Consider the following 56409-nt stretch of genomic DNA (forward strand, 5'->3'; position numbering starts at 1 on the left):
TTGCTCCGGGGCCACGAGGGCGAGTCGTCGCTTCGGCTCTCGTTTCTGCTGTCGATTCCGGCTGCGCTCGCTGCCAACGCACTGGTTCTCGTCGACGACGGCGTCCCCGCAATCGACCCGCTGCCAGCTGTCGTCGCGCTTGTCGTGAGCGCTGTCGTCGGCTACCTCACCGTCGACGCGCTGGTCCGACTGGTGCGGCAGGTCCCGTTCTGGGCGGTCTGTACAGTGTTCGGCGGTCTCGGCGTCGTCGGTGGGTTGCTCGTCGCGCTGTGAGAGCGGTGCTGGAACTTATTTACCCTTCGGCGTCAAATCTCTAATATCAGCGGCTATGAGTGGTGACGAACGCAAGCTAGTCGACACGTCGGGGGACTTCCAGTACGTCGTCCGCGACGGCGACACGGTGACCGACCCGAAGTGGCGCTCCTGTCGACTTATCGTCACCAACAAGCGACTCATTCTGGCGACGAACGGCTCGAAACAGCCCATTCCGCACTCAAACATCACCCTCCCGTCGAACCCCGACGATCTGGTTCCCGACGGTGGAACTGGCGGCGCAACTGCGCTGGAGGTGGGCAATAACGTCCTTCTCGTCGATACGCCGAATCTGGACGACTTCGAGACGGAGTACGTTCGCGCGACGCTGCAGGGCGAGGTCATTCTCGCGCGACAGCAAGCGGTCGTCGGCGGTGTCGTTCAGGAGGACGCCGAGTGGAGCAAAGCGCGGTTTCAACTGGACGACGACATCATCCGCCTCCAGTTCCCCGGCGGCAAGAGTATGTCCTTCGAAATCGAGGATGTCGGCACTATCGAAACCGGGACCAGTACGGTGATGGGTCAGGAGCGAGAGGTCATTGAGGTCGAACACACTGACGACCAGGACCGTAGCGTCGAAACCCACATTTCGGGGATGGACCACCACACGCGGGCGCTGAAGACGCTGTTTACCCGCGTTATTGAGGACCGCGAGGACGATTACGAACTCTCAGAGATGGAGAGCCAGGTGTTGATGGCGCTGTACTCCGGCGTCTCTCCGTTTGAAATGTCTGATTTCGTCGGAACCACGCCTGACGAGGTCGAGGAAATCTATCAGAAACTGCTTGAGATTGGTGCGGTTGACGAGGTCCGGGTTCGGACCGAAGTCGCGCTGAACGCGCAGGGGCGGAACATGGCGAGCGAAGCAATGAGTGAGAAGTAGAGAGGGGCGCGAACGTAGTGAGCGGCCCTTGGATAGCGAACGGGGAGCAGCGCGACCCGTGAGCAGTAGTGTGGCGCTACGCGCCACAGAACGGACGGTACGGCCAGTGTGACCCGCAGTGGCGGTTTCCCTGCCAGTCTTGCTGTGGCACAGGCAGTTCAGACGGACTCGCGGGCCGCTCCCGTCTCGCCGCCGTTACTCGGGCAGGTACTCGACGTCCTCGGCCTCCGTCACTGACACTCCGTCCGGGAGTTCTGACTCCGGGACTGGCGTCAGCGTGAGGACTTCGCCAGCCTCGGTCTGTACCCACTCCTGTCCTGTCGCTTGACTCCAATCGTGTGGCTCCCAGAACCCCGACTCGAAGCGCATCCAGATGTCGAGACCACTGTAGTACTCTCCCGTCGAACTTTCGTATATCATTGCTGACTCAACAGCGACTGCTGCCGTCGAAGAAGTCAATGCACCTACATGGTATTATTACTACCGGCAGGGCGGAAATTCGCCGGGCTTGAGAATGGAGGGATGCTTGGATAGCACGGGTAAAGCGGTGGTTCGGCCACTGTCTGAATATATTTCACATGGGAGTCGTGAACTGACTGTGAATCAGTCGCAATCGTGAAAAACGGAGGGTGGACTACTGCTGTTCCATCGCCACCTCAAGCGACCAGAAGAAGCCGTAGTACGCGACGACGCCAGCGGCAAGCGTCAGGTAGTAAGCCCACTGTGGAGCCGATAGCAGATCGAAGATGACGCTCACCGCAGTCACCCAGGCGATAGCGAACACGAGGTCGACGAACATACCCCGTTTGTGGTCTCGCACGTGGTCGCGGAGGGTGTCGACGACGCTCATCGGTCCCCTCGCACCATCCATGGCGGTCGTAGTCGGTTCTGTCCCATGCTATTCACGCCTCGATATCCGTCTCGCCGTGGACGTCGACGACGAGCACCGGCAGTCGCGTCCGGCGCAGCACCTTCTCCGTGACGCTACCGAGGATGACACGTTTGAGGCCCGAGCGGCCGTGGGACCCCATCACGACGAGGTCGATATCGTTGTCCTCGACGAACTTTCGGATGGCGCGGGCCGGTTCGCCAGCAGTGATGTGTTCTTCCACGTCGACGCCGTGCTCGGCGGCGCGGTCGCGGACGTAGCCGGTGGCTTCGTCTGCGTCGGATTTGACCTCTGTCATCTCCTCCAAGTTCCCCTGTCGGATACGGTCGACCTGCTCTGTCCCCAGCGAGTAGCTGGTGGCGTCGACGTCGACGACGTACAGCGCATGGACCGTCGCGCCGTACTTCGAGGCGAGATCGACTGCCTGATCGACCGCATTTTCGGCGGTTTCGCTGCCGTCGGTCGGAACGAGGATATTGTCGTACATTGGTTTAGTCGTCCGCGGGGGTGCCGCCGCCGGTGTTGTCGCCGACGACGTCTGCGGCGGTTTCCTGCTGTCCCATCGGTTCGGGGCTGTGACACTGTCGAACCATTTTCTTCGTCTCCAGCGGCGGCTCCGGCGTCGCCAGCGAGACGGCGATGGTCACGATGAACACGACCGGCGTCCCGATCAGCGCAGCGCCGATGGGCGGGACGTACTGGGCGTATATCGGGACGAGCGCGCCGCTCTCTCCAGCGGCTGTGCCGAGCGCGCCGATGTAGTTCGGCAGGACGCTGTTGATAATCGAGGTAATCCAGATGAGCAGGCCGAGCACCATCCCGGCCAGTGCGCCCTGACGGTTCGTGTTCTCCCACCAGAGGCCGAGGAAGAACATCGGGAACAGGACGACGCCGGCCAGTGAGAACGCGTAAGCGACCAGTTCGCCGATGAGCGCCGGTGGGTTGAACGCGGTCACCGTCACCAGCGCGCCCATGCCGATGATCGTCCCGCGACCGATGAGCACCTGCTGTCGCTGGGTCGCGTCGGGATTAATTAGCTCGGTGTAGATGTCGTGTGCGACCGCGGAGGAGGCTGTGATGAACAGGCCAGCCGTCGTCGCGATAGCAGCAGCCATCGCACCGGCCGCCACGAGGCCGACGAACCACGTCGGGAGGTTCGCGAACTGCGCGGCGAGCACGACGATCACGTCGCCTTCAGCGCCGGACATGCCGCCTTCCGCGGCGTAGGCGCTCGCGCCCGTCGTCGTCTGGAAGAGGTCGACGCCGAAGGCCGCCATCGCGGGCGACGCCCAGTAGAGCAGGAGGATGAAGAACAGCCCCCACACGCAGGACCAGCGAGCGACGCGCTCGCTTCTGACCGTGTAGAATCGGACGAGGACGTGCGGGAGGCCACAGGTCCCAACAATGAGCGAGAACGCCGTCGCGATCCAGAGGTAGAACGGCTGGTTCACGAACGGCGCGGAGAACTCGCGTCCGAGGTCTGCGATCAGTGCGCCGTACTCGATCTGCGGGAGCACCGTCGAGTATCCCTGCGAGAAGCCGACGACGTACACGCCCGCGAGGAACGCGACGATGAGGATCGTGTACTGGACGGCCATGTTCTTGGTCGCGCCCAACATCCCCGAGAGCGCGAGGTAGCCGACGGTGATCGTCATCATCACGACGATCATCGGAATGATGTCGAGCCCGAAGACGTACTGCCCGACCAGTCCCATGCCGCGGGCCTGCCCGACGGAGTAGACGTACGCGATGAGCAGCGTGGTGAACGCGGCCAGCGCGCGGGCAGTCGGTGAGTTGAACCGGTCACCCACGAAGTCCGGCGCGGTGTACTTTCCGAACCGCCGCATCTGCGCCGCCAGGAAGATGAGCAGGACGAAGTAGCCGGTCGTCCAGCCGACGATGAACGCCAGCCCGTAGAAGCCAGAGAGCGCGACCAGCCCGGCGAGTCCCAGATACGAAGCCGCGGACATCCAGTTCGCGCCGATGGCCATCCCGTTCTCGATGTTGCCGATGCCGCGGCCCGCGACCCACATCCCCTCGGTGTCGGCCACCTTGAACACGTAGCCGATGACGAGGAACGACGCCATCATCAGGAAGACGATGATCGCCGGGACGAGCTTGAACGAGATGTCGAGCGCATCGGCCTGTAGCGGGACTGTCACTGCTCGACACCTCCGTCAGTGGCTGCTGGCTCGCCCGCCTCGGGAGCCGTGTTTTCGACGGACTCGGAATCGATGCCGTACTTCTGGTCGAGCCGGTCCCGGTAGCGCGTGTAGACGACCGCCAGAATGAGCGCGCCCGTGGGTGCACCGAACGAGACGAGGAAATAGTGCAGCGGAAAACCGAACAGGGGCGTCTGCACGGTCATCATCTCCGGCGCGAGTGCGGTCAGCGTCACCGGGCCGAACACGACCAGCGCCCAGAGCAGGAAACTACTCCAGATGATCTTCAGGTGGTCCCGCATAAACGGCGTGCTCGGCCGTAGCAGGTTCACCTCCCTGTCGAGGTAGTCGATGTCGTCGTGGTCGTCGTCAGCGCCACTTTCTGGTTGGATAGTTGACTCTTCTCGGTCCGCAGGCGTGTCTCTTGACATGGGTTGATAGGTTGAAAATTCGTGGTGCTGTTCGCCGCTACGGCTCAGTCTCCCTGAACCTTGGTCTCGATATCACTGACGACATCAGGGTTTCGTAGCGTACTCGTATCGCCCAGTTCTTCGCCGTTCGCGATGTCTTCTAGCAGGCGGCGCATGATTTTCCCGGAGCGGGTCTTCGGCAGCTCGGGCGTGAAGATGACGGCTTCCGGCCGGGCAATCGGTCCGATAGCGTCCTCAACACCGTCGATAATCGCGCTTCGAAGCTCCTCGTCCTCTTCGTAGCCGTCCTCGGTAATGACGTACGCGTACACCGCCTCGCCCTTGATGTCGTGGTCGCCACCGACGACGGCGGCTTCAGCGACACCTTCCACGCCGACGATGGCACTCTCGATCTCCATCGTCCCGAGGCGGTGGCCGGAGACGTTGATCACGTCGTCGACCCGTCCCAGCACGGTGATGTAGCCGTCATCGTCGATTTTCGCGCCGTCTTCGGGGAAGTACACCCAGTCGTCGGAGTCGTCGCTGTCGGTGTCCGAGTACTCCGCCCAGTACTCGTTGATGAAACGTTCGTCGTTCTTGTACAGCGTCCGGAGCATCCCGGGCCACGGCTTGTCGACGGTCAGGTAACCGGCACGGCCGGGTTCGACCTCTTCGCCTTCAGTGTCGACAATGCGCACGTCGTTGCCCGGCAGCGGCGGGCCGGCCGACCCGGGTTTCATGTCTTTGATCCCGGGCAGCGTCGTTATCATCATGCCGCCGGTCTCGGTCTGCCACCAGGTGTCGACGACGGGACACTCCTCGTTGCCAATGTGTTTGTAGTACCATTTCCAGGCCCGGGGGTTGATCGGCTCGCCGACGGTGCCCAGCAGGCGCAGGCTGGAGAGGTCGTGTTTTTCGGGGTATTCCTTGCCCCACTTCATGAACGCGCGGATGGCCGTCGGCGCGGTGTAGAGCTGGTCGGCCTCGTACTCCTCGACGATGTCCCAGAGGCGGTCCTTGTCGGGGTAGTCCGGGGTCCCCTCGTACATCATCGTCGTCGTCCCGAGCGCGAGCGGGCCGTAGACGATGTAGGAGTGGCCGGTAATCCAGCCGATGTCGGCCGAACAGAAGTACGTGTCCTCGGGTTTGATGTCGAGCACTGCCTGGGAGGTCCAGGCCGCCCAGGCGAGGTAGCCGCCAGTGGAGTGCTTGACACCCTTCGGTTTCCCGGTGGTTCCGGAGGTGTACATGAGGAACAGCATATCCTCGGCGTCGCGGTCGACCGGGTCGACCGTTGCGCCCTCATTGTCCACGATGACGTCCTCGAAGGCGACCTGATTGTCCGCGTAGTCGTGGTCGAAGCCGTCACCGTCCATCAGGCGCTCGGCGACGATAGCGCGTTCGACCTTGTGGTCGACACCGCTCAGTCCTTCGTTGGCTTTGTCGAGATGGTCGAGCGGGTCACCGCGGCGGTAGTAGCCATCGCAGGTGACAAGATACTCCGAGTCGGCGGCGTCCATCCGCGTCGCGAGCGCGTCCGCGGAGAAGCCGGCGAATACGACGGAGTGGGGCGCGCCGATGCGGGCACAGGCCAGCATGGCGATGGGGAGCTGTGGAATCATCGGCATATACATCGTCACGACATCATCCTCGCCGACGCCCATCTCCCGCAGGCCGGCCGCGAACTCGTTGACTTTCCGGTGAAGTTCCTCGTAGGTGTAGGTGATGTTGTCTTCTTCGACCGGTTCGCCGACCCATTCGATAGCGGCTTCATCGCCGCGCTCGTCGAGGTGCCGGTCCAGGCAGTTCGCCGAGGCGTTCAGTGTGCCGTCCGTAAACCACTCGTAGAACGGCGGGTTCGAGTCGTCGAGTACCTGATCGTAGTCCTCCTCCCAGTCGAGGAGGTCGGCGGCTCCCTCCCAGCACTCCGGCCAGTTTTCCTCGAACTCGTCGTAGATACCCTCGTCTGTCACGTTCGCCTGCTCGACGAACGACTCCGGAGGCTCGAAAACCTCCTGCTCCGCAAGCCGCGCTTCTAGCTGGACATCTTCATCTGACATGGTCTATCATCGATATTTCATAGCGGCCATATAAACAGGGGGTCTAACTACGATAACATGAAACAGGGTTTCAGTTGTCGGTCGGCCGTCGCGGCTCAGCCGGCCGGTCGTCGAAAAACGCGGTTAGAACCTTCTGCTGTGCCTTCCTGAGGTGGTTGTGCAACGTCGGCGACGAGACGTCCAGCGAGTCCGCTAGCTCCTCAGCGGTCGAGCCGCGAGGCCACTCGAAATAGCCGCTGTGGTAGGCCGCCTGGAGAACGGTCTCTTGGCGGTCTGAGAGGGTGTCGGCAAGACGGTCGCGGAACCCGGTGTCCGTCTCGGCCGGGCGCTCCGTCTCTCGCTTCGCTGCTAACGATGTCTCCCTGTAGGCGTCGGTGACGGCATTGACCGTTGGTCTGATATCGGCCTCACCGGGGAGTTCGACTGCGATAGTCGCGACACCGTCAGTAGCTGTCACAGACCGGATGCGCCCGCCGCTCTCCACCAGTTGGAGTGCTGGCGTGTCGGTGACGACGACCTCCAGCAACACGCCGTCGCTGTGCTCTTCGAGGAGCCTGGCGTCGGTCACGCCGTCGTCGTCGTCCGCATACGAGAGTATCGCGTCGGCCGAGGCGCCTTCGACCATCAGATAATACAGCAGCGATTGACCCCCAACGGGGACGACGCCGGACAGTTCGACCGTACACTGTAGCGCCTCGGAGACGCCGGCGGTAAAGGTTCGCTCGTCCCCACAGTGAAACTCCAGCTCGGTCACCGTGTCGGCAAGCAGGAGCCGTTTGCGTTCGGCGGCGACCTGCGCGTGGCCGACCTGGACGCCGAGTGCGGACAGTACGGCGCGTTCCGCATGGGTAAGCTCCTCGCTGGCACCGATCCCAATGACACCGGAAACGGTATTTTCCCTGACAAGCGGGACTAGCGCGACCGGACCGGTGCTGTCGTCGACGACACGAACCTCGCCCACCTCAAGCGAAGCGGTGACTGACTCGATGTGGGACTCGATCTGCTGCTCGACAGCCGCTTCCGAAATCTCTGCCGTCGCGCGCGGTGTCAGTCCATCACCGGTCCGGTCGGCGAGCCAGGCGAACTCGAAACCCGCTGTCTCTGTCAGGTGGTCACAGACCGTTGTCACGATCGCGTCACTCGTCGCTGCGGCCGCAAGCGCCTCGCTGACCGCCGTAATCCAGTCAACGGTTCGTTGCGGCTCGCTTGCGGACGCCTGCCCGCCGGACCCGTCGACGGCCGCGACGATGGTTTCGCGGTCTGGTTCGTCAAGCAGCGGGTCCAGCCGGTCGAGTCGGTCCCAGCCGCCGAGTGTACAGACGATGTCTGGCGGAACGCCATCGTCAAGCAGGCTCGCCGCGAACCGCCATCGGAGGTCGCGTGATGAAACCTCCTTCAGGTGTGGTGTCGTCTCAGCGGCTCGGTCGGCTACCTCGCTGACCAGCATCTGGAGCCGACGCGGAGAGACGGAAAACAGCGGCTCGTCGTCGTCCGTTCCGGCCGCGTTCGCGTATTTCCGCATGTCGTGTTCGACTGAATCCGGGAGGTACGTCTCGCGGACCACGTCGCCGTCCTCCCGAACAGCCAGCAGGCGATATCCCTCGAACTCGATGATATCGGCCAGCCGTACGGCGGTCATCTCTGCTGGGCGGAGTCCGACCTCCGCACCGAGCCGGAGCACGAGATCGGACCGGTGTGTCTCGGCCGCCCGCCGGAGCTGTTCGTACCCTCGCTCACCGATACGGTCCGCTTCGCCATCCATATGTTTCGGAGATTCACAGAATATCGAAATAAGTATTGCGACCAGCGCGCCGATTCCAACGAGAAGGAGATGGTAAAACGGTCAGTAAAGACACCGCTGCCGCTGGCGCACTTCGGAGATATAGAAAAATACGAAATAGCTTACTTCCGTCTCGTCGTCGACTGGATCTCGCCGAGGATTTCGGGGTTACGTAGCGCGCTGGTGTCGCCCAGTTCCTCGTCGTTCGCCACTGCGGTCAGCAGGCGGCGCATAACTTTGCCCGACCGTGTTTTGGGGAGGTCGGGCGTGAACACGATCTCCTTGGGGCGAGCGATACCGCCGATAGCGTTGACGATAGCGTCTTCGATGGCCGCCCGGAGTTCACTCTCGGCGTAGCCGTCTTCCGGGGAGGCGAACGCGTACACCGCTGTTCCGGTCGTCTCGTCGTCGGCACCGACGACGGCAGCTTCGGCGACGCCGGTAACGCCGGCGACCGTCGACTCCAGTTCCTTGGTGCTGAACCGCCGGCCGGCGACGTTGATGGCGTCGTCGATCCGGCCGAGGAACGTGATGTAGCCGTTATCGTCGACTGAGACGCTGTCTTCGGGGTAGTAACGCCACTCTTTGGCGTTGTCCGGGACGCTACCCCAGCCTGTCCCGTCGAGCAGTGCCCGCGGCATCCCCGGCCAGGGTCGCGTCACGACGAGCTCGCCGGCCGTGTCCGGCTCGGCGACCGCACCAGTGCGGTCGACGACGGACGCCTCGATTCCCGGTAGCGGCGTTCCCGCGGCCCCGGGTTTCATTTCGTCGACGCCGGGCAGCGTCGACACGAGCACCGCGCCGGTTTCGGTCTGCCACCAGGTGTCGACAACCGGGCACTCGCCGCCGCCGATGTGTTCGCGATACCACTCCCAGGCGCTCGCGTCCATCGGTTCGCCGACGGTGCCCAGCAGGCGCAGGCTGGAGAGGTCGTGCTTCGCGGGGTACTCCTCGCCCCACTTCATGAACGCGCGGACGGCCGTCGGTGCGGTGTAGAACACATCGACGGCGTACTTTTCGATGAGCTTCCACAGCTGGTCCTTGTTGGGGTGATCCGCCGTGCCGTTGTACAGCACTGTTGTCGTTCCGAGCGCGAGCGGGCCGTAGACGATGTAGGAGTGGCCGGTGATCCAGCCGATGTCGGCCGAACACCAGTACGTGTCCTCGGGCTTGATGTCGAGAACTGACTGGGCGGTCCAGGCGACGTGTGCGAGATAGCCACCGGTCGTGTGCGTGACGGCCTTCGGCTGGCCGGTCGTCCCCGACGTGTAGATACGAAAGAGTGGGTCGTCCGCAGCCCGCGAGACGGGCTCGACTTCGGCCCCCTCGTGGGCCGCTAGCAGGTCGTGATAGTCGTCGTAGTCGTCGCCTAAATGCACGTCACGGCCCAGTCGGTCGAGCACCACGACCGATACGTCGTGGTCGACGGCGATTCGTGCGTTATCGGCCTTGTTCTTTTGTGCGACGGCGCTGCCGCGGCGGTAGTAGCCGTCACAGGTGATGAGGTACTCCGACTCGGCCCGCTCCATTCGCGTCGCCAGCGCGTCTGCGGAGAACCCGGCGAAGACGACGTTGTGTGGCACGCCAAGGCGTGCGCAGGCCAGCATCGCGACCGGGAGTTCGGGTACCATCGGCAGGTACAGCGTCACCACGTCGTCCGTGCCGACGCCGCGGTCCCGCAGTGCCGCAGCGAAGGCGTTGACCTCCCGGTACAGTTCGAGGTAGGTGTAGGTGCGGGATTCGCCGAGGTGGCCCTCCCAGACCAGTGCGAGTTGGTTCTTCCGCTCAGGGAGGTGCCGGTCGAGGCAGTTGTATGCGGCGTTTAATCGGCCACCGGAGAACCACTCGAACGGTGGCCCGTCCGTCCCACGGAGTACTGTCTCGAACGGCTCCGCCCAGTCGAGTAACTCGGCGGCTTCGCGCCAGCAATCGGGCCACTCCTGCTCGAAGCGGTCGTAGACAGCCGGGTCAGTCACGTTCGCCTGTTCGACGAACCAGTCCGGTGGTTCGACTGTCTCTCGCCCCGTCTGGGACTGTCCCCGATCCGGTTCGTCACCCCGTGTCATCAATTGACGATACATCGCCGCACGCAAAAAATATCCTATCTAATTGTGTACGATTCCGCTGTGAGCGGGCCGCCAGTGCAGTCGGCCGTTCTCACTTTCGACACTGGCGACGGAACTTATATTGAGTCCTGCGGACAACGGATGTACGAGAGGCCGGTACGGGGCATGAGCGACACTGAAAAGAAGATTGCCGATACGAAGGGGCAGTTCCTTCAGGCGGTCTCACAGGGCCAGCGGCTGACCGACGCCGAGTGGCGAAACTGTCGCATCGTCCTCACCACCGAGCGAGTCGCCCTGCTGGGCGACGAGAAGCGACAGATCTCACTGACCGACATCGACCGTATCGCCGACCGATTCGACGTCAACCAGCAGAGCGCCGGTGTCTCCGACTACGTCGCCCTCTACGTCGGTGAGGACGTCATCCTCGTATCGGCGTCGAACCACGAGGCGTTCGAGACCGATTTTTACCGGGCGAGTCTCGACGGCGCAATCGTGCTGGTTCAACACCCGGCACTGAAAGGCGGCGTCGTCCAGTCCGCCGAGTGGACGAAAGGCCGACTCAAGGTGACCGACGAGGCGCTGAAGCTCGCGATGGCCGACGGGCAAGCGGTTGTCATCGACCGCGCCGACATCGGCGACCTCACAGTCGAAGAGAAACAGGTCAGCGGCGAGGAGCGGACGGTCATTCAGGTCGAGCACAGCGAGGACGACATCAGCGTCGAAACGCACCTCGCGGGCGAGGAGTTTCACGCCACTGTCCTCCGAACGATGCTCGAAGAGAGCGCCGAGCAGAACCAGGCCGATCTGGACCTGAGTTCGACGGAGAAACGGGTCATCATGGCGCTGCACTCCGGCGTCTCGCCGTTCGACATCCCCAACTTCGTCGGCATCGACGTCGAGAAAACCGAGGAAATCTTCGACCGCCTGATCGAACTCGACGTAATAAGCGTGCTCCGAGAACGGACTGAAGTGAACCTGACGACGAAGGGGCGTCGGGTCGCCGGCGAGCGGATGGGCGAGCAGTAGCCCGCAGTTCTGGACTGGGAAGCGTTGCGACGATTGAATGTCACGGTCGCCTGATACGTTTGATTTTCACACTCCAATCTGGACATGCGTGGCGAGTAGCCACCGACGAATCTCGGTAAGGCCGCCATATTGAAGCCCTTCCTCCGTCTGCAACAAGTATGCACATCGATACGGCTGTGGTCCTCGCTGCGGGTGAGGGAACTCGCCTCCGGCCGTTGACGCGAAATCGGCCAAAACCAATGCTGCCGGCCGCGAACCGTCCGATCCTCGAACACGTCTTCGACGCGCTGGTCGAGGCAGGTATCGAGAAACTCGTCGTCGTCGTCGGCTACAAGCGCGACCGCGTTCAGGACCACTTCGGTCCGACGTACCGTGGCGTTCCGATCTCCTACGTGAGCCAGACGAAACAGCTCGGCAGTGGGCACGCACTCCTTCAGGCACGGAGCGTCGTCGACGGACCGGTTCTAGTGATGAACGGTGACCGTCTCGTCGACGCGGCCACTATCGAGGCGGTAGATACCTCATATGCGGAGACTGGACACACAAGCATCGCTGTCATCGAACGACAGGACACCAGTCGGTACGGTGCTGTCGAGGTACGGGACGGTGATATTGTCGATATCGTCGAAAAGCCACAACACAGCGAGTTCAGGCTCATCAACGGCGGCGTGTACGCCTTCGACGGCGACATCTTCGAGGCTATCGACGAAACGACGCGCCACGCCGGCGAACTGGCGCTGACCGACACCATAGAGCTGCTGCTGGAATCTGACCGTGTCCGAGCGGTCGAGATCGACGGGATGTGGGTCGATGCGACCTACCCGTGGGACCTGCTGACCGTCGCCCGCGAGGTGCTAGCGCGGGGTCGAGTCGTCGAATCGGCCCGCGACGAACAGGTCTGGGTCGATAACTCCGCACGCGTCCACGACGAGGCGACTCTCCAGTCGCCGGTCGTCATCGGCCCAGACTGTGAGATCGGACCGGACGCTGTCATCGGTCCGAACGTCGCGCTCGGGCGCAACGTCACTATCGGGGCCAACAGCGTCATCCAGCACACTGTCCTTGACGCTGACACGCGTGTCGACCCGAGTTCAACCCTCGTCGACACTGTCACCGGCCAAGACGTGAACCTGGGCGTCAATACGGTCGTCCCCGGCGGCCCAGCCGATGTCCAGGTCGGCACAGAAGTGTTTGAGGACCAGCGGCTAGGCGCCGTCATCGCCGACCGTGCTGTTGCGCTCGGGGACGTGAGCTTCGTCTCCGGGTCGCTCGTGGGCCCCAACGCTCAGCTCGCCACTGGCGTGACAGTCGATGGAACTGTCCGCGAGGGTGCGGAGGTGGTCCGCTGATGTGTGGAATCATCGGCTGTGTCGGCCGCGGCGACGAGACGCTCGACACGCTCGTCCACGGCCTTTCGAAACTGGAGTACCGCGGGTACGACTCTGCCGGCGTCGCGCTTGCGAACAGCCACATCGACCTGTGCAAACACTCCGGCAAAATCGCCGACTTGCGCGAGGCGCTGTCGGAACGGACGCTCTCGGGCTCGGTCGGCATTGGCCACACCCGCTGGAGTACGCACGGACCACCAACCGACGAGAACGCCCACCCGCATCAGGACTGCACCGGCGACGTCGCAGTCGTCCACAACGGTATTATCGAGAACTACCAGTCGCTGCGAGATGAACTCGTCAGCGCCGGTCACACCTTCACATCTGACACCGATACGGAGGTCGTCCCCCATCTCATTGAAGACGCGCTGGACGCTGGAGCCGACCCCGAAGACGCCGTCAGAGAGACGATCAGCCGACTCGAAGGTAGTTACGCTGTCGCCGTCGTTATCGCCGGCTGTGACTCGGTGTTCGCCGCACGGAACGACTCGCCGCTCGTCTTGGGTATCGACGACGACGCGACCTACTTGGCCAGTGATGTGCCCGCCTTCCGGGACTTCACCGACAAGGTCGTCTACCTCGCCGACGGCGAGTTCGCCCGACTCAACGGTGCCGGATGGACCGTCACTGACACCGACGGCAATGTCGTCGAGAAAGACATCGATACCGTCCAGTGGGACCCAGAGGAGACCGGTAAGAGCGGCTACGACCACTTCATGCTCAAGGAGATCCACGAGCAACCGCGCGCGCTCCGGCAGTGTCTACGGGGCCGAGTCGACGAACTCGCCGGCACGGTCGATATCGGCGACCTCGGCGACCTCTCCCCGACCGGCGTCCAGTTCGTCGCCTGCGGGACTTCCTATCACGCTGCCCTGCACGGCGCGCAACTGTTCCGCGAGGCCGGTATCCCCGCTCAGGCGTTCCTCGCCAGCGAATACGCGACCGCGACCCCACCGATCGGTGACGCGCTCGTCGTCGGCGTCACCCAGAGCGGCGAAACCGCGGACACGCTTTCGGCACTTCGGGCGGCCCGTCGCCGCGGCGCGCGCACGCTGGCCGTGACTAACGTCGTCGGCTCCACCGCGGCCCGCGAGTGCGACCACGCGCTGTACATCCGTGCCGGGCCGGAAATCGGCGTCGCCGCGACCAAGACCTTCGCCTCCCAGCTAGCCGCGCTGAACCTGCTTGCCCTCGGAACGTCGACGACCGGCGACGCCCGGCAGGTAATCAGCGCACTCCGCGACCTGCCCGGCCACGTCCAGGAAGTCCTCGACGAATCTGCCGCACAGGAGGTCGCTGAATTGTACCAGGACGCCGACGCGTACTTCTTCATCGGCCGCGGGTACCAGGAACCCGTGGCACTCGAAGGCGCACTGAAGATGAAGGAGATCACCTACAAGCATGCTGAGGGTTTTGCTGCGGGTGAGCTGAAACACGGCCCGCTGGCGCTGGTGACCGAAAACACGCCGGTGTTCGCTATCGTGACCGGTGACGACGAACGCGCCCGTAAGACGATCGGGAACGTCAAAGAGGTCGAAGCGCGCGACGCTCCGGTGGTCGCGATCACGGATGGACAGAGTGACGTTGAACGATACGCTGACCACGTACTCCAAATTCCAGAGACCCATCCGCGAGCCGCTGCAGTGCTTGCGAACACGCATCTACAGTTGGTGTCGTATCACACGGCCGCGTTGCTGGGGCGAAACATCGACAAGCCGCGCAACCTAGCAAAAAGCGTGACGGTCGAATGAGCCGCGTGTAGCCCGCTACTCGCGTTGGTCGCCGTTTGCTGGTGGTTCTGGCGGTTCAAGCAGCTTTGCTGCCAGCCTGACTGCGTTTGAACCCGAGACGGTATTTTCGATAGCTCGTGCCACCGAGGCGAGACTAGAATTCTCCCAGAACCGCGTAGCTTGAGGTGTGAAAGCGTCGAGAACAGCGAGTAACGGACCGACAGTGTGGGTTTTACGTAGATCGATGACGATGGCCGCTGGCTCCGGCTCTGTCGTGAGCCAGCGGTAGATCCTGGAGCCTCTAGCTATCTTGAGTAACCGAGCACACATTCTGCTGAGTGCTGAGCGCTCGAAACTCCGTGTGAACGCATCGGAAAGCGACTTGAGTGCCGAATTCTCGACAGCCGACTGGAGACGCTGTTTTACCATTGTGACGTCTCTGTGGCCCTCATCGATAGCCTGAAATCACAGTCGCCTTGATCGTTACGGTACCCAGGTCCAGTGTCACGACACGTCCCTGCTGGAGTGTCTGGCCTTTGAATGTGACACCGGTATCAGTCTCTCGGACAGAGAGGTTTGCAGTGAAGGTGACGTCTTGGTTTATTGGATGCGACCGTTCGTATATCTCTCCGTCCTGTCCCCTAGTGACGATTGTTGCGTTCTGACGCTGGACGGCCGAAATCCGTGCGACGGTTTCACCACCGAACGACTCTGTCATCCCCGGAGAAATGCTGTTAGCGAGCAGTGGAGACACGTTTGATAACTGTAACTTGACATCGCGAGTTGCGGGCTGGCCCCGTTGCGTCGTCGTACCGACCCGTGTAATTTCTCCCTTAACGAGGCCCGCTTCCGTCGGGAGGGAGAGGCTTGCTCCCGGTCGGATCGTCGTCTCGCCGAACGCCTGCTGTTCACCGTAGGTCACGCTCTGGAGTGTCAACCCGAGGAAGACAGTCTTTTTATCGGGGTTGCCGGTTCCGTATGTTGTAACGGACTCGATAGTCGCCACTTCTCGTCCTTGTACACGGATCGGTTGTCCCGAGCTGAGACGTCTAGCGTCGGTTTCCGACAAATTTGCTCTGACTACTACTTCTGTCTCAGTCGTGGTCAGATCGGAGCTCCCACCGACGTCTCGGATTGTTCCGGCGGCAGAGTAGGTATCAGTCAGAACCTCAAGCTGTCGGCCGTATCGCGGTGGTGAGCCGCTATACTGGATAGTCTCCCCCGAAGACGGAGCTGACAATTCGGCCCGTACCATTACCCGCGTTGACTCTCCATGTGGGGCGGAATATATATCTGTGACCGTGAGATCCGAATTCCCAGACGGACTGTAGCTGTCCCCGATAGACATCTGTGAAACGATGTACTCCGGCTGGGGGCCGAGGTCGAGCGTCACATTCGTCGTTTCAGTTGTCGGGGCCGAACTCGATTCGCCATCGTCCATCAGTACAAGGCCGATTCCAGTGATAACGACAGTAAGAGCAAGCACAACGACGAGGGCATCAATAATATTGATAACACCAAACAGATTCCCTTCGTCGTCGATGATATCGGATTGCCCTTTCATCGACTTCATACAGGCCAATTTCCCGGCCAGTGTATGGCCTTTTCGTTTGGGTTTCCAAGCACTTTGTATCCATGCCGAGCGCCTCGTATCCCCCGACCTTTGATAACGCTGCTACCATTCCCATGAACAGCCTAGAGCCTGTCTTCACTCTTTGTAAGCAAAATATGCGCACTTCCCATGACAAAACAGAACTGAGTGGGTTTACAATTCGGCGGTAACAAACCCTTTGAGACTATCTGATTGCAGCATCAACTGTCCGGCCGAAGGGTCACGCAGCGTGTAAACGGTTCTATGGATTTTTATACGCGACTATTATATCGATAAGAACGCTCCAGACCTGCCTCGAAACGAGTTTCATGTCATAGCTAAACGACTGGTCGCGCACGTACTCTAGGTCGTATCGCAGCTTTTCGCTCGGCTCTTTTCCGGTCACATGATTAACCTGGGCAGGCCCGGTCAGGCCCGGTTTGACGAACCATCGTTTCTGCCAGTCAACGACGCCGGTCTGGATATCCGAGTCCAGTTCCGGACGTTCGGGCCGTGGACCGACAACGCTCATATCGCCCCGCAGTATCGACCAGAGCTGAGGAATCTCATCAAGGTGCGTCTGACGTAGCACTTGCCCAACTGATGTCACACGTGGGTCAACTCCACCTGCATCCTCGTCACTGATTTTCGCGCCGGTCTCGTCTTCGGCGTTCTCAATCATCGACCGGAACTTATAGATGGAGAAGGTTTCGCCGAACACTGCTGTTCGGTCTTGCCGGTACAGTATCGAGCCGCCGTCCTCCAGCTTTATTGCGACTACAATTCCGATAATCACCGGCGATAGCGCGACCAGTCCAGCCGATGCGAACGCGATATCGAACGCGCGCTTGAGAATGTAGTCTTGTATGTCCCATGGTTCGACCTCCACGTCGACTAGCGCTCCGACCCCACTGCTGGTGGTCAGTACGGAGTCTGTGTGGTCTCGGTGGACTTTCGCGTTGACGCCGTACTCGTAACAGGCGTCGAGAGCGCCGAAGAACTCTGCCCGGTCGGCGTGTTCAAACGCCAACACGACCGTATCGATATCATACTCGACGAGCACGTCTTCGATTCGCGAGAGGCCACCCAGCCGTTCCAACCCGCTGGGGTTCGTTCCGCCGTCAGCGATGGCTTCGGTCCGTTCGATTGCCGTCATAACACTCGTTGGGCAGAGATAGCCCAGAAGTGTCCCGTCGACCTCACTTGCTACTTCCTCTATCACCTTGAGGTCGTCCCCAACGACGATGGTTCGTTCACCGTTTGACGACGGTCGCTTGCGAATCCACACGAACCACGCGGGCAGTGCGACCAGTAACAACGGGGTCACTAACACGACAGTCAAGCGCGGTAGTTTGTATGAATAGTCGAAGTAGCCGATTGTCGCCAGAACGAGAGCTGCCACGAGCACCCGCTTCTGGGCCAGCGCTACAGCGTCGAGAATTCTCCGCGGACGCGGTTTGTACAGCGGGAGGAACACGCTGACGACGACTGCGGTCGTGACTAGGAGTTCGATCGTGAACTCCGGCCCCTCCGGGGGATCGGTCGGCAACCGACTGAGTACTGGGATGGTTGTCGCTATCGACTGGATGGTAGCGTTGTTAACAAGTGCGACGGCGATCGCTGTCAGCACGACGACGCCGGCTACACTTGCGACCCGGTACCGCCAGCCACTATCCATTATCAGTGTGATTGCCGAGTTCCGGGATAAGTCCTGCGTCCCGGGACTCAAATACTGAAGCTACTGTGCGTGGACACGCAGTCCAACCGCCCTGAATTCGTGAGTCGATGTATCGACAGCGAACGTACCAGCGCAGTTGTGTCAGCTATCACAACGCCGCTCCGACTCGCGTTGTGCCTGTTCCGTTTGGCGCTGTCCGATGGATATCGTCTCACGATGTTGTCCAGACTTCTGATTGAAATGCCGTACAACTGTGTGGCCTACATGACCGCGTAGGTACAATAGTTACTGGCGAGACGACCCGGTTTAATCTCTCACTCGCTTGCAGCGATGTTCTCGGCGGACCGCTCCGGATCAACCTCGCCCTGTAGCCGTTTCTCGGCCTGATCTCGGTCCTCGGGATAGCCGATATCGTTCCGCCAGCCATCCATGCGGATCGCATCGATCGTTCGCCCAGAGTGCAACAGGAGGTCAATCGCATCACTGATTTCGTACTCGCCGCGGTTGGAGGGCTGCACCAGATGACAGGCGTGGAAGATGGCCGGTGTGAATGTATAGAACCCGGTCATCACTAGGTTCGACGGCGGATCCTCCGGTTTCTCGACAACTTCGGTGATCTCGCCGTACTTGTTGGTGTCACAGACACCGTAGCGCCCGGCCTCCTCCCATGGGACTTCCTCAACGAGGAAAGCGGCGTCGGCACGTTCTTCCGCCTGACGGTTGACGACGTCTTGGAGGTTCGCTTCGAAGATGTTGTCGCCGAGCATCAGCATGAAGTCGTCGTCGACGTGCTCTTCGACGGTCAGAAGAGCGTGTGCAAGCCCGTTCTGTTCGCGCTGGTGGGTGTAGGTGATCGGGACGCCATCGAATTCGTCCTCGTAGTGATTAATGATGGCCTGCTTCTTGTAGCCGACAACTACCAGCAGTTCGTCAGCGCCTAGCTCGATCAACTGCTCGAAGCAGTGGGTCAGAATCGGTTTCCCCGCGACCTCTACCATCCCCTTTGGCTTGTCTTCAGTCAGCGGGCGGAGACGGGTTCCTTCACCGGCGGCGAGTACGACAGCTTTCATATCTCTCAATTCGTTGGCCGTCCGATAAAACTCTTGTCGAATTATAAGATCCGAATTATAATATCCGCCCCTCGACTACTGCCGCCTGATGAACGTCAGTATTGTCGGTAGCGGATACGTCGGGACGACGGTCGCGGCGTGTCTTGCGGATCTCGGGCATGAAGTCGTAACGATAGATATCGACGAAGACATCGTCGACGCAATCAACGACGGCGAGTCGCCGATACACGAACCTGGCCTCGACGAACTCGTCGCCGAACACGGCGGCGGTCGACTTCGGGCAAGCACCGACTACGAGGAAATACTCGACACTGAGCTGACGATGTTGGCGCTCCCAACGCCCTCGAACGACGATGGAAGCATCGACCTCCAGTTCATGGAAGCCGGTGCGGCATCCGTCGGCGAGGCACTGGCCGGCGCTGAGAACGCGGCAGCGGACCCACACCTCGTCGTCACGAAGTCGACTGTCGTCCCGAACACGACCGAAGATCGGCTCGCTCCACGTATCGCCGCCGCCGGTCTCGAACGCGGGACGGACTTCCTCGTCGCGTCTAATCCCGAGTTCCAGCGCGAGGGGACGGCTGTCGCGGACTTCCTGAATCCCGACAAACTCGTCTTCGGGACAGACGACGACCGCGCGACGGAACTTCTCCACGACCTCTATGCGCCGCTGCGCGAGGCCGCTGACGGTGACGTGCCGGTCGTCCAAACCGGTATCGCCGAGGCCGAGATGATAAAGTACGCCAACAACACGTTCCTCGCGACGAAAGTCAGCCTCATCAATGATATCGGGAACATCTGCAAGGAGTTCGGCGTCGACGCCTACGAGGTCGCTGACGCGATCGGACTCGACGACCGCATCGGCGAGCAGTTCCTCCGCAGTGGTGTCGGCTGGGGCGGCAGTTGTTTCCCGAAAGACACGGACGCCATCATCGCCGCGGCGCGGGAGCAGGGATACGACCCCGCAGTCCTTTCGGCGGCCGTGGAGCTGAACGATGCTCAGCCCGAGCGCCTCCTCGCTCTCCTCGACGACCACGTCGACGTGTCCGGGAAACGCGTCGCCGTTCTCGGGCTGGCGTTCAAACCCGGTACCGACGACATCCGGAACACGCGAGCGGTACCGGTCATCGAGGGGCTGCAGGAGCGTGGCGCAGACATCGTCGCCTACGACCCTGTCGCGACCGAGAATATGCGCGAGCGCTATCCTGATATCCAGTACACTGACTCGGCCGCGACTGCTCTTGAGGGTGCGTCCGGCGCCGTTGTCGTCACTGATTGGGACGAGTTTGCGGCTCTCGACGCTGAATTCGACGACATGGCCGACCCAGTCGTCGTCGACGGCCGACGCATCATCGAGCGGCGCGACGGCATCACTTACGAAGGATTGACCTGGTAGCGAGGTCAGTTCCGCGCTCGCATCCGTCTGTCGAGGACTGCGACCGTACCGGCCGTGAGTAGCGCTACGACGAGTACGGTCGGGTCCGAAGACACGTACAGGCTCGGCGTCGGCGGCCGCCAGTTCGTGAACGGATACAGCCAGGCGCTCGCTCTCCCGTCAGCGTACACTCGCATCCCATCGAGCAGGAGCGATGTGAGGCCGCCGAACGTCACGAGGCCGAACACTGGTCTCCAGTGCCGACGCTCGAACGCGACGGCGATGATACCGGCCAGTAGCAGGACTCCGCCGAGTGTGGAGAGGGGCACATAGCTGAACGGAACGCCAATAAGTGCTTCGACTATCCGCTTGTCCACCACGATTCCGACTTTCACCAGATCGGGAATCGCCGCACCGCCCATCCCAACGACGACCCAGCGCTGATCGAGCCAGTCGACGCGCCAACTCGCGACCGTGAGCAAAATGTACGGAACGAGCAGATGTGTCAGCAGGTCAGCCATCACGGGCCTCCAGTGTCCACGTCTCTCGGTCGATGCGCCAATATCGGAAGAACAGCAGCAGGAATCCGAGTGCGCCGATAGCCGAGGCACTGTACTTGTAGAACTCAGCCCACTGACTGCTGTTGACGACTTCGACCCGCTTGGCTGCTATCGTCTGCTCTGGTTCGAGCGTTCCGTACACTTGGACGACGCCACCAGGTTCGACGGCTGTCTTTGCCCCGGTGACTCTGAGTGTGATAGCCGCCCCATCGCTCTCGACATTGATTTCCATCTCGCTATCGCTGGTCTCTGTCACCGTACCAAACACCATGAGCTGCTGCCCGGCGTACGACTCGTACCCAGTCGAAAGGTCCGCCGCGTCTGGATACGGTGACCGTTTGTCCTCTGTCATCTCCGCGTGAACGAACAGTCCCCCGAGTGTCAGACACAGCACAAGCACGATGCCGACACGAACCCAGACGCGCACACGCTCTGTTCTTTCGGTGGGTACAATGGTCGTTTCGCTTCAGAATCGCAGCAGTCTCTGAAAATTACTCGACAGTGACGTTACCGCCGCCGTACACCGTCTGCTCTGTGACATCGACGGTAGTTTCAACACCGCTGTCGGTCGTTACGGTGTACGTCCCGGGGTTTGCGACGGTAACAGTGAAATTACCGTTCCGATTGGCTGTCGTCTGGCGCTCGTAGTCGACCTCCCTATCCGAGACAGCAACCGTCGTTACGACCGAGACGGTCGAATTCGGCGCCACACTCCCCTGTATCGTCCCACCGGGCACGACCGCGAACGCCCTGTGGCTCCCGTCTTCGCTGGTGAAGAGTGGTCGGTAGTGAGCCAGGCCGTCCACATCTCCGTTCCGGCTTCCGAAGTGCTTGTGTAACCGAGCGTACATCGCAGTCGGTGCCTCGATGTCGGTCTCTGTGGTCACGACGTACCCAGCTCGGTTGGAAATCCGATTGTAGGCCGAATCAGGGTCTGTCGCTCCGACGAACGGCCCGTACGCCTGGCGAGCGTAGCCGTAGCTTTGTGACTCGCCGTTGACGAAGTAGTTGTACACGCGGTTCTGTCCCCAGCGGCTGAGCACGTAGCTTTCGGGGTATTCGAGTCCGTGCTCCGTAGCGTCGGCTTCGATTGCAGTCGCCGCGTCGTATGTCCCGTCATCAACGAGTACTTGACTCGTTTTGACCGGTACCTGCACCATCCCGAGGGCCCCGAACAACAGAAACAGCACGAACAGCGACGCAACCGAGCGGGTGTCCGGAACGAGTACGTCCCGCAGACCCCTATCACCAGTCGTCAGCACTGGACGGGCGAGATCGACCCACGAGGCGACCCAGACGAACGCGAGGCCGGCGAACAACGCGAGAAACGGAGCCAGCTCGCCGACGAAACGGACCTGAATCACGGCGAGGGCGAACAGCACCCAGGCGTAGCTACTGGCGACGAGCCAGCCGCTCCGGTCGTTCCGAGCAAGGTCGACGCCCCAGACCATCGCCGGGAGCGCTAGGAACAGCGTCAGGCCGAACAGGAACAGGAACCCGAATGCGTCCGCGTTGAACAGTCCGTACGTCTCGGCAATCCCGTCGGATCGAAACAGCAAGTCGAGGCGCCTGTTGAACGTGCCCCACTGTTCTGTGAAGCCAAAGCGAAAGAGGAGGAGACCGACGACGCCAAGCCCGATATCGACCGCAGCCAGTTGTCCGGCAGTGCCACCGAAGCGCCTGGCTGTTTCTGCCGTCGCAATAACGACGACAGTGCCAAGCAACAGCAGTGCTGGCGCACTGGCGACGAGCGCAGTTTGCCAGCCGGTGGCGGTATGGACACTCCAAGCAAGTATCGCACCGAGACTAACGCCGGCAAGGACTGGCGCGTTCCCGACCAGTGATGAACGGTCGTTCGAGACATCTAGCAATGTCTGTCCCAGCACCACCAGACTGACCGGCAAGACAAGCAACGGCCCGGCCTCCCACGCGAGCACCTGACCGGTAGTCCCGACACCGATGCCGACTGCGGCGATCCACGGCTGTGGTCGACGAAGCGACGTTCGATTCGTGACCGTCGTTAGCGCGACTACGAGTGCAAGGGCGGTGAGTCCCAGCCAGGGATAGTCGAAGGCGTGGTGATCTGCGAAACCCAGGCTCGTCCGGAAGGCGTGGCCGGGAATAAACGCGAGGAAAAGGACCGATGCGAGGCCGATACGCCGGTCGCTGGACACTCGAACTGCGAGCAAATAGAGCAGGACGCTCGTGACGAGTGCTGACACGACTGGATACCAGGCGAGAACGTGACCAATAACTGTTTTGCCCCCGCCGAAGAGGCTGGAAACCCACCAGAGCGTCGCGATAGTGAGTGGCTCCCCTTTTGTTAGTGTCTGTGGCAGCACGGAGAGCGCCCCGAAATCGGCCGCACTGCCGGCGTTCGCTGCGATCTGTTCGATGTGGTACCTGTAGTAGTAGGGGTCGTTACTCGATAGAACGATGTCGCCACCGCGATATATCGACCCGATGACGTACGTTCGGGCGACGAAGACGACCGCTAGGGCGGCGACAAGCAGGCCGGTTGCTCGCGCGTCGAAATCAAAGCGTAATGCGTCACCGAGCGCCAGCCCGTGCCCGCTGTCGTTACGGACTTCGGATTCGCCGTTGAGCGCGGCCCGCACAGCATCGGGATCAGCGACGCGGTACTCGTCACCGTCCTTCTCGACGATGCCCGCGGAGACGAGTTCGCCAAACTGACCCGAATCGAGGGGAATGTCGTCGAACGTCCAACCGTCCTGTTCGTCGTCGACGGCCAGAACCGCCGCTGTCGCGTCTCGTAGCTCGGGCCGGTCATCGAGTACCGCTCCCGCCCCGGGCGTATCGCTCATGTATCCTCTCTTTCCGGTCTGGCGAATAAATCCATCGGGACTCGCCGTCTACGTGTTTGTCGACTCTAGCGCCGCTCGAATCGCCGATTCAACGTCGTGTTCCGGCGTCCAGCCCAGTACGTCGGTCGTCCGGTCGGTGTCGACCGGGAACGAATCGACGAGTGTCTCGTCGTCGCCCCGTGGGTTTTCGACCAGTTCCACGTCGGCATCGATGTCGGCGGCTGAGGCGGCGATATCCTTGACGAGTTTGGCGACGGTGTGAACGCCTGGGTCTTCGTCGCTCGCGATCTCGTATTTCTCGACGCCGGTCTCGCCGCGGTCCAGTTGCTCGAGTAGCCGTTCGCAGCTATCGACGTAGGCCCGGGCCACGTCCTTGACGTGAATGAAGTTGCGGGACTGCGTTCCGGGCTCGTAGACGGTCAGCGTCTCGCCGGCGAGCGCGCGGTTCACGAAGAAGTTGATGACGGTCCCCTTTGAGACGGTCTGACCGTCTATCTCGTGGCTCCCGTAGAGGTTCGAGATCATGAACTGATGGGCCGGGAACGCGCCGTCGGCGTACGTCTCGATGGCGCGCTCGTTGAGTAGTTTCGTCCGCCCGTACCAGTTCAGCGGGTCCCGCGGGTGGTCGACTGTGATTGGGAACTCTCGTGGGTCGCCGATGACGGCCATCGAGAACGGGAAGATCAGCGCTGCGCCGGTCTTGCGGCAGAACCAGGCGACGTTGTCGGTTCCCTGCACGTTGACCTCGTAGGCCAGATCCTGCTTTTCGTCGCAGTCGTCGACACCGGAGATCGCGGCGAGGTGCATCACGACGTCGGCCCCGTCTAGCGCCGCTTCCAGACGGTCCCGGTTCCGGATGTCGACGTGTTCGATGGCGACATCGCCGACGGACCGCACGGTACCGAGATAGAAGTTGTCGATAGCGGTGATCTCCCAGTCGGGGTGGGCCTGCTGTAGTTCGTAGATGACGCGGCTGCCGATGTAGCCCGCTCCGCCGGTGACGGCGATGTGGGGCCGTTCGCTGGTAGGTTCTGTCTCAGACATTGGTGGTGAATTTCTCCGCGAGGTCGCGGACGCCCTCACGGAGCGTCCACGATGGTTCGAAGCCGGTCCGGCTCAGTCGGTCGAAGTTGACGTGATAGGACGGACCGGGATGCTCGTCTTCGAGATAGGTCACGTCGACCGGAGCGACCTCGTCGGCGACGATGTCGGCGATCTCAGATATCTGGTAGTTCCCGTCCATCGACCCGACGTTGTACACTGGTTCGTCCCAGGACTCGGGGTCGCACGCCGCTTCCGCGTAGGCGCGGGCAGCGTCCCGAACGTGGATGAACGGCCGCCAGTTCGAGCCGTCGCCGTAGACGGTGAGCGGGCGGCCCGTGAGTGCGCGGAACACGAAGTAGTTCACGACGAGGTTGAACCGGATGCCCGGGGAGTGGCCGAAGTTGGTGGCCATCCGCAGGGCGGTACCGGTCATGTCGAACTCCTCGCAGTACTCCTGCAGTAGCGTCTCGGACTGCAGTTTCGTCTCCGCGTAGGGGTTGATCGGGTCCGGGTCGACTGTCTCGTCGATGTCGGTGCTGGTCGCGCGGCCGTAGACGTTACACGAGGAGGCGAAGACAACGTGGTCGACGCCGAGTTTGCCGGCCGCAGTCAGGACGTTTTCGGTGCCGTCGTAGTTGATGGCGAAGGTCTCGTCGCGGCGTTCGTGTGTGCTCGACGCGCCGGTGATGGCAGCGAGGTGGATGACGCGGTCGACGCCGCGCATGGCGCTCTCCACGTCGCCGTACTCGCGGACGTCGCCCCGGCGAAATTCGAGGCCGTCCCCCAGCGTTCCCAGCAGCGCCCGCGGCGACCCCGAGGAGAGGTCGTCGAAGACGACAACATCGTCCACGCGGTCGTCTGCCCGGAGCAACGGTAGCAGCGCGCTGCCGATGTAGCCACAGGCCCCGGTGACCAGCACGTCCATCGTCAGTCCTCGCTTAGGACGCCCGGGAGGAAGCGGTCCTCGTGGGCCTTGATGGTGTCGGCGTAGCGGGTCAGCGTCTCGAAGATGTCGCCGACGCCGTCCTCGAAGGACTGGGACTGGCCACCGATGAGGTCGGCGTACCGGTCGTTTTCGATCTCCATCTTGTGAGTCTCGTCCTCGTCGCGAGGATTCTCGAAGTGTTCGACGGCCACGTCGAGGTCGTATTCGCTGCCGACATCCGCGATCGTCTCGGCGATCTCGACGATGCTGATGGCGCGCGTGACCTGATTGTACACCGTCAGGCCATCGGGGCGCTCGTCGGGATCGGTCAGGGCCACTTCAGCCAGCCCTTCGACCGCGTCCTCCAGCGAGATGAACGGCTTGCGCTGCTCGCCTTTGCCGTAGACGGTGACGGGATAGCCCGCGACAGCCTGCGCACAGAAGCGGTGGGTAACCGTCCCGAAGTAGTAGTCGAAGTCGAAGCGAGTCTTGAGCCGGTCGTCCGCGCGAGTTTCTTCGGTTTCGGTCCCGTAGACGATTGCCGTTCGCACGTCAGAAATTGGGATGTCGAACTGCGTGTGGGCCAGCCGCATGTTCTGTGCGTCGAAGCCCTTCGTCGCGTGGTACCAGCTCCCGCCCATGTTGGGGAACGGAACGTCGTCGCGCTCGCCTTGGTTCTCCATCGTCGCGCCGCCCTCGGGAATCGGGAACTCCGGCGCGCCGTAGACGCCCGTCGTCGTCGTCTCGACGAAGTGGGTGTCAGTGAGGTCGTGTTCTTCGAGGCCCCACAGGAGGTTCCGCGTCGCCTGGAGATTGTTGTGCTGGGTGTAGTTCGCCCGCTCGCCGTTGATCTGGGAGTACGGCGCGGACGGCTGTGCGGCGGTGTGGACCACGACTTCTGGCTCGTGGACCGCCAGCAGTTCGTCGACGAAGGACTTCTCGGCGAGGTCGCCCTCGACGAAGGAGAGGTTCGTCAGGCCGTGGACCTCGCGGGCCGCGTCGAGGCGTTCGTCGATGCTGGCCACTGGTGTCGCGCTCGTCGCGCCGACGTCCTCGACCCACTCTCTTCGGGCGAAGTTGTCGACCAGCAGCACTCGCTCGTCCGTTCGGTCCGCGATCCGCAGTGCGGCCGGCCACCCGACGTAGCCGTCGCCGCCAGTGATGAGGATGGTCATAGTTACTCAGTTAGTGAGTAACTACGATGCGTAATCAATCTTCTGGTCAGTTACCTGCTAGTCTCGTCCAGCCTGACCGCTCATGAGATACGCATTCGGCCTCAAAACAACAATTTTCACCCGCTACTGGCCGATATCGAATCGGTCGAAGTACTCCAAGACGTATCGGTTCGCATCTGCCGGTGGCTCCGTGACAACACGATAGGCGTCGTGCTGGTCGTCGAGTGTAATTTTCGCCCCGTCGTCGGGAACGACTCGGTAGACGACTGGTACTGTGTGTCGGGTGTCGACGCCGTCGACCGACGACGTGTCCCAGAAGTGTTCGCTGACGCCAAGTCGTTCCGTTTCAACCGACGTGAGGCCGAGTTCCTCCGCGGCGATGCGTGGTGCTGCGTCGTCCAGTCGTTCACCTTTGTAGAGGCGGCTCCCCGGCCAGAACCACTCGCCTTTGGCTGGCTCGTTCTGTCGTCGTGTGAGTACGATGCCGCCCTCGTACTCGACAACGAGGTCGACACAGGGTTGGGGCATGTTTCCGAGACAGGTCGCGAACGTTGCTGTCGGAATGCGTTCGTCGCGGATATCCATGTCTTCGGCTTGTGGGCCGCCGATGAAAGCACTCCCCATATCGCCGTTTCGCAACCGTTAAAACTGACCCTGTCTTCTATCCGATTGCTATCGCACGGGCCGGTGGGGTAGCCTGGTATCCTTCGGCCTTCGGGTGGCCGTAACCGCGATTCGAATTCGCGCCGGCCCACTTTTCCACACGCGACCGAACAGCGACAGCCTTCGGGTGGCCGTAACCGCGTTCTCGCGAGCGAAGCGAGCGAGAGCCAGCGAGACCGGAGGTCTCGCGTGATTCGAATTCGGCCTGATTCCCGTTTTCAATTACGGAGCCGAGACGAAACGAGACCCCTCTCAGCGCCGATTATTAGCCTGTGTTCCGACCCCGAGCAGTCTTGTAGGCCTGTCTGCGGAACCGGAACCGACGACTGTTCGAATCGTAGCCGAGCACGCCGTCCACAGCCCGCTCGTCGGTCCGGACAACGACATGACGCACATCGTCGGTCAGGAACGGGAGGGCGTTACGAAGTCCACCCTCGTACGTGGCGAACCGACCGCTTGCCATGACCTGCTCGGCAATGACCCGCTCGCTCGCGCTGCTGGTGCGAGTCAGCGAGAACGTCGCGTCGGCTGGATGCTCCCCATCGCCGTGGCGGCTAGTCGTCACCGTGATCGTGTTGCCGTCACGCGCTGTCGAGACGCCGTCGGTTGGCGTCACGGCAGCCCGGTCGCCGACCAGTTCGACCAGCGCACCGCTGTTGGCCGTCGCGTGGCCGTAGCCGGCGACGACGGCGTACTCGCCGTCGCCGAGGTAGCCCTGCGTGAGGCCGTCACAACGGCAGTCGCCGGTGCTGCACCCGACCGACTGTCGGTTAAACGCCCGGAGGCCCCACTGTTCTCGACCGCCTGGCGACAGAAGCCGACAGTCCGCGGTGTGCCCTATCGGTGCGATGTGGAACCACTCGCCGTCGACCAGTTTGTAAAGGTCCCAGTGGCCACACTGCAGTCGCTTGTGGCTATTGTTGACTACCTCGAAGCCGATCTGTGCGTCCAGTTGTACTCGCTCGGCGGTCGGGCGAACGAAGGCTGGGGTCGCCGGCTCTGCTTCGTGGAACCACTGAACACCACCGTCGCCGGGAAACGACGGGAGCGAGCGGCCGGCGAACCGGGATTCTGTCTCCGGGCCGGGATGCTGTGTGTCCCAGACCGTGACTGAGAGCGTTTCGTCCTGACCGCGGAACTCGTAGGTCCCGGCCGGCCGCCCGGACTGGCCCGGCTCGCCGACAAGCGTGTACTCCAACTGGAGCCATTCACCGGGGGCCAGCCGGCGGGTGTCGGGCATCCACGGGCCGACGTCGTCGACGCGCCAGTATCCCTCGTCTGTTCGGCCGAGTGAGGGGACCTCGTCGGCGAGTTCGTTGTTGTCCGTGGGTGCGAGATGGAGGCGTGCCTCGTGGTCGTAGCCGCTGGGCTGGCGGCTGTGTATCTGTCCGATGCCCGGAATCGACTCAATTCTGAACGTGTTCTCGAACTCGTTGCCGTTCTGGAGCCAACCACGAAGCGTGGCCGGATGGTCGTCGGTCGCCGTCCGGTCGAACCAGAGTCCGACTCGCGCCCTGTCGTCGGTGTGGAGTCCCGGCGAACTGAGGGCGTAGGTTCGCGGGCCGGTTTCTAGTTCGATGACGGTCGTCGGATTCTCGGGCCGGGGCGGGTCGCCCGTATCTGTCGGCGTCTCTGTTCCGCTGTCGTTCGCCTCGGTCCCTGACTGCGTCGGGCGCGGTGCAGGCGTCACGCTGTCAGTTTCGTCCGTCCCGTGGGTACCGAACGAACAGCCGGCAAGCCCGGCCAGCGCACCCGGAACCGACGCGAGGAGGGCACGTCTGCGCATGGTCAGCGATTCGTCGCTCCGGGTAAACCCTTTCTGGACACTTAGACGGCGCTTGTAGCGTTTTTATGACTCGATTTGAAAGCGAACTCCCAACTACGCCTCTATAGCCCCGACCGTTCGAGTTCGGGCTGTCACCCCTCTGCGAACATCTCAACGACGCGGTCTAGGTCGGGTGACAGTTCCTGCATCACGTCTGTCGTCGTGAGAATACCGACGCTGTCGGCCTGTCCGTCGACCACGAGCCGCTTGATGCTGTGCTCGACCATCGTATCAATGGCTTCCTCTAGCGGGGCACCGGGTTCGATGGTCTTGACAGGGGTCGTCATCAGGTCACCAACTGGCGTCGTATCCGGGTCGATCCCATCGCGGAGGCCAGCGATAATATCTGTTTTCGTGAGTATGCCTCGCCCGTACTCGGTTTCGACAACGACAGACCCGACCGCTTCGGACGCAAGAAGTTTCGAAACGTCTCGGACCGAAAGCTCGTGGTCGACGCTTTTCACCGGCTTCGTCATCACCTGCTCGATGGGCGTGTCAAGTGAATTCATATCACAAGTTAGAAAACACACATAATAAGTCATGTGACTCCCGCAATCGGTGCTGATCCGGCCTTACCAGTCAAAGTCCTCGTGAATCGCCAGTCCCTCCTCGTGACATATCGGTCCGACGACGTCGGTGACGCCGGCGAGAATCTCGCCGGAACGGACGGACGCCTCGTGGCCGCTGAACCTGCTCATCTCGTCGCTGCTGACGCTGTACACGACCCGGCCGAGACCGGCGTACCGGAGGCCGCCGGCACACATCGGGCACGGTTCGGTACTCGTGTACATCACAATTTCCGCGCGCTCGTCCGGGCCAAACTCACGCATTGCTCGGTGCGCCAGGTGGAGTTCCGGATGGCGGCGCACATCGGACTCGGTGAGAACGCGGTTCGACGCCTCCATGACGATTCCGTCGTCACGAACGAGTACCGATCCGAACGGCCGGTCACCGCGGTCGACAGCGGTCCGAGCCAGCTCGAACGCACGCTGCATATGCGTCTCGTGGTCGAACTCGTCGAACTCTGAAACGGACATAACGGCGCTTCGACCCGCAGTCGGAAGTAGGCTCGGCGAGGGACACCACCGCCGTGACCTCGACGGTGGCCCCACTCGGCATCTGGCTCCCCGTCAGCATGGATGAGAGCTGACGGGTTCGCGGTCGATGCACGTAAGTCTCTGACCGGCTTCGCACCCGTATGCGCCAGTTCGTCATCATCGGTCACGACGCCCCGACGACGCCGGAGTTCTCGCTCGACGATCTGGCCGGCGCGGCCGGCCGGCTCGACGTGCTCTGTCGGTGTGTCACCAGCGCGTTTTTCCTGAGCCACGCCATCCGCGAGGACGTACGAGTACACCTCGTTCTATCGGATGAGTACACTGTCACGTTCGAGGGAAGCGACCTCCGCCGGCTGAACCCAGACGAACGGTCCACGGCGGCGCTGATACGCAAGGCGCTAGAAGAGCGCGAGGAAGCCATCGGGCACATGCCGGTCGAGACCTCGCCGGGCGTGTCACTTACGCGGCGGGGGTTTGAAGCGACACTCGAGGACGTGGCACGCCGGGGAACCGTCGTCCAGTTGCACGAGGATGGCGACCCTATCGTCGACGTTGCCGCGCCGTCGGACCCGGTGTTCGTCCTCTCGGACCACCATGATTTCCGGGATGAGGAAGCGGCGCTGCTGGCCGACCACGCAGACGAGTGCGTTTCGCTTGGCCCAAAGGCCCTCCACGCTGACCACTCGATCACGGTCGCGCACAACTATCTGGACACGGCGGGGTTCGAGCAGTACTGACGGGGCACGCTTGGAGACTGCCAGAAGGGTTTTCCTCCGCGGTTCGCTGAATGATGTATGGAATTATTGGGTTCGGAGACAGCGACGGGTCACGCTGTCCGACGACGCACCGAAGCGACGGGGGATCGATGACCGACCGGGAAAGCCTGTCCCGTCGTGCGGTTCTGCAGACGGTCGCCGGAGCCGGCCTCGCATCCGTCGCCGGCTGTTCGGCGCTCGAAAGCGAAAGCGACGACGCGGCCTCGACAGTCGAGGGCGAGCGAGCCGAAGAACTCGCCCGACGGTTCGCACCGACGCTGTACTTCGACCGGGCGGAGCCGTGGTTCCCGACGGACCCGCGGCCGTACACCAGCGAACAGGACGGCGAGACCGTCGTTGACGGATTCGACGCCTTCGACGGGTATCACGAGCGGATGAGCGACGGCGACCCGCCGGACCCGACGGCGTTCTACAACGTTGTCGAGTACGAGAATTCCCCGCTCGTCGTCGTCCAGTTCTGGTTCTACTCGGCGTTCGACCAGTTCACGACGAACTTCCACTGGCACGACTGGGAGGTCCTCCACGTGTTCGTCGACACGGAGACTGGCGACCCGCAACTGTACGTCGCCAGCTCCCATTCCCGGAAAGTACCTAACAACGAGTTCCTCGACCCGGACCCGGAGATGGTCCCGCGCATCCTCACGGAACTGGGGTCACACTCCAGCGCGCTGTCGGTCAACGACGTCCGCGACCGCTTCACCCGGCTGCCGGAGGGCGACCAGTTCGCGGATATCACGAACAGCGCCGTCGAAACCATCGAGGACCTCGCGGAGATCCCCGTCGCCTACGGGCTCCCGCGAGACGAGGGGTCCCGGCTCCCGTACCTTGTTCCGGAGTACGAGGGCGCGCCGCTGTACGAGCACGAGCGGCTGCCGTCGGTCAGCCGCGAGGACCTCATCTCGGAGTCACTCACCGTCCGCTCGTTCGACAGCCTCACCGAACCGCCGTCGGACCTGCCGACGCGGGAGACGGGACTCGTGTTCCAGCACACCGACCGCGGCGAAGCCGACCCGGACATCGAATACGACCTCGTGCCGAGCAGCGAACTGGAACACATCGCCGATTTCATCGGCCCGCAGTTGAGCTTCGAGTTCGCCGTACCCGAGTTCGCCGAGGACGCCGTCTCAGGCCACATCACGACGACGGGCGCGCCTTGGGACCAGCCACGGTACGAGAACCCCGCCGCGGACGTCTCCGAGCCGAACCACCGGGCGGCGCTGGCCGAGCGCTACGACGCCATCGGGGCACCAGCGGAGATACGGACCGTCGTTGCCAGCCTCTCGGAAGCTGTCTCGAACGACGACGCCCCCGCCAACGAAGGGCTCACGACCGAGGACACGACCGTCGAGTCCGTCGCTCTGTTGGAGAGCGACCCCGAGGCCGTCCCGACCTTTTCGGGCCTGGCTGTCGTTCAGGATGTGCCTGCGGGCGAACACCGGTTCACCGTCAACGGGGCCGGTGTCGCACCACACAGCGAGTCAGTGTCGGTCCCTGAAACGAGCGAGACCGAGGGGCCGACCAGAGCGGGGGTCGACGGCGAGGTCCCACTCGTCGCCCGGGAGAACGCCACCCGTCTCGAAGTCGACCCATCGGGAGCCGATAGTGACCTCACTGACCTCGCCGTCGAGGACGACTTCGCCGGCCGGCTGTACGACGCCCCGCTCTCGGAACCCGACGCTGTGTACGTCCACGGCGGCGGCGCGTACACGACGGAGGTCCGGGACCGCGACGACGAGATCGGTGCGTTCCGTGTGAATCCGGACCCCGAGGCCGACACTGCCGCACAGATCGAACAGCCCCAGACTGGCAAGGCGTCGCTGGCGTCGTTCCTCGTCGATATCGCCGAGGAGACGCAGCAATCAGTGCGTGCAGAGATGGACGACGACGGCGACGACAGTGACACCGATGATGACAACCCCGGGAGCGGCGGTCGCTCCGAGAACGCTATCCAGGGCCTCGAACGGGCGCTTGCGGCTGTCGTTGAGGCCGCCAGGCGGGCGACGGAACGCGCCGAGGCCGGTGACCGCGGGAACGCTGACAAGCAACTTCAGGCCGTCGCTGATCGACTCCAACGCGTCGCGGCCAGAATCGAGGAGGCCAGCGACGACCTCTCGGACCCACTGTCGAACGCGGCCCGGAAACGCCTCGAACAGGCAGACCGGCGGACCGAGCAGGCTCTGGCCGCCGACAAACTGTAAGTACCCGTGCTGATTTTGCCGGTGGGGCCTACACTTCCGGTATGGACGAGGAACTCGCTTGGGAGACGCTCGATGCCGAAACCGCCTACGCCTGTCCGGGGTTCGATGTCGTCCGTGAGGACGTACGCCTGCCCGACGGTACGGAGGATAAGTTCGACTACGTACAGCACGGTGAGAGCGTCATCGTGCTCCCGCTCACCGCCGACGGCGACGTAGTTGTTATCGAGGAGTGGCGACAGCCAGTCCGCCGGGTTAACTACGGCTTGCCTGCCGGGACGATGGAAAATGAAGACGACGATCCAAGCGCCGCCGCCGCTCGCGAACTCCGCGAGGAAACCGGTTACGAAGCGGGGTCGCTCGACCACCTCTACACGGGCGAACCGGCCAACGGCAACACCGATTACGTGTTCCACTACTACGTCGCACGCGGATGCGAGGCGACGGCCGACCAGAATCTAGACCACAACGAGTCGATCCGGGTCGACACCGCCGACTTCGACTCGCTGGTCCAGTCAGTGCGCGACGGCACGCTCCGTGACAGTCGGTCTGCCGTAGGTATCATGTACTATGCCCTGTTCGAGCGCTGAGCTGACGACAGTTTGAAAACCTGTGGAATGGTACCATTCAACACATGGCCTCGATCGCACTCGACGAACAGACGGAACGCCGGCTGGATAAACTGCGCGCGGCCGTCCGCCGTCGGACCGGCCAGCCGGTTTCGCGGGCTGAATTGCTCGAACGGCTTGTCGAGGACGCCTACGGGTCCCGCGGCGAAGTGGTTGCTATGTTCCGAACGTCACAGGCGTACGTCGCCGACGAGGACTCCGGGACCGTCCACCGGCCCGAGCGAAAACTGGTGCCCGGCGGAGCAGAACAGCCCGACGAATAGCGGCGCTGTGCCGGCCGGCACGTCGCTCGGCCCCACCGCCGCTCCCGGCTTCCGCCAGCGACGAACGGCCAGCCACGGGGGAACACAACCCTTAGGCCCGCCGACCGACGACGACGTGTAATGACGAATTTCGAGGTCCGCCAGTACGACGCAGCGGGCCGGCTGGGCGAGCTAACGGTGCCACGGGCCGGCGTCACCGTCGAGACGCCGACGATCCTGCCGGTGGTCAATCCGCACGTCCAGACGGTCGCACCGGACACGTTGGCGTCGGAGTTCGGGGCGGAGATACTCATCACGAACAGCTACATCCTGCACGGCTCCGACGACCTCCGCGAGCCGGTGCTGGAGCAGGGCCTCCACGACCTGCTTGGGTTCGACGGGGCTATCATGACCGACTCCGGGTCCTTCCAGCTCGCTGAGTACGGCGACATCGACGTGACCACCGAGGAGATTCTGGAGTTCCAGCACGAGATCGGCTCCGACATCGGCACGCCGGTAGATATCCCGACGCCGCCGGATGTGGACCGTGAGCGGGCGACCGAGGAGCTCAAAACGACACAGGAACGGCTTGAGCACGCTGCTACCGTCGACACCGGCGAGATGCTCGTCAGCGCGCCGGTTCAGGGAGCGACCTACCCGGATCTGCGGGAGCGCGCTGCTGCAGACGCCGTCTCGACCGGACTTGACGTGTTTCCGCTGGGAGCTGTCGTCCCGCTGATGAACGAGTACCGCTATGCTGACCTCGCGGATGTTGTCGCGGCCTGCAAGCGCGGGCTGGGAGAGGTCGGCCCGGTCCATCTGTTCGGTGCGGGCCACCCGATGATGTTCGCGATGGCGGCGGCGCTGGGCTGTGACCTGTTCGACTCGGCGGCCTACGCGCTGTACGCCCGCGACGACCGGTATCTCACGGTGCAGGGGACGGAACTGCTTGACGAACTGAGTTACTTCCCGTGCCACTGCCCGGTCTGTACTGACCACACGCCGGCGGAGCTCGACGCGATGGACGCCGACACGCGCGAGGAACTGCTCGCCCGTCACAATCTCCACGTCACATACGGCGAGATTCGGACGGTCAAACAGGCGATTCGCTCGGGCAACCTCATGGAACTGGTCGACAGTCGCGCTCGCGGCCATCCGGCCATGCTCGACGGCTACCGCGCGCTGCTTGACCACGCCGAGCAACTCGAACGCACCGACCCGGTCTCGAAGGACGCGTTCTTTTACACCTCGAACGAAAGCGCCCGCCGGCCCGAGGTCCGACGCCATCAGGACCGGCTGGAGCGCCTCCCGGTCGAGGGCGAGGAGGTGCTGCTGACCGAAGGCAGTTCCAGTGCACAGTACGACGAGTGCTGGGGCGTTCTGCCCCCGTTCGGTCCGTATCCGCGCGAACTCGCCGATACCTATCCACTGACTGCGGAAACGCCCGACCGAACCGACCGAGCGGCCTACGAAGCCGCAGCGACGGGGGTCAGACGATTGGTCGAACTCCACCCCGACGTGTCCTTCACGCTAGTCCACGACGACTGGCCGGCGACGGCGCTCGACCGCGTGCCCGATAGCGTTCGCCTGCGTGACCTGCACGCCCGCGACTGACGGTTCACCTGTTCGACTGTCGGCAGTCAGACCGTCGGCACGTCTACGTCTTCGTCGGCCGCCTCTCGCCAGGAACGGGTCGGCTCCCAGCCCAGCATCGCTGTGGCTTTGGCTGTCGAATACGCCGCGGCGTTCCCCTTGACCGTGCAGTCGTCCGGAACACTCCCGTACTGCTCGCGCATGAGTTCGACAAGCGGTCTGCCCAGTGCGTTGTCGGGGCCGACGCAGTTGAACGCCTCGTGGCCGGCGACCTCACCGGTGAGCGCAACCTCGACGAGGTCAGCCACGTCTCGAACATCAACGTACGACCAGTAGTTACCCGCCCCGGCCGCAAGGTCGTCGACGTACTCCTCGTCTCGACAGGGGTACTCACCCGGAATCTGTATCCACGAGGGGCGAATCGACGCCACAGAGATGCCGTCTCGGCGCGCAATCGTCTTCCCGATCTCCTCTGTGACGACCTTCGAGAGCCCGTAGTCGTCCTCTGGCCTGCACGCGTGCCCTTCGGTAATCGGGAGTTCGTCCGGCAGAGGGGTCTCCTCGGCGAAAAAGAAGCCGTACGCGCCATCTGAAGAGCCCTGTACCACGTCAGCGCCGACGCGGCCGGCCGCCGAGAGGACGTTATGTGCTGCCAGTGTGTTGTTCTGGAACAGGTCTACCCCGGGGTGGTTCCCGGCTACCGGGATTGCCGCCCAGTGGACCACCGCGTCGGGGTCGATGGCGGTGAGCGCGTCGAAGACGCTCCCGGCGTCTGTCAGGTCAAGGGCACGGTATCCGACTGCCGGATGGCCCCCATCGTCTGGTAGTTGGCGGTCAAATACTGTTACGTCGTGCGGTCCGGCGAGGCGGTCGACGATCCAGCGACCGGAACGTCCCCGGCCACCGGTTACGACAACATCCATACAAGACCTGAAGCCGCTGCCATCCAAAGCGTGGCGGTGTACCGTCTTCTTGCGAAGGATGCTGTTTACAGATCAAGTCGGAACCGCTCACCGTGTGTGAACGTCGTCCAGCCGAGAATGCGTTCGTCCCGATGCGGTCGATCGGGGTTGTCGATTGCCGCCTGCTGCGCCGAGACGTACGTCGGGACGTTCTTCACCGGCTGTCCGCTCTGTTTGAGCGCTTCCAGATACGTGTCTTTCTCGTAGTACGAGTAGGCCACCTCGTACAGCGAAGACGCCGACTCCTGTTTTCTGGCGGGGAAGCCGTCATTATTGACGAACCGGTCGGGGTCGCCCTCGCCCATCGCTTCCCAGGCCTCTGGGTCACCCACGTATGGTGCGTGGGCGTCGAGAATCCGCTCGATCGCCCTTCTGTCGCCATCGAACTTCTGGTACTCGTACAGGGTGGGGCCATCGAGTTTGTCGGCATAGAGTCGACTGAGTTCCGCGGCGGTGACTAGTGCCTTCGCCGCATACAGCGAGTATGCGAGGCTCGATGCACGAATGATCTCGTTCTCCAGCAGGCCGTCCTCGCGGAGTTGGTTGAAGCCGGTCTCACGGTTCCGTTGCATGGCCTTCCGGAACCGGTCCCAGTCCCGGAGATACACGGAACCGGCGGCGTGGGTCATCTCCTGCCAGTTGAAGATGTTCTGCTGGCCCATTTCGGTCGGAATATTATGCCCCACGTCGTCCAGAAACGTCCGGACCCACTCCTGCAGGTCGGCCTCCGCGCCGACGCTGTCGTCGTTCCACGCCTCGTGGCCACGAACGAGTTCCGCGCCCCACCACATTTTCGGGAGCGTGATGAACTGTTCGATGCTGTTCGTTTTTACCGGAGCCATGTATGTCTCCGAACGCAGGAACCAGTGGTCCAGCAGCTCGATTGCTTTCTCGGCGTACTGGTCCGCGCCGGTGTACTGGTAGGCGAGGCCGAGGTCACGGATCCGGTCCCCTGTCCTGATGGCGGCGACGTAGTCCTTGCGTTCCGCTGGATCTTTCGGCCCTTTCGTCTTGAACTCGTGACCGTCGCCGTTGTCCGTGACACTCTCCGGGTCCGCTGCCATCGCGTCACGGACATCGTCCATGAATGCCTCGTGGGCCCCTGTCCACGGGCTGTCGCCGTCCTCGACACGGGACTGTATCGCAGCTAGTGTGTCGAGATGGACGAACATCGCGGGCCTGCTTTCCGTTGTCGACTCCGATACCTGTTCCATCGGTGTCGGCTCCGTCTCGTCTGACGCGGCCCTCGCACTAGGATCTCCCGAGGTGAGGCCGGTCGAACAGCCCCCCAGCGCTGCGGCTGTTCCCGAGAGGGCGAGCAACACGTCTCGTCGTGTCTGTCGCTGCACGGGCAGTCAGTCACCCTCGATAGATTTAGTTAGGGTCCAGCTAATCAGTCGATAGCGACCGCCTCACCATACCCGCAAACCGATAGTTATCGACTATAACAGGCTGCGGTGGTGTCGAAACACCCCCGGTTGCCACTGAACCCGCTGCTGGCACAAAGGCAAGATAGTTGGTCGCGCGTGGCTGACGCCATTGCATGACCGACTACTTCGAGGTCCACGAGCGCGACAGCGCCGCGCGAGTGGGTGAGTTACGCCTCGCCGACTCCGTGACGACGCCGGCGCTGGTCGACGACGTGGACACCGAGACGCCGGGCAACTGTCGACATGTCCTTGATGATGCTGGAAGCCGCTGGTCCACCGAGCGAGACGCCCCAGACGGTGACGAGTCGCTGCTCACCGTATTGCCCCACCGGGGACTCCCCGCCGGCACCCCGGACGAGGTCGCCGAGGCCTTCGCCGTCGACTATCCAGATGTCACGTTCCCGAGCGCGGCCGTCGTCTCGCCCGATACTGCGGCCGACCACGGCAGTGACGCCTACGTGCTCGCCGGTGCGCCCGGCTACGTCAGGCACGCGTCAGCGTTCGTCGACGCCGTCACCACTGTCCGGGAGCGTATCCCCGCTGACACCGCGCTCTACCTGCCCGGCGTCGCCACGCCGCGAAACGTCGCGACGCTCGTCTATGCCGGTGTCGACCTCGTGGACCCCGACCGCGCTGTCATCCGCGGCACCGAGGGCCGATATCTCACGACCGACGAGGCGTACTTCCTCGAAGACCTCGATGAACTGCCGTGTGCGTGTCCGGCCTGCCAGCAGCCACGCGAGGAGTTCGACCGGCAGGACTGCGTCGAACACAACGTCAGCGCGCTCGCTGCGGAACTCCGGCGCGTCCGCCGCCGCATCCGCGACGGTCGCCTTCGAGACTACGTCGAGGGACAGGCCAGACAGGACAACTGGCTCACCGCGACGTTCCGACGGCTGGACCAGCAGTACAGCTATCTGGAGGAGCGAACGCCGCTCATTCGGCGGGCCGACCTCTCGGCGGCCAGTGACGACTCGCTCCGCCGGGTCGAGATTCAGCGCTTCGCCGAGCGGGTCACCGACCGCTACGTGCCGCGTTTCGATGACCGGCCGCTCGTGCTGGTCCCCTGCTCCGCACGCAAGCCCTACAGCGACTCACAGAGCCACAAACAGTACCACGACGCCATCAAGTGGCGCGCCCACGTCGTCTCGATGACCTCGCCCATCGGCGTCGTGCCACAGGAACTCGAACTCACCTACCCCGCACAGCACTACGACTCGGTGGTGACGGGCAACTGGACCGCCACCGAGATCGAGTTCGTCAGCCGCGTGCTCGAACGCTATTTAGAAGGCACCGATTACCCGGAGATTATTGCCCACGTACCCGGCGAAGGCTACCGCGACATCTGCGAGCGCGTGGCCGATTCGCTGGACCGGGAGTTCACCTACACCGTCACCGACCACCCGACGACAGCGGATTCGCTGGGCAACCTCGCTGCCGAACTGGAGGGCTGGGACCGCTATCCGAAACGGGAACGCGAACACAACACTATCCGCGCCGTCGCCGACTACCAGTTCGGAGAAGGCGCTGGCGACGAACTGTTCGACGACCTCTCGACGCAGGGCCGGTATCCACAACTGCGCGCCGACGACGCCGACGGGGAGCAGCTGGCGGCGCTGGCCCAGCAGTACGGCGTCCTCTCGCTGACCACTGCCGGGGCGCGTCGCTGGGTCGAGAGCGACGTACCGACGAAAACTGTCGAAATCGAGCCGTTCGTCCCCCACGGCTCGGTGCTTGCGCCGGGCATCACCGACGCCAGCGACGATATCCGCGTCGGCGACGACGTGGTTATTCAGGGCGACGCGGCCTTCGGCGTCGGTCGCGCGCAGATGAGCGGCCCGGAGATGCAGTCCTCGACGCGCGGTATCGCCGTCCAGATGCGCCACGTCGACGAGCAGTAGTACGGTCTTCTGGTGTCGGGTACTGCTGTCGCCTGACCACGCGACTTATCTATCGAACGGAAGAACCGCCACTATGGACGTATCGGGGTTCCGCCGCTACCTCCCTGCGGTCGGCTTTTCACTGTTGGTACTGGTCACGTCGCTTCTCCCGGTTCCCGAAGGGGTGGGCGAGCAGGCCCCCGCACTCCTCGGTTTCGCGCTAGATAAGTGGGTTCACGCGGCGAGTTACGGGACACTGGCAGTACTGCTCGCGTGGGGTCGGCGGGCCCGCGATGTGATGACCGTTGCAGCACTCGTGACACTCGCTATCTGCTACGGGGCTGGTGTGGAATTGGTTCAAGGTTTCGTCCCCTCGCGCGGGACGAGCGGCGCTGATTTCTTCGCTAACTCCGTCGGGGCTGCGCTGGCCGGGGTGGCGTGGCTCGTGGCCCACCGAACCGGTGCACTTTCCGACCAAACCGGCCCACAATCCCGGCAGTAACGAAGCGGCTTTACGCACTCATCGGCTACCTCGCCCCAATGAGCAAGCCCAGTCCTGAAGTCTACGAGGAGGGCAAGGGCATGGACGCCCACAACTCCGTGATGCGTGACATCCGGTCGCGCAACGACTCCACGTACGACCCTCGCGAGCCGACCCGTGTATGGCTCGACGAGGACAACACACCCGATGGTGTCTACCAGAGCCTGACTATCATCTTGAACACCGGCGGCTGCCGGTGGGCACGCGCCGGCGGCTGTACGATGTGTGGCTACGTCGCCGAGAGCGTCGAGGGCGGGACCGTCGCCCACGAGGACCTGATGGCACAGATCCAGCACTGTCTGGACCACGAGAGCGAGAACAGCGACGAGCAGAGCGGCCTCATCAAGATCTACACCTCCGGGAGCTTCCTTGACGAGCGCGAAGTCCCGGCGGAGACGCGGCAGGCTATCGCCGAAACCTTCGCGGACCGCGAGCGAATCGTCGTTGAGTCGCTGCCGGACTTCGTCGACGAGGAGACTGTCGGCGACTTCGTCGATGTGGGCCTAGAGACGGACGTGGCGGTCGGCCTGGAGACGGCGACCGACCGCGTCCGCCACGATTGCGTGAACAAGTACTTCGACTTTGCCGACTTCGAGGCAGCCTCCGAGGCGGCGCAGGCCGCCGGTGCTGGCGTCAAGGCGTACCTGCTGATGAAGCCGCCGTTCCTCTCCGAAGCCGAGGCCGTCGAGGATATGAAGCGGTCGGTGCGACGCTGTGCGGCCGTCGACGGCTGTCACACCGTCTCGATGAACCCCTGTAACGTCCAGCGCTACACGATGGTCGAGGAACTGTACCACGACGGCGGCTACCGGCCGCCGTGGCTCTGGTCGGTCGCCGAGGTGCTGGAGTCGACCGCCGACGAGGATGTCATCGTCGTCTCGGACCCGGTCGGCCACGGCAGCGACCGCGGCCCGCACAACTGTGGTGAGTGTGACGACAAAGTCCAGCGCGCTATCAAGGACTTCGACCTCCGGCAGGACCCGTCGGTGTTCGAGCAGGTGAGCTGCGAGTGCGAGGCGACGTGGGACGCCGTCATCGAACGCGAGCGTAGCTACTCGCTCCCGCTCGCTCGATAGGGACTTCGAGCACTAGAGACCGTGTGACGGGCTGTCGACCAACGCTTATCCGTCTTTCGCGCATAATACTGTTCGATATGACCCCGAACGGTGACCAGGACAGGCGCAGTTTCAATACACGCGGGACAGTCACGGAATGTGACCTGTGCGGTGAACGGCGGCAGTGTATCGACGACGATGGGATGGTCGCCTGCAGTGCCTGCCAATCCGACCTGCTGCCGTCCGGCTGGGGTCTCTGAGGCTACTTCTGGTACCACCTCGTGCCACTTGCTTACGATGACTCATCCGGCCCCGACTGTTCGATAGCGGGAATGACGCCGACGGTTGCGGTTGCTTTGAACGAGGCGACAAGCTCCGCGCCTGTGGTGATGTCGAGTTTATCGAGGCTCGTGTCAGTCACCAGCGCCGACAGCGTCATGTCCGGGTCGACTGTCAGTGCGACCAGCGCGATAGAGGTCCCCTTCTCGATACGCTCGACGCTGCCGACGAACTGATTTCTCGCACTCGTCCCCGCTGGTTCGGGAGCTTCGTGCGGTGCGTTCAGCGTCACCGTATCGGCGCGGATGCCGACTTCCACCGCGTCGCCGGGGCCCGCCTCGGTGTCGACGATGGCCCGGACCGTCCCCGGCGGCGTCTCGACGGTCGCCAGTTCGCCGTCCCGGTCCACGACCGTCCCCTGGAGGACTGTCTCCGCTGTCGTTGCCACCCCGTCGAACTCGGCTTGCAGTCGCTGAAAGCGGGCCAGCAGTTGCTCGGCAGCGGTCGTCAGTTCGCTGCCGCCGCCCCCGCTACCACCGCGACTGCGGTCGACCAGCGGACCGAACGCGTCTTCAAGCTCCACGATGCGGCGCTGGGCGTGCGCGTACGACCGGCCCAGCGCGTCGGCGGCGGCGTTCAGTGACCCGTGGGCGGCGACCGCTTGCAGGAGCGTCCGGTCACGGGTGGTCAGCGCCACGTCGCCCTGCTCCAGTTGTACTTCGACGTCCGCAGTCGCATCCATACGAACGCCAGACGGAGTGTGTTCAAAGATTTTATGACTATCACGATTGAACGGGAAGTATCGCTCATGACACAACGACCGAACTCCGACACCGCACGCGGCAACTCGCGACGACGAACGACCCGGAGAGCGTTTCTGACTGGGGCCGGCGCGGCCACGCTGACTGCGCTCGCGGGCTGTAGCGGTGGTGGAAACGACGGCGGCGACGGTGAATCAGGCGGTGCCACAGATACGGACGGTGGCACGGCCGACGGGACGGATTCGATGACCGAGTCGGCGATGACCGAGTCGTCGATGGGGGATTCGATGACGATATTCCACGCAGGGAGCCTCGCGCCACCGTTCAGTGAAGCCGAACCGTCGTTCGAGGACGAGTACGGCGTCGATGTCAACCGCGAAGCGAAGGGGTCGGTCGCGTCGACACAGAAAATCACACAGCAGGGCCGATCGGCCGACGTGCTGGGCACGTCTGACTTCCGCCTGATCCGCGACCGTATTCTCCCGGACTTCGGGGACTGGTACGCGATCTTCACGACGAATTCGATGTCGATACAGTACCGCGAGGACTCACCCGGCGCGGGTGATATCTCGAAGGACAACTGGTGGGAGGTGCTGACCCGCGACGACATCACTATCGGGCATTCCGACCCGGCCGTCGACCCCGGCGGCTACCGCGCGGTCATGACACAGCAACTCGGCAAGGAGGAGTTCAACGGGGAGCGCCTCTACGACGAGTCGACCTACCAGGCCCTGCGTGACAACTCCGTAGTGCCGACCGGTACGGAGACGAACCTCGAAGGCCAACTGGAGTCCGGCGAACTGGACTACGTGTTCTACTATCAGTCCATCTCCAGTACGGCCGACAAGCCGTTCATCGACCTGCAGCCGGAGGTGGACCTCTCACAGGCGACCAGCGAGTACGCGAAACACTACGCGAAAGCGGAGGTCGAGACCGGAAGCGGGACGTTCACCGGTGCGCCCATCGCCTACGGCATGACGGTCCCGAACGTCGCGGAGGCGCCCGGACGCGGGGCACAGTGGGTGGAGTACTTCGCGAGCGACGCGGGCCGTACGGTACTGAAGGACAAGGGGCTTGTCCCGGTCGATCCCATCGTCGTCCCGGCCAGCGGGGAAGACGCCGTCCCTGACCGCGTGATGAACGTCGCTAACGCGCAGAGCAACCTCGGTCCGCTGGAGCTGTAAGTGGTCGCACCGTTCCGGTCGAGAGCTTACGAACACGAGATACCGTACGATGGCAACTGAAACGGACCCACGATTCGGCCGCGAACGCGTCGGCACCCGGCCGCTCGTTGCCGCCTTCATCGCGCTACAGGCGGTCGCATTCGTTGCGGCCTACACCTACGGACGACCGACTTGGTACGCGTACTTCATGGTCGGGAGCACTGCCGTCACCGCGTACTATCTCGATGGCTCCTCGTTCACTGTCGCAACGGCGACTGTCGGGAGCATTCTCACGGTCGCGCTTGGACTCCCGCTGTTCCTCTTCGTTGCCCGGCAGAACCCCTCACTCGTCGCCGAGAAAGCGGCGGACCCGGGCGTCCATCGGGTTCTCTACCTCGGGGTGTACGGGCCGCTGTTGGCGGCCGTTCTCAGCCTGGTCCTCGGTGTCCCACTGGCACATCTGCTCGCCGAGGGGTTTCCGGGGCAACCGTTCGTCGAGAGCCTCGTGGACCTCCCGCTGGTCGTCCCGCATTCGGTCGCGGGCATCCTCATCCTGTTCGGGTTCGGGAAAGGCGGTGCGTTCCCGCAGTTCTCCGTGCTCGGGACGATGGTCGGGATGGTGCTCGCGATGACGTTCGTTTCGGCCCCCTACGCCGTGAACGCGACCCGGGAGTCGTTCGAGGCTATCGACACCCGACTCGAATACGCGTCGCGGATCCACGGCGCGAACAAGTGGGCGACGTTCCGTCACGTCACTGGGCCGCTGGCCTTCCGTGGGATGGTCACTGGTGGTGTGCTCGCTTGGGCTCGCGCCGTCTCAGAGTTCGGTGCGGTCGCCGTCGTCGCCTACTCGGTGTCGTTCTTCTACCCGCCCGAAGGCGGCGAGGTCACTGCCCAGCACGCCCCGGTGTTCGTCTACAACACCTACCTTCAGGGCGGGCTTGCGGAGAGTGGTGCCGTCGCGTTCCTGTTGTTGGCCGTCTCGGCCGTCATCTTCCTCATCGTCAGGTATCTCACCGACGATGACTCGGCCACCGGAGGGATGCCATGAACGGACTAACCGCCGCCGTCGAGGCGACGTTCACGGCCGATGGAGCCGAGGCGTTCATCGTCGACGCCGAAATCGAAGTCGAACCGGGCGAGAGCGTCGTGATTTTAGGACCGAGCGGTAGCGGTAAGACGCTCCTGTTGGAAACCGTGGCTGGATTCCACGAACATGACGGGTTCGTCGCGTCTGACGGCCGTCAACTCACCGACCTGCCGCCTGAGCGACGCGACTTCGGATTCGTGTTTCAGGACTACGCCCTCTTCCCTCATATGACTGTCAGGGAGAATGTAGCCTACGGAACCCGGTATCACGATGAAACGGGCGATCCCGATGCGCTGCTGACAGAGCTGGGGGTAAGTCATCTCTCGGACCGATACCCGCCGACGCTATCGGGCGGGGAGAAACAACGAGTAGGGCTCGCCCGGGCGCTTGCTATCCAGCCGGGGGTCATGCTGCTTGATGAGCCACTCGCAGCGCTAGATGTCCCGACACGACAGACGCTGCGAGACGACCTGGCAGACGTGCTCGAAGACGTGACCTCAGTGTACGTCACACATAACCGAACGACAGCCAGGGCGCTTGCCGACCGGATCGCGGTGATGTGCGACGGCCGAATCGTTCAGACCGGAACGCCCGAGGAGGTGTTCGAACGACCCGCTTCGCCGATGGTCGCTGAGTTCACCGGTGCCAACACTGTCGAACTCTCGTCAGCCCCGTCTCTGCGCCGATTGCTGAACGGGAGCTCCCCGGCAGAGAGTGACGGCGACGGTCACGCTGCGATACGACCGGAAGCTATCACGATCAACGACTCAGGTGATATCCAGGCCGCCGTTGAACGGGTCGTCCGCGAAGACGCGACCAGCAGAGTGACGCTCTCGTTTGACGATGTCACCATCGACGCGTTCGCCGACGACCCGCCGTCAGTCGGCGACACGGTCGGACTGACATTCCAGGCGGATCGACTACATCACTGTGGGTCGGCTGGCTCCGATCGGCGTACTCGCCGACTGTAACGGTATATTACACTTCCACTCCGGTACGCGTGTGTTTATACGGCTTGACCGCCAAGGCCGAGATAGGGACCGCCGGACTATGTCACACGCTCCGCTGGTCCCTTCCCCTTTGAGACAAACCCGGATAGCCCCGCGGCTGTTCGGACGCGTTCCAGTCGAGTATGAAACCGCCACAGTAACAGTCTGGTTCGCGAACGCTAGTCAGCGAAGCCCGTGAGAACGCCGCGGCCGTCGGTCCGGCCGAGGTCCGACAGTGTCGCCCGCTCCGGGTGGGGCATCATGACGGCGACGTGTTCAGATTCGCCGGTGACACCGGCCACACTGTGCTTCGAGCCGTTCGGGTTCGCCTCGGGTGTGACAGTCCCGTCCTCGTCACAGTACTTGAACAGGATCCGGTCCTCGGCTTCGAGTTCATCCAGACGCTCGTCGGTGATCTCGTAGCGACCCTCGCCGTGAGCGATCGGGAGTTCGACGACCTCGCCGTCCTCGTACTGGCTGGTCCAGGGCGTGTCGGCGTTCTCGACGCGCAGGTGGACGTGCTCACACTGGAAGCGGGCGCTCTCGTTGGTCGTGAACGCGCCGGGAGTCAGCGACGACTCACAGCCGATCTGTGCGCCGTTGCAGATGCCCAGTACCGGCGTTCCCTCGCTCGCGGCTTCGCGGATTTCGGCCATGATCGGCGAGCGGGCGGCCATCGCGCCGGCACGGAGGTAATCGCCGTAGGAGAAGCCACCGGGGAGGACGACGCCCTCGACATCCTCGGGAAGCCCGTCTTCATGCCAGACAAGGTCGGCATCGACGCCCAGCGACTCCAGCGCCTGTACGGAGTCGCGGTCGCAGTTAGAGCCGCCGAACTGGATGACGGCAATGGTCACGCGAGCCACCCCGTGTGGGAACAGACAATTGCCGTCAGTTTCGAGGCGATGGTCATTCTGCCTGTGCCACCTCAATGTCGTAGTCGTGGATGGTGGGGTTCGCGAGGAGCCGCTCGGCCATCTCCTCGGCGCGCTCGGCCGCGTCGTCGGCACTGTCGGCGTCGAGATCCAGTTCGAACACGTCCGCCGAGCGGAGGTCGTTCAGATCGAAACCGAGCCGTTCCAGTGAGCGCTGTGTCGTCTCGGCCTCGGGGTCGAGGACGCCCCGCTTGAGCCGGACTGTGACGGTCGCGGTAAAGGCAGTCATTACTGGCAAGCGAGCGGGCAGCGGAGAAAACGCTTGTGTTCTCCCGACAGGTCACGTCCCGACCGGCGTCCAGTTGGTCGGCTGGTCGCGCAGGCCGGCCACCCGGAGATCGAGGGCACCCTGGTCGGCGCGAACGTCGACCCGCCCGTCAAAGAACTGTGCCACGCTTTCGACGACCTGCTCCTCGTGGGCGTTCGGGTCGAGTACGCAGATACCCAGCCCGTCCGCAGTTCCGATCCGGCCGGTGATCGTGTTGAGGAACCGGTACACCGCCCTGACGTCGTCGCTGTAGACGAGCAACGGCGTCAGCGTGATGATCCCGGTCCGAACCCGCGTGTAGCCGCTGGCGTACGTCGATTCGTACTGGCCGGAGTACTCGATACCGATGCCGGTCAGGTCCGCCGGCGTGTTGACTGCCGACACGCTGTCTTCCGGCAGGTCGCCGCTCTCCTGTGCGCAGTCGATGACGCGGACTCGCTCGCGGTCGAGCACGCCGCCGTGGCGCTCGAAGTCCGCCAACATCGTTGTGGCATCCTTGTCTGTCGCAACGAGGACGGTTCCGCCGTCAGCGTCGGAGCTACAGAGCAGTCGCAGTCCCATCTCCCGTGCGCCGCTCAGAACGGGGCCGGTCACGAGCAGGCTCGTCCCCGGCTTGACCGGATTCAGCGGCAGGCCGTCGAACGTGTATCGGTCGTCTTGTCGCTGTGCCATCAGGCATCCCCCGGCAGCCGGCGTCGCAACAGCAGTTGTTCCTCAACCTCGTCGGCGAACCGCTGGAGGTCGTCTAGCTCTGTCTGCGTGTAGCGCCGCGGCTCGCCGTCGGTGCAACAGACGGCACCGATCGCGTTGCCTTCCTGGTCCGCGATTCGGACGCCGGCGTAGGACCTGATATCGAGCTGTTTCAGCGCGTCGACCTCGGCGAAGCGTGGGTCTTCGTGGGTGTCTTCGACGACCATCGTCTCGTCTGAGAGAATTGTGTGGGTACAGATGGTGTCCTCGCGGGCGAGGGTCCGCCAGTTGGCTCCCTCACACGCCACAAACCGCTCCTCGTGTTCGTCCATGAGGCCGACGAAGGCCACGTCGATGTCGAAGTGGCTGGCCATGAGCGCCGTCAGCCGGTCGAACGCGTCGATCGCCGCCAGCTGGTCGACGTCGTACCGCTGGACGGCAGACAGCCGCTCTGACTCGGTCTCCGGAACCGGATAGGCCGCCTGCGTTACCTCGGCGGCAGCCATGGCAGCCACATCCGCAAGCCGCTCCCGGGACTCCGGGACCGTCCGCGGCACGTATTCGACGACCTGTTCGGGACCGCCACGGGGGAGATCCGACGGTGCGTGTTCGGTATAGAGGATCACTACACAGGCCGGGTTCACCGAACGAACGGCGTCTACCACGTCGAACCCGTCCCCATCCGGGAGATCGAAGGCCGTCACAACACAGTCGACCGACCGGTCAAGTGCTGCGGTCAACGTATCGAGGGACCCAACTCCCTCGACTGCGAGTCCGGCGTCGCCAAGTGCGTCGGCCGTCTCGGCGCGCTCGTCAGCGTCCGGCTGCGCACAGAGAACCGTCGGCGAATCACTCATCACTGCCGTACATACACCGACTGATACACAAAGGGTTGGTGGCCACGCTCGGTGGAAAACGAAGGCTTTTGCCGTGGGACTGCCGACTCTGCGTCAAATGAATCACGACGCTGTCCGGAGGTGGGTATCGTGACTCGCGATCTGACTGAGATTACGGTCGTCGGTGAGGACGACACGGGCCTCATCGCCGAAGTGACCTCGCTCCTGTTCGAGCGCAGCATCAACATCGAGGACCTCGACCAGGCCGTCCGGGAGGGCGTCTTCCGGATGACCATGCGCGTCGACACGTCAGAGATGGTGACGACGGAGGAGAAACTCCGCGAAGACCTCACCGAACTCGGTGACGGACTCGGCGTCGACGTGCAGGTCCGGTTCCCCGCCGACCGCGAGACCCAGACCATCGCCGTCCTCGTCACGAAGGAGTCACACTGTCTGGAGGCGCTGTTCGAGGCGTGGGCCAACGGCGACCTCGGGGCCGACATCGAGGTGGTCATCGGGAACCACGACGACCTTGAACCGCTGGCAGACAAGTACGACGTTCCGTTCCACGACATCGGCGACGAGAAGGGGACGCCGGATGAGGACCAACTGCTCGACTTGCTCGCGCAGTACGACGCCGACCTCATCGCGCTGGCCCGGTATATGCGTATCCTCTCGCCCGATGTTGTCTTCCGCTACGAGAGCCGCATCATCAACGTCCACCCGAGCCTGCTGCCCGCCTTCCCCGGCGCGTCGGCGTACATGCAGGCCATTGAGGAGGGCGTCCGCATCGCCGGCGTCACGGCCCACTACGTGACGACGGATCTGGATCAGGGACCAATCATCACCCAGCGCGCGTTCAATGTCCCTGACGATGCCACCGAAGAGGAACTCCAGCAGATCGGCCAGCCGCTGGAAGCCGAGGCGCTCATCGAGGCTATCCAGCTCCATCTCAACGACGAAGTGAACGTCCACCGCGGCCGGACGAAGCTTCGGGACCCCGAGGAGACCTCGGCCCAGCTCGGCGCACCGGAAAAACTCGATCAGCTGAACCCCGACCGTCCCATCGACGGCCTCGGCGAGTTCGTCGCCGAGGACGACGGTGAGATCGAGGCTGACGACTGAAAACGCGCTATCTTTTTAAACCTCTCAGAGTTCACCAGCGGCGCTGACGGCATCGTCGAGCGACGGCGCGTCGAACACGTCGCCGCCGACGTAGGCGTTCGTGCCGGCGCAGTAGAGGTCCCGCGCGACCTGGATTACGTCCTCGTCGAGCGGCTGCGGCGACTCATCACAGAGTGCTTTCCAGTCGGCTACGCCCTCAGTGTCGGCCTGCTGTTTAGCCTCGCTTACGGCTTCGACCCACGCGGACTGGGTTCGCTTGTGGTACTGGCGGATGACTTCCTTCGAGACCTGCTGGCTCTCGTAGGAGAAGCGGTTCTCGTCGAACGTACCGACCACATCGGCTACGCGGATCTCCCCGTCGTAGTACAGACACTCGATTTTCCCGTCCTCGTGGACGAGGTTGGCCTCGGCGGCCTGCTCGGTGACGATGTGGTTGACCGCACGGGCCAGTTCTTCGAGGCGATCGATGCTTGCCGTGCCGGCGATCCGGTCGGCTGCCTCCCGGTCGAGGTAGCGGTCTTGCTCCTCGTATTTCGTCGAGAACTCGACGATGGGCTCGTCGAGGTCGACGACCTCGTCGGGCCAGGTGTCGTAGTCGAGGCCGTGGTCGGCCGGCTCGGTCCGGGACCGCAGCGACGACCCGACACCGACTCGATTCCGGAAGACGATCTCCAGCGGGATGAGGTAGTTCTCGTCGGCCCCCGCGTGGTAGGCGTCGTAGTCGTAGCTCCCGTCTTCGAAGGGGAGGTCCGGGACCTGTGTGAGTTCGATAACCATCTCCTCGGGGGCGGCGTCGGCCGACAGCGCCTCGCCGAGGTCGAGTACCTCGTCGCTGCCGGGGAGCCTGACGCCCTCGTAGTGTGTCGGGACGTGGTTCTCCTCCAGTAGCTGGAAGTTGTACGCGCCCATCGTACACAGCGACGCGCCCTTGTCGGGGATCTGGTCCGGCATCTTCCCCCAGTCGAAGACGGAGTAGTCGTCCGTGAACACGAACGCGCCGCGGCCGAGCCCCTCAGCCGTCGCCGGTTCGTCCACGCGGAATTCCTTGACGCTCGTCATTGTGCCCGCCTTTCGGGCCGGGGACAAAGACGTTTCTCATACTGTTGGCTGTAACTATTGTAAGATATTCGCGGTAGCGAAATTCTTTCCAGACTTACAGCCGGCAGTATCACTCGCGCTCGGAAGGCAACGTTTTCTGTCGGGCTGTCGACTGACCGGCTGATGGCTTCCAGTCTGTTGGTCGAGGCCGCGATCATCGTCGCCGCGACGGTCGCGATCTGGAAAGGGAGCGACTGGCTCGAAGCATCGAGTGAACGGCTCGCGACGTACTACGGTCTCCCGGAAGTCGTTCAGGGCGCGATTATCGTTGCCGTCGGATCGAGTTTCCCGGAGCTCGCGACTGTCGTCGTCGCGGCACTTGGCGGGTCGATGCCGCTTGGCGTCGGCGCAATCGTCGGTTCAGCGATATTCAACGTCCTCGTCATCCCCGCAGCCGCGGGCGTCGCGACCGATGACGAACTCGAATCGAGTCGGACGCTCGTCTACAAGGAGGCGCAGTTCTATATGCTCGCCGTCTCAGTCCTGCTCATCACGATGGCGCTTGCGGTCATCTACTACCCCGGCGAGGCGACGCTCACGGGCGTCATCACGCGGCCGCTGGCGGCGATTCCGCTCGCGCTCTACGGGCTGTACGTCTTCATCCAGTACCAGGACACAGCTGACCACGATCCGGGAGACGACTGGACCGCCGGCATCTCTGTTGGGCGGCAGTGGCTCTTCCTCCTGCTGGGCCTGGCTGTCATTCTCGTGGCTGTGGAAAACCTCGTCCACGCCGTCAGGGTCATCGGTCGGGCCGCCGGCGTTCAGGAGTTCCTGCTCGGCGTGACGATTCTGGCGGCGGCGACGAGCCTCCCCGACACGCTCGTCAGTGTCAGGGCAGCCCGCGACGACCGCGGGGTCACGTCGCTCGCGAACGTTCTTGGGTCGAACACGTTCGACTTGCTCGTCGCCATCCCGCTTGGCGTTCTCATTGCAGGCACGTGGACCGTCGACTTCGCGATGGCCGTGCCGATGTTCGGCGTCCTGACCGGGGCGACGATTCTCCTGTTTACTGTTCTCCGGACCGACCTCGTGTTGAGCGAACCCGAATCCTATGCGTTACTCGGCGCATACGCGGCTTTCGTCGCCTGGGTTGTCGTCGAGACTGCAGGCTGGGTCGGCGGCGTATTGCCGACCTGATGGCGTAACTGCAGTCGCTTGTGTGCCGGAACACGGGGACCTGTCGACCTTGTGGACCATGTGCGTACCCATACGTTTTTGACCGTTCTTTCCCTCCTGTCCAGCAATGCCGGACGTCCCAGAGACCGTCGGTACTCCGGACGGTTCTACTGAGTTCGAGCACCGTCCGACGACTGAGCAGTCGTTCGAGAACGCGCTCGCCAAGGCGAGAAACGGGACGCGACTGACAGTCGACGACGCCGTCGAACTCTTGACCACGGGCACCGATCGGGACGGCATCGACCACGACCGGAAAGAGCAGGTGCTCGAAGCGGCTGACCGACGCCGGGCGGAGGTCGTCGGCGACGAGGTCACCTTCGTCGCGAACCTCAACAACAACGTCACGACGGCCTGCAACACGGGCTGTCTGTTCTGTAATTTCAAGGACCGCTCCGAGCAGTTCCGGAGCGACTATCAGGAGGACCATGGCGGCTTCACCAAGACACCGAGTGAATCCCGAAAAATCGTACAGGACGCCCTCGACCGGGGCATCTACGAGGTCTGTTCGGTGTCGGGACTCCACCCCGCCCTCGCGCTGGACGACGAACACAGAGAGATACTGGAGACGAGCGACCGCGGGGACCTGAACTACCGCTCGCCCGACGAGTACGAGAAAGACCCAGCTACCTACTGCGAGCAACTCAGTGCAATGAACGTCGGCGATGTCCACCTCCACTCGATGACGCCGGAAGAGGCCTATCACGCCCGCCGCGGCACCGACTGGTCCTACGAGGAGGTGTTCGGCCGACTGCAAGACGCCGGCCTCGACAGCGTTCCGGGTACGGCTGCAGAGATCCTCGTCGACGAGGTCCGTGACGTCATTTGTCCGGGGAAGATCCGCACCGACGAGTGGCTCGAAGCGATGGAGGCGGCCGCGTCGGTCGGCCTCGACATGACCTCGACGATGATGTACGGCCACGTCGAGAACGAGCGCCACCGCGCGCTGCACCTGCAGCGCATCCGCGACCTGCAGGACCGGACCGGGGCGATCACTGAGTTCGTCCCGCTATCATTCGTTCACGAGGAAACGCCGCTGTACGAGCGTGGCATGGTCGACGGTGGCGCGACCATCGACGAGGACGAACTGCTGATCGCCGTCTCGCGGCTCTTCCTCGACAACGTCGACCACATCCAGGCCTCGTGGGTCAAATACGGCGACACGCAAGGGCTGAAGATGCTCACCTGCGGTGCCGACGACTTCATGGGAACTATTCTCTCTGAGGAGATCACCAAACGCGCCGGCGGCGACTACGGTGAGTTCCGTTCGTTTCAGGAGTACGCCGATATGATCACTGCCATCGGCCGCACGCCCGTCGAGCGATCGACGGACTACGAACAGCGCCGCGTCATCGATCCCGACGCCGACGTACTCGGCCCGCAACTCGGGCCACAGGCTGACGGAACGCCGTTGCTCGAGTAAAGTAGTGGACCACGGCTGGGCACTGGCCGTGGTCAACGTGGTAGAGTATTTCGCCTGGCACTGCTGTCAGAGGCACGCCCAGGCATGATACATATTGGTCCGCCAGCGTTTGTGTAGATATCGCCTAGACGACTAGGTGATTGATCTCGGGTGTCTGTTCTGGCCGCGCTGACCGTTTACCTGAGGGGCTGATCGCCAGTGTCACAGCGTCACTGGATTCACACCCCGGTCCAGTATCGACCGGAACCGTTCGCCGGCCTCGTCGTCAGCCTCGATGGCCGCCTCGATGGGCTTCGAGAGCCAGCCGTCGTCGACGAACCGGTCGTAGACGGGCAGTCGCTCCGTCAGTGGCACCTCGGCGGCGTCGGCGACAGCCGTCAGTTCCTGCAGCGCGGGCCACTCGTACTCGGGGTTGATGTGGTCAACCGTGACCGGGGAGACGCCGCCCAGGTCGTCGATGCCGCAGTCGGTCAGGTCGCGGGCGGGCGCGAGGTTCGGGGGGACCTGTACGGACACCTCCTCGGGAAGCGCCGCGCGGGCCATCGCCGTCACCCGGCGCATCGTCGCCAGATCGGGAGAGCCGCCCTGCCAGCGCTCGTTCTCGACGACGGGCTGGACGATGACTTCCTGGATGTGACCGTAGCGCTCGTGCATCTCGCGGATGGCGAACAAGCTCTCGGCGCGGTGGTGCCAGTCCTCGCCGATACCGACGAGGATACCGGTCGTGAACGGCACGCCCAGTTCGCCGGCCACCCGGAGGGTATTGAGTCGCTGACCGGGACTTTTGGCTCGCGGGCCGCCGTGGGCCTGTACGTCCGTGGTCGTCTCTAGCATCACGCCCATCGAGGCGTTCAGGTCGGCGACGTGGGCCATCTGCTCGCGTGTCTGATCGCCCGGATTCGCGTGCGGGAGCAATCCCTCTTCAAGGGCGATTTCGCAGGCTTCCCGGAGGTATTCGTGGATGGAGTCGTGGCCCCACTCGGCGAGCTGGTCGTGGATCGCTGTGTAGCGGTCGTCCGGATCGTCGCCGAAGGTGAACAGCGCCTCGGTACAGCCGGCGTCAGCCCCGCGGCGGCAGGTCTCCCGGATCTCCTCGGGGTCCATCAGCTCCGCCTGCCCCGGCGGGTCGTAGTACGTGCAGTATGTGCAGGTGTATCGGCAGGCGGTCGTCAGCGGCAGGAACACGTTCCGGCAATAGGACAGCGCCGACGCGGCCTCGACGTCTTCGGGCATCACCGACAGCAGTCGCTCGATGTCGGCGTCCGGGATCTCGATAGCGACGTCATACGCGTCCGTGCCGGGTATCACGTCCCGGGGTGTGCACCCCACGAACAAAAACCTTCACTCGCGGCTCACGGTGACACGGCCGTCTGTGAGCGACAGACTGAAACCGGCGTCAGTGAGCCAGTCCGCGGCCGCGCCGTCGCTGTGTAGCAGCACCTCCGCGAGATCGCTCGGTTCGTCGATATCGGTCGCGAGCCGCCGGGAGTCAACTTCGGTAACGCTAGCTCCTACGTCCCGCGCGTTCTCGCGGTGGTCGCGGATAGACGCGCCGTGGTAGTCGACCCTGAACTCGGGGTGGCGACAGACGAAGGCGTTCGTCCCGCCACCTAGACCGGGGGCCAGCACGACGTCGGCGTCGGGGGCAAGCAGTCGCTCGATGCTTTTCGGCGTTACGAGCGGCAGATCTGCCATCACGACGGCAAGAGCTCCGTCGCCGTTAGTCACTGTCGACGCGAGCAGGTCGTTGACGAGCGGATCGAGCCTGCGGTCGTCGACAGTGACCGGCACGGCACAGTCGAGTGGTGCTGTCGAGATGACTTCGGGTTCGTGGCCCGCCGCTGTCACCGCGTCGACGACGTCTGCAAGCATCGCTTCGGCAAAATCACGGCGCTCGTCGGGAGAAAGAACGGATGCAAGTCGCGTTTTGGGGTCAGACCCCGAGACGGGGACGACGAGACGCATTACAGCTTGGAGTACTCGTCCTCACTCATCTGGGTGTACGCGTAGTAGCCGCCACCGACCAGCAACAGGAGGACGACGAGTCCGCCGCCGACCAGCAGGAGCGTTTGCTGAGTCTGGGCGCTCTGCTGGGCCTGCTGTGCCTGATTCTCGGCCTGTCCGGCGAGATCCTGGGCGTTCTGGAAGTTCCCGTTCTCGTATGAGGAGATGGCGCTACTGACTAGCTCCTCGGCGTTTTCGTTCCCACCGGCTTCGTCGATTGCGGCCTGCGCGTCGTCGATTGCCTGTCTCGCCGACTGGCTCTCCTCGGTGTAATGATGTGCGGTATCGTTGCGGAACTCGTCCTCGTTGCTCCCACTGATACGACTGAGCGAGGCGACCTGATAGTTCTGTGCCGGGTCGTACGTGTAGTTCGAGATGGCCGGCGTCGTGCCGACGAGCTCGACGCGAACCTGGTCTCCGTTATTGTCGATCTCCAGATCCTGCTCGAAGGACTGTTCGCCATAGGTTTCTTGGCTCACCTGGCTACCCGCACGTAACACGGTAACCGTCCAACTAACGTCCTGGAGCTCGGTCGAACCAGCGAGCGTCCATTCGTTCGGCGCGTCGGTGAACGGGTCGTCGATAGTGTACGTCACCGACACCTCTTCGTCGACGGCCGTCTCGGTCGGGACTCCCTCGGCAGAGACAGAGAACGCACTCGCTGTGCCGGCGGTCGCGAGCAGCGCGACAACACAGAGGAGTGCGGCGGTCTTGTTAGAACAGCGGATCAAGTTCATCTTCGTCGTCTTCGACCAAGTCCTCTAAGTTATCTTC

The 56409-nt window shown here is 63.2% G+C and carries 54 protein-coding genes, 1 tRNA gene and 1 pseudogene (2 of these 56 running past the window's edge); 22 read left to right on the forward strand and 34 right to left on the reverse strand.

The window, feature by feature from the left end; all coding sequences use genetic code 11:
- Together ACYJ11_RS09055 and ACYJ11_RS09060 are read left to right on the forward strand one after the other, a co-directional pair.
- A protein-coding gene (locus ACYJ11_RS09055) for an undecaprenyl-diphosphate phosphatase (RefSeq protein WP_461647543.1) crosses the window boundary here: on the forward strand, positions 1 to 273 show its 3' end. 540 nt of this gene lie to the left of the window's left edge; only the last 273 of its 813 coding nucleotides appear in the window; its start codon lies beyond the left edge, outside the window; it ends in the stop codon at positions 271 to 273.
- A 55-nt stretch (positions 274 to 328) separates the two neighbouring features.
- Complete coding sequence (locus ACYJ11_RS09060) at positions 329 to 1195, forward strand: CheF family chemotaxis protein (protein WP_188977702.1); 867 nt, start codon at positions 329 to 331, stop codon at positions 1193 to 1195.
- A 195-nt stretch (positions 1196 to 1390) separates the two neighbouring features.
- On the opposite strand, the gene ACYJ11_RS09065 is transcribed toward ACYJ11_RS09060, so the two are convergent.
- The 8 genes from ACYJ11_RS09065 to acs (ACYJ11_RS09100) all read right to left on the reverse strand — a co-directional run bounded on the left by ACYJ11_RS09065 (position 1391) and on the right by acs (ACYJ11_RS09100) (position 10562).
- Complete coding sequence (locus ACYJ11_RS09065; RefSeq protein WP_005536137.1) at positions 1391 to 1615, reverse strand: hypothetical protein; 225 nt, start codon at positions 1613 to 1615, stop codon at positions 1391 to 1393.
- A 214-nt stretch (positions 1616 to 1829) separates the two neighbouring features.
- Positions 1830 to 2045, reverse strand: coding sequence for a hypothetical protein (locus tag ACYJ11_RS09070; protein WP_170097564.1), 216 nt, complete (start codon positions 2043 to 2045; stop codon positions 1830 to 1832).
- Positions 2046 to 2097: 52 nt separating this feature from the next.
- Complete coding sequence (locus ACYJ11_RS09075) at positions 2098 to 2571, reverse strand: universal stress protein (protein WP_188977704.1); 474 nt, start codon at positions 2569 to 2571, stop codon at positions 2098 to 2100.
- Positions 2572 to 2575: 4 nt separating this feature from the next.
- Complete coding sequence (locus ACYJ11_RS09080; protein WP_461647544.1) at positions 2576 to 4246, reverse strand: sodium:solute symporter family transporter; 1671 nt, start codon at positions 4244 to 4246, stop codon at positions 2576 to 2578.
- The gene (locus tag ACYJ11_RS09085) at positions 4243 to 4677 is read right to left on the reverse strand and encodes a DUF4212 domain-containing protein (RefSeq protein ID WP_461647545.1); all 435 of its coding nucleotides are present in this window, start codon (positions 4675 to 4677) and stop codon (positions 4243 to 4245) included. Before ACYJ11_RS09085 ends, ACYJ11_RS09080 begins: the two co-directional genes overlap by 4 nt.
- 44 nt (positions 4678 to 4721) lie before the next feature.
- Positions 4722 to 6716, reverse strand: coding sequence for an acetate--CoA ligase (gene acs / locus ACYJ11_RS09090; RefSeq protein ID WP_461647546.1), 1995 nt, complete (start codon positions 6714 to 6716; stop codon positions 4722 to 4724).
- A 70-nt stretch (positions 6717 to 6786) separates the two neighbouring features.
- A complete protein-coding gene (locus tag ACYJ11_RS09095) occupies positions 6787 to 8478 on the reverse strand; it encodes a bacterio-opsin activator domain-containing protein (RefSeq protein ID WP_461647547.1) in 1692 nt (563 codons plus the stop codon).
- Between the two features lie 140 nt (positions 8479 to 8618).
- Positions 8619 to 10562 carry an acetate--CoA ligase gene (gene acs / locus ACYJ11_RS09100; RefSeq protein ID WP_461647548.1) on the reverse strand — a complete coding sequence of 648 codons (1944 nt, stop codon included), beginning with the start codon at positions 10560 to 10562 and terminating at the stop codon, positions 8619 to 8621.
- A 165-nt stretch (positions 10563 to 10727) separates the two neighbouring features.
- Here acs (ACYJ11_RS09100) and ACYJ11_RS09105 point away from each other — a divergent pair, with 165 nt between their 5' ends.
- From ACYJ11_RS09105 to glmS, 3 genes are all read left to right on the forward strand, one after another.
- Positions 10728 to 11588, forward strand: a complete 861-nt coding sequence (locus ACYJ11_RS09105) for a CheF family chemotaxis protein (RefSeq protein WP_188977716.1) — start codon at positions 10728 to 10730, stop codon at positions 11586 to 11588.
- A 158-nt stretch (positions 11589 to 11746) separates the two neighbouring features.
- The gene (gene glmU, locus ACYJ11_RS09110) at positions 11747 to 12937 is read left to right on the forward strand and encodes a bifunctional sugar-1-phosphate nucleotidylyltransferase/acetyltransferase (RefSeq protein WP_461647549.1); all 1191 of its coding nucleotides are present in this window, start codon (positions 11747 to 11749) and stop codon (positions 12935 to 12937) included.
- Entirely contained in the window at positions 12937 to 14727 is a 1791-nt protein-coding gene (gene glmS, locus ACYJ11_RS09115; protein WP_461647550.1) for a glutamine--fructose-6-phosphate transaminase (isomerizing), read from the forward strand. The genes glmU and glmS overlap by 1 nt, the downstream gene beginning before the upstream one ends.
- Positions 14728 to 15154: 427 nt before the next feature.
- Here the strand turns inward: glmS and ACYJ11_RS09120 are convergent, their stop codons facing one another.
- The 4 genes and pseudogenes from ACYJ11_RS09120 to aglF all read right to left on the reverse strand — a co-directional run bounded on the left by ACYJ11_RS09120 (position 15155) and on the right by aglF (position 19045).
- On the reverse strand, positions 15155 to 15712 hold the full coding sequence (locus ACYJ11_RS09120) for a DUF4330 family protein (protein ID WP_461648426.1): 558 nt from the start codon (positions 15710 to 15712) through the stop codon (positions 15155 to 15157).
- A gap of 285 nt (positions 15713 to 15997) precedes the next feature.
- Positions 15998 to 16279 (reverse strand): annotated as a pseudogene (locus tag ACYJ11_RS09125) (DUF4330 family protein); the annotation flags it as partial.
- A gap of 280 nt (positions 16280 to 16559) precedes the next feature.
- On the reverse strand, positions 16560 to 17975 hold the full coding sequence (locus tag ACYJ11_RS09130; protein ID WP_461647551.1) for a sugar transferase: 1416 nt from the start codon (positions 17973 to 17975) through the stop codon (positions 16560 to 16562).
- Between the two features lie 314 nt (positions 17976 to 18289).
- Positions 18290 to 19045: a UTP--glucose-1-phosphate uridylyltransferase AglF gene (gene aglF, locus ACYJ11_RS09135; RefSeq protein WP_461647552.1), complete on the reverse strand. Its 756-nt coding sequence runs from the start codon at positions 19043 to 19045 to the stop codon at positions 18290 to 18292.
- A gap of 88 nt (positions 19046 to 19133) precedes the next feature.
- Between aglF and aglM the strand changes: the two genes are divergently transcribed.
- Positions 19134 to 20441, forward strand: a complete 1308-nt coding sequence (gene aglM, locus ACYJ11_RS09140; protein WP_461647553.1) for a UDP-glucose 6-dehydrogenase AglM — start codon at positions 19134 to 19136, stop codon at positions 20439 to 20441.
- A 5-nt stretch (positions 20442 to 20446) separates the two neighbouring features.
- Here the strand turns inward: aglM and ACYJ11_RS09145 are convergent, their stop codons facing one another.
- The 7 genes from ACYJ11_RS09145 to ACYJ11_RS09175 form a co-directional block, all read right to left on the reverse strand.
- Entirely contained in the window at positions 20447 to 20941 is a 495-nt protein-coding gene (locus ACYJ11_RS09145) for a metal-dependent hydrolase (protein ID WP_461647554.1), read from the reverse strand.
- A complete protein-coding gene (locus ACYJ11_RS09150; protein WP_461647555.1) occupies positions 20934 to 21407 on the reverse strand; it encodes a hypothetical protein in 474 nt (157 codons plus the stop codon). Before ACYJ11_RS09150 ends, ACYJ11_RS09145 begins: the two co-directional genes overlap by 8 nt.
- A 64-nt stretch (positions 21408 to 21471) precedes the next feature.
- Positions 21472 to 23805: an STT3 domain-containing protein gene (locus tag ACYJ11_RS09155; protein ID WP_461647556.1), complete on the reverse strand. Its 2334-nt coding sequence runs from the start codon at positions 23803 to 23805 to the stop codon at positions 21472 to 21474.
- Positions 23806 to 23853: 48 nt separating this feature from the next.
- The gene (locus tag ACYJ11_RS09160) at positions 23854 to 24849 is read right to left on the reverse strand and encodes an NAD-dependent epimerase/dehydratase family protein (RefSeq protein ID WP_461647557.1); all 996 of its coding nucleotides are present in this window, start codon (positions 24847 to 24849) and stop codon (positions 23854 to 23856) included.
- The gene (locus tag ACYJ11_RS09165; RefSeq protein ID WP_461647558.1) at positions 24842 to 25774 is read right to left on the reverse strand and encodes an NAD-dependent epimerase/dehydratase family protein; all 933 of its coding nucleotides are present in this window, start codon (positions 25772 to 25774) and stop codon (positions 24842 to 24844) included. Before ACYJ11_RS09165 ends, ACYJ11_RS09160 begins: the two co-directional genes overlap by 8 nt.
- A gap of 2 nt (positions 25775 to 25776) precedes the next feature.
- Entirely contained in the window at positions 25777 to 26949 is a 1173-nt protein-coding gene (locus ACYJ11_RS09170) for an NAD-dependent epimerase/dehydratase family protein (protein ID WP_461647559.1), read from the reverse strand.
- A gap of 123 nt (positions 26950 to 27072) precedes the next feature.
- Complete coding sequence (locus tag ACYJ11_RS09175) at positions 27073 to 27573, reverse strand: GDP-mannose mannosyl hydrolase (protein ID WP_461647560.1); 501 nt, start codon at positions 27571 to 27573, stop codon at positions 27073 to 27075.
- A 57-nt stretch (positions 27574 to 27630) separates the two neighbouring features.
- On the opposite strand from ACYJ11_RS09175, the gene ACYJ11_RS09180 reads away from it, so the two are divergent.
- A tRNA-Pro gene (locus ACYJ11_RS09180) sits at positions 27631 to 27703 on the forward strand.
- A gap of 174 nt (positions 27704 to 27877) precedes the next feature.
- Here the strand turns inward: ACYJ11_RS09180 and ACYJ11_RS09185 are convergent.
- From ACYJ11_RS09185 to ACYJ11_RS09195, 3 genes are all read right to left on the reverse strand, one after another.
- Positions 27878 to 29398 (reverse strand): hypothetical protein, encoded by a 1521-nt coding sequence (locus ACYJ11_RS09185; RefSeq protein ID WP_461647561.1) that lies wholly within the window; start codon positions 29396 to 29398, stop codon positions 27878 to 27880.
- Between the two features lie 131 nt (positions 29399 to 29529).
- Complete coding sequence (locus ACYJ11_RS09190) at positions 29530 to 29946, reverse strand: CBS domain-containing protein (protein WP_461647562.1); 417 nt, start codon at positions 29944 to 29946, stop codon at positions 29530 to 29532.
- A 63-nt stretch (positions 29947 to 30009) separates the two neighbouring features.
- A complete protein-coding gene (locus ACYJ11_RS09195; RefSeq protein WP_461647563.1) occupies positions 30010 to 30474 on the reverse strand; it encodes a nucleoside deaminase in 465 nt (154 codons plus the stop codon).
- Between the two features lie 161 nt (positions 30475 to 30635).
- Here ACYJ11_RS09195 and trmY point away from each other — a divergent pair, with 161 nt between their 5' ends.
- The 5 genes from trmY (at position 30636) to tgtA (ending at position 35951) form a co-directional block, all read left to right on the forward strand.
- Positions 30636 to 31232, forward strand: coding sequence for a tRNA (pseudouridine(54)-N(1))-methyltransferase TrmY (gene trmY / locus ACYJ11_RS09200; protein WP_461647564.1), 597 nt, complete (start codon positions 30636 to 30638; stop codon positions 31230 to 31232).
- 128 nt (positions 31233 to 31360) lie between these two features.
- The gene (locus tag ACYJ11_RS09205) at positions 31361 to 33469 is read left to right on the forward strand and encodes a hypothetical protein (RefSeq protein ID WP_461647565.1); all 2109 of its coding nucleotides are present in this window, start codon (positions 31361 to 31363) and stop codon (positions 33467 to 33469) included.
- A 41-nt stretch (positions 33470 to 33510) separates the two neighbouring features.
- A complete protein-coding gene (locus ACYJ11_RS09210) occupies positions 33511 to 34056 on the forward strand; it encodes an NUDIX hydrolase (protein WP_461647566.1) in 546 nt (181 codons plus the stop codon).
- 44 nt (positions 34057 to 34100) lie between these two features.
- Positions 34101 to 34358, forward strand: a complete 258-nt coding sequence (locus ACYJ11_RS09215) for a hypothetical protein (protein WP_461647567.1) — start codon at positions 34101 to 34103, stop codon at positions 34356 to 34358.
- Positions 34359 to 34478: 120 nt separating this feature from the next.
- Positions 34479 to 35951 (forward strand): tRNA guanosine(15) transglycosylase TgtA, encoded by a 1473-nt coding sequence (gene tgtA / locus ACYJ11_RS09220; RefSeq protein WP_461647568.1) that lies wholly within the window; start codon positions 34479 to 34481, stop codon positions 35949 to 35951.
- Positions 35952 to 35977: 26 nt separating this feature from the next.
- Here tgtA and ACYJ11_RS09225 read toward each other — a convergent pair whose 3' ends face one another.
- Positions 35978 to 36853 (reverse strand): NAD-dependent epimerase/dehydratase family protein, encoded by an 876-nt coding sequence (locus ACYJ11_RS09225; protein WP_461647569.1) that lies wholly within the window; start codon positions 36851 to 36853, stop codon positions 35978 to 35980.
- 65 nt (positions 36854 to 36918) lie between these two features.
- Positions 36919 to 38064, reverse strand: a complete 1146-nt coding sequence (locus ACYJ11_RS09230; RefSeq protein WP_461648427.1) for an alginate lyase family protein — start codon at positions 38062 to 38064, stop codon at positions 36919 to 36921.
- 371 nt (positions 38065 to 38435) lie between these two features.
- Between ACYJ11_RS09230 and arcS the strand changes: the two genes are divergently transcribed.
- The 4 genes from arcS (at position 38436) to ACYJ11_RS09250 (ending at position 42058) form a co-directional block, all read left to right on the forward strand.
- Positions 38436 to 40223, forward strand: a complete 1788-nt coding sequence (gene arcS, locus ACYJ11_RS09235; RefSeq protein ID WP_461647570.1) for an archaeosine synthase subunit alpha — start codon at positions 38436 to 38438, stop codon at positions 40221 to 40223.
- Between the two features lie 73 nt (positions 40224 to 40296).
- Positions 40297 to 40704, forward strand: coding sequence for a VanZ family protein (locus tag ACYJ11_RS09240; protein ID WP_461647571.1), 408 nt, complete (start codon positions 40297 to 40299; stop codon positions 40702 to 40704).
- Positions 40705 to 40742: 38 nt separating this feature from the next.
- Complete coding sequence (locus tag ACYJ11_RS09245; protein WP_461647572.1) at positions 40743 to 41819, forward strand: archaeosine biosynthesis radical SAM protein RaSEA; 1077 nt, start codon at positions 40743 to 40745, stop codon at positions 41817 to 41819.
- A gap of 77 nt (positions 41820 to 41896) precedes the next feature.
- A complete protein-coding gene (locus tag ACYJ11_RS09250; protein ID WP_167320814.1) occupies positions 41897 to 42058 on the forward strand; it encodes a hypothetical protein in 162 nt (53 codons plus the stop codon).
- Between the two features lie 32 nt (positions 42059 to 42090).
- Here the strand turns inward: ACYJ11_RS09250 and ACYJ11_RS09255 are convergent, their stop codons facing one another.
- Positions 42091 to 42819 carry a TOBE domain-containing protein gene (locus ACYJ11_RS09255; protein WP_461647573.1) on the reverse strand — a complete coding sequence of 243 codons (729 nt, stop codon included), beginning with the start codon at positions 42817 to 42819 and terminating at the stop codon, positions 42091 to 42093.
- A gap of 66 nt (positions 42820 to 42885) precedes the next feature.
- Here ACYJ11_RS09255 and ACYJ11_RS09260 point away from each other — a divergent pair, with 66 nt between their 5' ends.
- The 3 genes from ACYJ11_RS09260 to ACYJ11_RS09270 are packed head-to-tail and all read left to right on the forward strand — an operon-like array spanning position 42886 to position 46062.
- A complete protein-coding gene (locus ACYJ11_RS09260; protein ID WP_461647574.1) occupies positions 42886 to 44022 on the forward strand; it encodes an extracellular solute-binding protein in 1137 nt (378 codons plus the stop codon).
- 49 nt (positions 44023 to 44071) lie between these two features.
- Positions 44072 to 45052, forward strand: coding sequence for an ABC transporter permease (locus ACYJ11_RS09265; protein ID WP_461647575.1), 981 nt, complete (start codon positions 44072 to 44074; stop codon positions 45050 to 45052).
- Positions 45049 to 46062, forward strand: a complete 1014-nt coding sequence (locus tag ACYJ11_RS09270) for an ABC transporter ATP-binding protein (protein WP_461647576.1) — start codon at positions 45049 to 45051, stop codon at positions 46060 to 46062. The genes ACYJ11_RS09265 and ACYJ11_RS09270 overlap by 4 nt, the downstream gene beginning before the upstream one ends.
- Before the next feature lie 197 nt (positions 46063 to 46259).
- On the opposite strand, the gene purQ is transcribed toward ACYJ11_RS09270, so the two are convergent.
- From purQ to ACYJ11_RS09290, 4 genes are read right to left on the reverse strand one after another with little or no spacing between them, the layout of a single operon-like run.
- Positions 46260 to 46937: a phosphoribosylformylglycinamidine synthase I gene (gene purQ / locus ACYJ11_RS09275; protein WP_170098502.1), complete on the reverse strand. Its 678-nt coding sequence runs from the start codon at positions 46935 to 46937 to the stop codon at positions 46260 to 46262.
- Positions 46938 to 46989: 52 nt separating this feature from the next.
- Positions 46990 to 47244 carry a phosphoribosylformylglycinamidine synthase subunit PurS gene (purS, locus tag ACYJ11_RS09280; RefSeq protein ID WP_005536073.1) on the reverse strand — a complete coding sequence of 85 codons (255 nt, stop codon included), beginning with the start codon at positions 47242 to 47244 and terminating at the stop codon, positions 46990 to 46992.
- 51 nt (positions 47245 to 47295) lie between these two features.
- Positions 47296 to 47955 (reverse strand): DUF7504 family protein, encoded by a 660-nt coding sequence (locus ACYJ11_RS09285; protein ID WP_461647577.1) that lies wholly within the window; start codon positions 47953 to 47955, stop codon positions 47296 to 47298.
- Complete coding sequence (locus ACYJ11_RS09290; protein ID WP_461647578.1) at positions 47955 to 48830, reverse strand: GAF domain-containing protein; 876 nt, start codon at positions 48828 to 48830, stop codon at positions 47955 to 47957. The genes ACYJ11_RS09285 and ACYJ11_RS09290 overlap by 1 nt, the downstream gene beginning before the upstream one ends.
- Positions 48831 to 48950: 120 nt before the next feature.
- Between ACYJ11_RS09290 and ACYJ11_RS09295 the strand changes: the two genes are divergently transcribed.
- On the forward strand, positions 48951 to 49934 hold the full coding sequence (locus ACYJ11_RS09295) for a formyltetrahydrofolate deformylase (protein ID WP_461647579.1): 984 nt from the start codon (positions 48951 to 48953) through the stop codon (positions 49932 to 49934).
- 24 nt (positions 49935 to 49958) lie between these two features.
- Here the strand turns inward: ACYJ11_RS09295 and ACYJ11_RS09300 are convergent, their stop codons facing one another.
- The gene (locus ACYJ11_RS09300) at positions 49959 to 50993 is read right to left on the reverse strand and encodes a phosphoribosylaminoimidazolesuccinocarboxamide synthase (protein ID WP_461647580.1); all 1035 of its coding nucleotides are present in this window, start codon (positions 50991 to 50993) and stop codon (positions 49959 to 49961) included.
- Positions 50994 to 51155: 162 nt separating this feature from the next.
- Between ACYJ11_RS09300 and ACYJ11_RS09305 the strand changes: the two genes are divergently transcribed.
- Both ACYJ11_RS09305 and cofH read left to right on the forward strand, forming a co-directional pair.
- Positions 51156 to 52172, forward strand: coding sequence for a sodium:calcium antiporter (locus ACYJ11_RS09305; RefSeq protein WP_461647581.1), 1017 nt, complete (start codon positions 51156 to 51158; stop codon positions 52170 to 52172).
- 106 nt (positions 52173 to 52278) lie between these two features.
- Entirely contained in the window at positions 52279 to 53631 is a 1353-nt protein-coding gene (cofH, locus tag ACYJ11_RS09310) for a 7,8-didemethyl-8-hydroxy-5-deazariboflavin synthase subunit CofH (RefSeq protein WP_461647582.1), read from the forward strand.
- Between the two features lie 201 nt (positions 53632 to 53832).
- On the opposite strand, the gene cofG is transcribed toward cofH, so the two are convergent.
- The 4 genes in view from cofG to ACYJ11_RS09330 are tightly spaced (at most 33 nt apart) and all read right to left on the reverse strand, a layout consistent with a single transcriptional unit that may run on beyond the window.
- Complete coding sequence (gene cofG / locus ACYJ11_RS09315; RefSeq protein ID WP_461647583.1) at positions 53833 to 54939, reverse strand: 7,8-didemethyl-8-hydroxy-5-deazariboflavin synthase subunit CofG; 1107 nt, start codon at positions 54937 to 54939, stop codon at positions 53833 to 53835.
- Between the two features lie 33 nt (positions 54940 to 54972).
- Positions 54973 to 55596 carry a 2-phospho-L-lactate guanylyltransferase gene (gene cofC / locus ACYJ11_RS09320; RefSeq protein WP_461647584.1) on the reverse strand — a complete coding sequence of 208 codons (624 nt, stop codon included), beginning with the start codon at positions 55594 to 55596 and terminating at the stop codon, positions 54973 to 54975.
- Positions 55596 to 56372 carry a hypothetical protein gene (locus ACYJ11_RS09325; RefSeq protein ID WP_461647585.1) on the reverse strand — a complete coding sequence of 259 codons (777 nt, stop codon included), beginning with the start codon at positions 56370 to 56372 and terminating at the stop codon, positions 55596 to 55598. The genes cofC and ACYJ11_RS09325 overlap by 1 nt, the downstream gene beginning before the upstream one ends.
- Positions 56350 to 56409, reverse strand: partial view of a tubulin/FtsZ family protein gene (locus ACYJ11_RS09330; RefSeq protein ID WP_005536054.1) — the 3' portion only. 1122 nt of this gene lie beyond the right edge of the window; 60 of the gene's 1182 nt are visible here — the last part of the coding sequence; its start codon lies beyond the right edge, outside the window; its stop codon occupies positions 56350 to 56352. The genes ACYJ11_RS09325 and ACYJ11_RS09330 overlap by 23 nt, the downstream gene beginning before the upstream one ends.

The sequence above is a fragment of the Haloarcula sp. H-GB5 genome (assembly GCF_054850705.1).

Bases quoted from the DNA above. Each gene is read 5' to 3' on its own strand.
- ACYJ11_RS09160 (WP_461647557.1), bottom strand. From the start codon at position 24,849: ATGTCTGAGACAGAACCTACCAGCGAACGGCCCCACATCGCCGTCACC.
- ACYJ11_RS09070 (WP_170097564.1), bottom strand. From the start codon at position 2,045: ATGAGCGTCGTCGACACCCTCCGCGACCACGTGCGAGACCACAAACGG.
- tgtA (WP_461647568.1), top strand. From the start codon at position 34,479: ATGACGAATTTCGAGGTCCGCCAGTACGACGCAGCGGGCCGGCTGGGC.
- aglM (WP_461647553.1), top strand. From the start codon at position 19,134: ATGAACGTCAGTATTGTCGGTAGCGGATACGTCGGGACGACGGTCGCG.
- aglF (WP_461647552.1), bottom strand. From the start codon at position 19,045: ATGAAAGCTGTCGTACTCGCCGCCGGTGAAGGAACCCGTCTCCGCCCG.
- ACYJ11_RS09065 (WP_005536137.1), bottom strand. From the start codon at position 1,615: ATGATATACGAAAGTTCGACGGGAGAGTACTACAGTGGTCTCGACATC.
- ACYJ11_RS09285 (WP_461647577.1), bottom strand. From the start codon at position 47,955: ATGGCACAGCGACAAGACGACCGATACACGTTCGACGGCCTGCCGCTG.
- ACYJ11_RS09300 (WP_461647580.1), bottom strand. From the start codon at position 50,993: ATGACGAGCGTCAAGGAATTCCGCGTGGACGAACCGGCGACGGCTGAG.
- ACYJ11_RS09190 (WP_461647562.1), bottom strand. From the start codon at position 29,946: ATGAATTCACTTGACACGCCCATCGAGCAGGTGATGACGAAGCCGGTG.
- ACYJ11_RS09060 (WP_188977702.1), top strand. From the start codon at position 329: ATGAGTGGTGACGAACGCAAGCTAGTCGACACGTCGGGGGACTTCCAG.
- ACYJ11_RS09155 (WP_461647556.1), bottom strand. From the start codon at position 23,805: ATGAGCGATACGCCCGGGGCGGGAGCGGTACTCGATGACCGGCCCGAG.
- ACYJ11_RS09185 (WP_461647561.1), bottom strand. From the start codon at position 29,398: ATGCGCAGACGTGCCCTCCTCGCGTCGGTTCCGGGTGCGCTGGCCGGG.
- ACYJ11_RS09255 (WP_461647573.1), bottom strand. From the start codon at position 42,819: ATGGATGCGACTGCGGACGTCGAAGTACAACTGGAGCAGGGCGACGTG.
- ACYJ11_RS09170 (WP_461647559.1), bottom strand. From the start codon at position 26,949: ATGACCATCCTCATCACTGGCGGCGACGGCTACGTCGGGTGGCCGGCC.
- trmY (WP_461647564.1), top strand. From the start codon at position 30,636: ATGCGCCAGTTCGTCATCATCGGTCACGACGCCCCGACGACGCCGGAG.
- ACYJ11_RS09245 (WP_461647572.1), top strand. From the start codon at position 40,743: ATGAGCAAGCCCAGTCCTGAAGTCTACGAGGAGGGCAAGGGCATGGAC.
- acs (WP_461647546.1), bottom strand. From the start codon at position 6,716: ATGTCAGATGAAGATGTCCAGCTAGAAGCGCGGCTTGCGGAGCAGGAG.
- ACYJ11_RS09240 (WP_461647571.1), top strand. From the start codon at position 40,297: ATGGACGTATCGGGGTTCCGCCGCTACCTCCCTGCGGTCGGCTTTTCA.
- glmU (WP_461647549.1), top strand. From the start codon at position 11,747: ATGCACATCGATACGGCTGTGGTCCTCGCTGCGGGTGAGGGAACTCGC.
- ACYJ11_RS09305 (WP_461647581.1), top strand. From the start codon at position 51,156: ATGGCTTCCAGTCTGTTGGTCGAGGCCGCGATCATCGTCGCCGCGACG.
- ACYJ11_RS09145 (WP_461647554.1), bottom strand. From the start codon at position 20,941: ATGGCTGACCTGCTGACACATCTGCTCGTTCCGTACATTTTGCTCACG.
- ACYJ11_RS09195 (WP_461647563.1), bottom strand. From the start codon at position 30,474: ATGTCCGTTTCAGAGTTCGACGAGTTCGACCACGAGACGCATATGCAG.
- ACYJ11_RS09085 (WP_461647545.1), bottom strand. From the start codon at position 4,677: ATGTCAAGAGACACGCCTGCGGACCGAGAAGAGTCAACTATCCAACCA.
- purS (WP_005536073.1), bottom strand. From the start codon at position 47,244: ATGACTGCCTTTACCGCGACCGTCACAGTCCGGCTCAAGCGGGGCGTC.
- ACYJ11_RS09230 (WP_461648427.1), bottom strand. From the start codon at position 38,064: ATGTTCGTCCATCTCGACACACTAGCTGCGATACAGTCCCGTGTCGAG.
- ACYJ11_RS09165 (WP_461647558.1), bottom strand. From the start codon at position 25,774: ATGGACGTGCTGGTCACCGGGGCCTGTGGCTACATCGGCAGCGCGCTG.
- ACYJ11_RS09205 (WP_461647565.1), top strand. From the start codon at position 31,361: ATGACCGACCGGGAAAGCCTGTCCCGTCGTGCGGTTCTGCAGACGGTC.
- ACYJ11_RS09250 (WP_167320814.1), top strand. From the start codon at position 41,897: ATGACCCCGAACGGTGACCAGGACAGGCGCAGTTTCAATACACGCGGG.
- arcS (WP_461647570.1), top strand. From the start codon at position 38,436: ATGACCGACTACTTCGAGGTCCACGAGCGCGACAGCGCCGCGCGAGTG.
- cofC (WP_461647584.1), bottom strand. From the start codon at position 55,596: ATGCGTCTCGTCGTCCCCGTCTCGGGGTCTGACCCCAAAACGCGACTT.
- ACYJ11_RS09075 (WP_188977704.1), bottom strand. From the start codon at position 2,571: ATGTACGACAATATCCTCGTTCCGACCGACGGCAGCGAAACCGCCGAA.
- ACYJ11_RS09265 (WP_461647575.1), top strand. From the start codon at position 44,072: ATGGCAACTGAAACGGACCCACGATTCGGCCGCGAACGCGTCGGCACC.
- glmS (WP_461647550.1), top strand. From the start codon at position 12,937: ATGTGTGGAATCATCGGCTGTGTCGGCCGCGGCGACGAGACGCTCGAC.
- ACYJ11_RS09215 (WP_461647567.1), top strand. From the start codon at position 34,101: ATGGCCTCGATCGCACTCGACGAACAGACGGAACGCCGGCTGGATAAA.
- ACYJ11_RS09325 (WP_461647585.1), bottom strand. From the start codon at position 56,372: ATGAACTTGATCCGCTGTTCTAACAAGACCGCCGCACTCCTCTGTGTT.
- acs (WP_461647548.1), bottom strand. From the start codon at position 10,562: ATGACACGGGGTGACGAACCGGATCGGGGACAGTCCCAGACGGGGCGA.
- ACYJ11_RS09290 (WP_461647578.1), bottom strand. From the start codon at position 48,830: ATGAGTGATTCGCCGACGGTTCTCTGTGCGCAGCCGGACGCTGACGAG.
- ACYJ11_RS09210 (WP_461647566.1), top strand. From the start codon at position 33,511: ATGGACGAGGAACTCGCTTGGGAGACGCTCGATGCCGAAACCGCCTAC.
- cofH (WP_461647582.1), top strand. From the start codon at position 52,279: ATGCCGGACGTCCCAGAGACCGTCGGTACTCCGGACGGTTCTACTGAG.
- ACYJ11_RS09270 (WP_461647576.1), top strand. From the start codon at position 45,049: ATGAACGGACTAACCGCCGCCGTCGAGGCGACGTTCACGGCCGATGGA.
- ACYJ11_RS09175 (WP_461647560.1), bottom strand. From the start codon at position 27,573: ATGGGGAGTGCTTTCATCGGCGGCCCACAAGCCGAAGACATGGATATC.
- ACYJ11_RS09225 (WP_461647569.1), bottom strand. From the start codon at position 36,853: ATGGATGTTGTCGTAACCGGTGGCCGGGGACGTTCCGGTCGCTGGATC.
- ACYJ11_RS09095 (WP_461647547.1), bottom strand. From the start codon at position 8,478: ATGGATGGCGAAGCGGACCGTATCGGTGAGCGAGGGTACGAACAGCTC.
- ACYJ11_RS09130 (WP_461647551.1), bottom strand. From the start codon at position 17,975: ATGGATAGTGGCTGGCGGTACCGGGTCGCAAGTGTAGCCGGCGTCGTC.
- ACYJ11_RS09105 (WP_188977716.1), top strand. From the start codon at position 10,728: ATGAGCGACACTGAAAAGAAGATTGCCGATACGAAGGGGCAGTTCCTT.
- ACYJ11_RS09260 (WP_461647574.1), top strand. From the start codon at position 42,886: ATGACACAACGACCGAACTCCGACACCGCACGCGGCAACTCGCGACGA.